57 protein-coding genes and 3 pseudogenes (1 of these 60 running past the window's edge) are annotated in these 55,376 nt (G+C 62.6%); 26 read left to right on the top strand and 34 right to left on the bottom strand.

The annotated features are described in order from the left end of the window. Positions 1-53, bottom strand: partial view of a ribosome biogenesis GTPase YlqF gene (ylqF, locus tag KW835_RS16665; RefSeq protein ID WP_218384373.1) — the 5' portion only. Its footprint begins 916 nt before the window's first position; 53 of the gene's 969 nt are visible here — the first part of the coding sequence; the start codon lies at positions 51-53; the stop codon falls past the left edge of the window. 171 nt (positions 54-224) lie between these two features. Between ylqF and KW835_RS16660 the strand changes: the two genes are divergently transcribed. Then, entirely contained in the window at positions 225-476 is a 252-nt protein-coding gene (locus KW835_RS16660; RefSeq protein WP_218384371.1) for a hypothetical protein, read from the top strand. Beyond that, entirely contained in the window at positions 473-709 is a 237-nt protein-coding gene (locus tag KW835_RS16655) for an oxidoreductase-like domain-containing protein (RefSeq protein ID WP_370633639.1), read from the top strand. The genes KW835_RS16660 and KW835_RS16655 overlap by 4 nt, the downstream gene beginning before the upstream one ends. A gap of 117 nt (positions 710-826) precedes the next feature. Here KW835_RS16655 and gshA read toward each other — a convergent pair whose 3' ends face one another. After that, entirely contained in the window at positions 827-2,353 is a 1,527-nt protein-coding gene (gene gshA, locus KW835_RS16650; protein WP_218384370.1) for a glutamate--cysteine ligase, read from the bottom strand. Between the two features lie 71 nt (positions 2,354-2,424). Then, positions 2,425-3,333 (bottom strand): SDR family NAD(P)-dependent oxidoreductase, encoded by a 909-nt coding sequence (locus KW835_RS16645; protein WP_218384368.1) that lies wholly within the window; start codon positions 3,331-3,333, stop codon positions 2,425-2,427. A gap of 269 nt (positions 3,334-3,602) precedes the next feature. On the opposite strand from KW835_RS16645, the gene KW835_RS16640 reads away from it, so the two are divergent. The 9 genes from KW835_RS16640 (at position 3,603) to KW835_RS16600 (ending at position 11,461) form a co-directional block, all read left to right on the top strand. Continuing rightward, a complete protein-coding gene (locus tag KW835_RS16640; RefSeq protein ID WP_218384367.1) occupies positions 3,603-3,884 on the top strand; it encodes a DUF427 domain-containing protein in 282 nt (93 codons plus the stop codon). Between the two features lie 550 nt (positions 3,885-4,434). Further along, positions 4,435-5,073, top strand: coding sequence for a DUF938 domain-containing protein (locus KW835_RS16635; protein WP_218384365.1), 639 nt, complete (start codon positions 4,435-4,437; stop codon positions 5,071-5,073). A 54-nt stretch (positions 5,074-5,127) separates the two neighbouring features. Beyond that, positions 5,128-5,421, top strand: a complete 294-nt coding sequence (locus KW835_RS16630) for a 2Fe-2S iron-sulfur cluster-binding protein (protein ID WP_218384356.1) — start codon at positions 5,128-5,130, stop codon at positions 5,419-5,421. 132 nt (positions 5,422-5,553) lie between these two features. Then, positions 5,554-7,263: a DUF2235 domain-containing protein gene (locus KW835_RS16625; RefSeq protein ID WP_218384354.1), complete on the top strand. Its 1,710-nt coding sequence runs from the start codon at positions 5,554-5,556 to the stop codon at positions 7,261-7,263. 145 nt (positions 7,264-7,408) lie between these two features. Beyond that, on the top strand, positions 7,409-8,530 hold the full coding sequence (gene ribBA, locus KW835_RS16620) for a bifunctional 3,4-dihydroxy-2-butanone-4-phosphate synthase/GTP cyclohydrolase II (RefSeq protein WP_218384353.1): 1,122 nt from the start codon (positions 7,409-7,411) through the stop codon (positions 8,528-8,530). A 24-nt stretch (positions 8,531-8,554) separates the two neighbouring features. Next, entirely contained in the window at positions 8,555-9,019 is a 465-nt protein-coding gene (ribH, locus tag KW835_RS16615) for a 6,7-dimethyl-8-ribityllumazine synthase (RefSeq protein ID WP_218384351.1), read from the top strand. After that, the gene (gene nusB, locus KW835_RS16610; RefSeq protein WP_218384350.1) at positions 9,016-9,579 is read left to right on the top strand and encodes a transcription antitermination factor NusB; all 564 of its coding nucleotides are present in this window, start codon (positions 9,016-9,018) and stop codon (positions 9,577-9,579) included. Before ribH ends, nusB begins: the two co-directional genes overlap by 4 nt. Positions 9,580-9,725: 146 nt before the next feature. Continuing rightward, a complete protein-coding gene (locus KW835_RS16605) occupies positions 9,726-10,910 on the top strand; it encodes a pyridoxal phosphate-dependent aminotransferase (protein WP_218384348.1) in 1,185 nt (394 codons plus the stop codon). A 134-nt stretch (positions 10,911-11,044) separates the two neighbouring features. Next, complete coding sequence (locus KW835_RS16600) at positions 11,045-11,461, top strand: thioesterase family protein (protein ID WP_218384346.1); 417 nt, start codon at positions 11,045-11,047, stop codon at positions 11,459-11,461. A 211-nt stretch (positions 11,462-11,672) separates the two neighbouring features. Here KW835_RS16600 and KW835_RS16595 read toward each other — a convergent pair. Next, positions 11,673-11,930: pseudogene (locus KW835_RS16595) on the bottom strand (IS21 family transposase); the annotation flags it as partial. 682 nt (positions 11,931-12,612) lie between these two features. Next, entirely contained in the window at positions 12,613-13,035 is a 423-nt protein-coding gene (locus KW835_RS16590; protein WP_218384344.1) for an ImmA/IrrE family metallo-endopeptidase, read from the bottom strand. Between the two features lie 176 nt (positions 13,036-13,211). Here KW835_RS16590 and KW835_RS16585 point away from each other — a divergent pair. Further along, a pseudogene (locus KW835_RS16585) lies at positions 13,212-13,457 on the top strand (IS21 family transposase); the annotation flags it as partial. A gap of 314 nt (positions 13,458-13,771) precedes the next feature. Next, a pseudogene (locus tag KW835_RS16580) lies at positions 13,772-13,910 on the top strand (IS5/IS1182 family transposase); the annotation flags it as partial. Between the two features lie 196 nt (positions 13,911-14,106). Here the strand turns inward: KW835_RS16580 and KW835_RS16575 are convergent. After that, entirely contained in the window at positions 14,107-14,517 is a 411-nt protein-coding gene (locus KW835_RS16575; RefSeq protein WP_218384342.1) for a hypothetical protein, read from the bottom strand. Between the two features lie 71 nt (positions 14,518-14,588). Between KW835_RS16575 and KW835_RS26880 the strand changes: the two genes are divergently transcribed. Next, positions 14,589-14,720, top strand: a complete 132-nt coding sequence (locus KW835_RS26880; RefSeq protein WP_255593597.1) for a hypothetical protein — start codon at positions 14,589-14,591, stop codon at positions 14,718-14,720. 117 nt (positions 14,721-14,837) lie between these two features. On the opposite strand, the gene KW835_RS16570 is transcribed toward KW835_RS26880, so the two are convergent. From KW835_RS16570 to KW835_RS16555, 4 genes are all read right to left on the bottom strand, one after another. After that, complete coding sequence (locus tag KW835_RS16570; protein WP_218384340.1) at positions 14,838-15,209, bottom strand: hypothetical protein; 372 nt, start codon at positions 15,207-15,209, stop codon at positions 14,838-14,840. After that, the gene (locus KW835_RS16565) at positions 15,209-16,342 is read right to left on the bottom strand and encodes a DNA/RNA non-specific endonuclease (RefSeq protein WP_218384338.1); all 1,134 of its coding nucleotides are present in this window, start codon (positions 16,340-16,342) and stop codon (positions 15,209-15,211) included. Before KW835_RS16565 ends, KW835_RS16570 begins: the two co-directional genes overlap by 1 nt. A gap of 2 nt (positions 16,343-16,344) precedes the next feature. Continuing rightward, on the bottom strand, positions 16,345-17,478 hold the full coding sequence (locus tag KW835_RS16560; RefSeq protein WP_218384336.1) for a LysM peptidoglycan-binding domain-containing protein: 1,134 nt from the start codon (positions 17,476-17,478) through the stop codon (positions 16,345-16,347). A 93-nt stretch (positions 17,479-17,571) separates the two neighbouring features. Further along, positions 17,572-17,865, bottom strand: a complete 294-nt coding sequence (locus KW835_RS16555) for a DUF4148 domain-containing protein (protein ID WP_218384334.1) — start codon at positions 17,863-17,865, stop codon at positions 17,572-17,574. Between the two features lie 365 nt (positions 17,866-18,230). On the opposite strand from KW835_RS16555, the gene KW835_RS16550 reads away from it, so the two are divergent. After that, positions 18,231-18,569: an H-NS family nucleoid-associated regulatory protein gene (locus KW835_RS16550; protein WP_218384332.1), complete on the top strand. Its 339-nt coding sequence runs from the start codon at positions 18,231-18,233 to the stop codon at positions 18,567-18,569. A gap of 148 nt (positions 18,570-18,717) precedes the next feature. Here KW835_RS16550 and KW835_RS16545 read toward each other — a convergent pair whose 3' ends face one another. The 4 genes from KW835_RS16545 to KW835_RS16530 all read right to left on the bottom strand — a co-directional run bounded on the left by KW835_RS16545 (position 18,718) and on the right by KW835_RS16530 (position 24,028). Next, positions 18,718-20,022, bottom strand: a complete 1,305-nt coding sequence (locus tag KW835_RS16545; protein WP_339385434.1) for a sorbosone dehydrogenase family protein — start codon at positions 20,020-20,022, stop codon at positions 18,718-18,720. Positions 20,023-20,184: 162 nt separating this feature from the next. After that, positions 20,185-22,722 carry a cbb3-type cytochrome c oxidase subunit I gene (locus tag KW835_RS16540; RefSeq protein WP_218384328.1) on the bottom strand — a complete coding sequence of 846 codons (2,538 nt, stop codon included), beginning with the start codon at positions 22,720-22,722 and terminating at the stop codon, positions 20,185-20,187. Further along, positions 22,719-23,417, bottom strand: a complete 699-nt coding sequence (locus KW835_RS16535) for a c-type cytochrome (protein ID WP_255593596.1) — start codon at positions 23,415-23,417, stop codon at positions 22,719-22,721. The genes KW835_RS16540 and KW835_RS16535 overlap by 4 nt, the downstream gene beginning before the upstream one ends. A 227-nt stretch (positions 23,418-23,644) precedes the next feature. Continuing rightward, positions 23,645-24,028 (bottom strand): cytochrome c family protein, encoded by a 384-nt coding sequence (locus tag KW835_RS16530; RefSeq protein ID WP_218384699.1) that lies wholly within the window; start codon positions 24,026-24,028, stop codon positions 23,645-23,647. A 65-nt stretch (positions 24,029-24,093) separates the two neighbouring features. Between KW835_RS16530 and KW835_RS16525 the strand changes: the two genes are divergently transcribed. After that, the gene (locus KW835_RS16525; protein ID WP_218384317.1) at positions 24,094-25,002 is read left to right on the top strand and encodes a c-type cytochrome; all 909 of its coding nucleotides are present in this window, start codon (positions 24,094-24,096) and stop codon (positions 25,000-25,002) included. Between the two features lie 74 nt (positions 25,003-25,076). On the opposite strand, the gene KW835_RS16520 is transcribed toward KW835_RS16525, so the two are convergent. Then, a complete protein-coding gene (locus tag KW835_RS16520; RefSeq protein WP_218384315.1) occupies positions 25,077-25,295 on the bottom strand; it encodes a hypothetical protein in 219 nt (72 codons plus the stop codon). Positions 25,296-25,753: 458 nt separating this feature from the next. Between KW835_RS16520 and KW835_RS16515 the strand changes: the two genes are divergently transcribed. Next, positions 25,754-26,008, top strand: coding sequence for a hypothetical protein (locus tag KW835_RS16515; RefSeq protein ID WP_218384313.1), 255 nt, complete (start codon positions 25,754-25,756; stop codon positions 26,006-26,008). A 566-nt stretch (positions 26,009-26,574) separates the two neighbouring features. Here the strand turns inward: KW835_RS16515 and KW835_RS16510 are convergent. After that, positions 26,575-27,150: an OmpH family outer membrane protein gene (locus KW835_RS16510; RefSeq protein WP_218384305.1), complete on the bottom strand. Its 576-nt coding sequence runs from the start codon at positions 27,148-27,150 to the stop codon at positions 26,575-26,577. 323 nt (positions 27,151-27,473) lie between these two features. On the opposite strand from KW835_RS16510, the gene KW835_RS16505 reads away from it, so the two are divergent. The 3 genes from KW835_RS16505 (at position 27,474) to KW835_RS16495 (ending at position 29,099) form a co-directional block, all read left to right on the top strand. Next, entirely contained in the window at positions 27,474-27,962 is a 489-nt protein-coding gene (locus tag KW835_RS16505) for a hemerythrin domain-containing protein (protein WP_218384303.1), read from the top strand. An 86-nt stretch (positions 27,963-28,048) separates the two neighbouring features. Beyond that, positions 28,049-28,468 carry a YetF domain-containing protein gene (locus KW835_RS16500; RefSeq protein WP_339385432.1) on the top strand — a complete coding sequence of 140 codons (420 nt, stop codon included), beginning with the start codon at positions 28,049-28,051 and terminating at the stop codon, positions 28,466-28,468. A 52-nt stretch (positions 28,469-28,520) separates the two neighbouring features. After that, positions 28,521-29,099: a cysteine hydrolase family protein gene (locus tag KW835_RS16495; protein ID WP_218384301.1), complete on the top strand. Its 579-nt coding sequence runs from the start codon at positions 28,521-28,523 to the stop codon at positions 29,097-29,099. 100 nt (positions 29,100-29,199) lie between these two features. On the opposite strand, the gene KW835_RS16490 is transcribed toward KW835_RS16495, so the two are convergent. From KW835_RS16490 to KW835_RS16405, 18 genes are all read right to left on the bottom strand, one after another. Then, positions 29,200-29,538, bottom strand: coding sequence for a hypothetical protein (locus tag KW835_RS16490; protein ID WP_218384300.1), 339 nt, complete (start codon positions 29,536-29,538; stop codon positions 29,200-29,202). Beyond that, on the bottom strand, positions 29,528-30,028 hold the full coding sequence (locus KW835_RS16485; protein ID WP_218384298.1) for a DUF4142 domain-containing protein: 501 nt from the start codon (positions 30,026-30,028) through the stop codon (positions 29,528-29,530). Before KW835_RS16485 ends, KW835_RS16490 begins: the two co-directional genes overlap by 11 nt. 117 nt (positions 30,029-30,145) lie before the next feature. After that, complete coding sequence (locus KW835_RS16480) at positions 30,146-30,382, bottom strand: hypothetical protein (RefSeq protein ID WP_218384296.1); 237 nt, start codon at positions 30,380-30,382, stop codon at positions 30,146-30,148. An 845-nt stretch (positions 30,383-31,227) separates the two neighbouring features. Beyond that, positions 31,228-31,743, bottom strand: a complete 516-nt coding sequence (locus KW835_RS16475) for a DUF1003 domain-containing protein (protein WP_218384294.1) — start codon at positions 31,741-31,743, stop codon at positions 31,228-31,230. Positions 31,744-31,846: 103 nt separating this feature from the next. After that, complete coding sequence (locus KW835_RS16470; RefSeq protein WP_218384292.1) at positions 31,847-32,224, bottom strand: response regulator; 378 nt, start codon at positions 32,222-32,224, stop codon at positions 31,847-31,849. Positions 32,225-32,501: 277 nt separating this feature from the next. Next, entirely contained in the window at positions 32,502-33,134 is a 633-nt protein-coding gene (locus KW835_RS16465; RefSeq protein WP_218384290.1) for a response regulator transcription factor, read from the bottom strand. 326 nt (positions 33,135-33,460) lie between these two features. Next, complete coding sequence (locus KW835_RS16460; RefSeq protein ID WP_218384288.1) at positions 33,461-35,410, bottom strand: response regulator; 1,950 nt, start codon at positions 35,408-35,410, stop codon at positions 33,461-33,463. A gap of 3 nt (positions 35,411-35,413) precedes the next feature. Then, positions 35,414-36,274 (bottom strand): sensor histidine kinase KdpD, encoded by an 861-nt coding sequence (locus KW835_RS16455; protein WP_218384286.1) that lies wholly within the window; start codon positions 36,272-36,274, stop codon positions 35,414-35,416. Then, complete coding sequence (locus KW835_RS16450; protein ID WP_218384285.1) at positions 36,267-37,241, bottom strand: ATP-binding protein; 975 nt, start codon at positions 37,239-37,241, stop codon at positions 36,267-36,269. The genes KW835_RS16455 and KW835_RS16450 overlap by 8 nt, the downstream gene beginning before the upstream one ends. Positions 37,242-37,270: 29 nt before the next feature. Beyond that, complete coding sequence (locus KW835_RS16445) at positions 37,271-37,726, bottom strand: anti-sigma regulatory factor (RefSeq protein WP_370633638.1); 456 nt, start codon at positions 37,724-37,726, stop codon at positions 37,271-37,273. Further along, on the bottom strand, positions 37,665-38,039 hold the full coding sequence (locus tag KW835_RS16440; RefSeq protein WP_218384281.1) for an STAS domain-containing protein: 375 nt from the start codon (positions 38,037-38,039) through the stop codon (positions 37,665-37,667). The genes KW835_RS16445 and KW835_RS16440 overlap by 62 nt, the downstream gene beginning before the upstream one ends. A 12-nt stretch (positions 38,040-38,051) precedes the next feature. Beyond that, positions 38,052-38,906 (bottom strand): STAS domain-containing protein, encoded by an 855-nt coding sequence (locus KW835_RS16435; RefSeq protein WP_218384279.1) that lies wholly within the window; start codon positions 38,904-38,906, stop codon positions 38,052-38,054. A gap of 187 nt (positions 38,907-39,093) precedes the next feature. Then, positions 39,094-41,400, bottom strand: coding sequence for a xanthine dehydrogenase family protein molybdopterin-binding subunit (locus KW835_RS16430; RefSeq protein WP_218384277.1), 2,307 nt, complete (start codon positions 41,398-41,400; stop codon positions 39,094-39,096). Continuing rightward, positions 41,397-42,434, bottom strand: a complete 1,038-nt coding sequence (locus KW835_RS16425) for a xanthine dehydrogenase family protein subunit M (RefSeq protein ID WP_218384276.1) — start codon at positions 42,432-42,434, stop codon at positions 41,397-41,399. Before KW835_RS16425 ends, KW835_RS16430 begins: the two co-directional genes overlap by 4 nt. Next, the gene (locus KW835_RS16420) at positions 42,431-42,907 is read right to left on the bottom strand and encodes a (2Fe-2S)-binding protein (RefSeq protein WP_218384274.1); all 477 of its coding nucleotides are present in this window, start codon (positions 42,905-42,907) and stop codon (positions 42,431-42,433) included. Before KW835_RS16420 ends, KW835_RS16425 begins: the two co-directional genes overlap by 4 nt. A gap of 824 nt (positions 42,908-43,731) precedes the next feature. Next, positions 43,732-47,145 carry a DNA ligase D gene (gene ligD, locus KW835_RS16415; protein WP_218384272.1) on the bottom strand — a complete coding sequence of 1,138 codons (3,414 nt, stop codon included), beginning with the start codon at positions 47,143-47,145 and terminating at the stop codon, positions 43,732-43,734. A 4-nt stretch (positions 47,146-47,149) separates the two neighbouring features. Further along, positions 47,150-47,332, bottom strand: coding sequence for a DUF3606 domain-containing protein (locus KW835_RS16410; protein ID WP_218384270.1), 183 nt, complete (start codon positions 47,330-47,332; stop codon positions 47,150-47,152). A 25-nt stretch (positions 47,333-47,357) separates the two neighbouring features. After that, positions 47,358-48,284, bottom strand: a complete 927-nt coding sequence (locus tag KW835_RS16405) for a Ku protein (protein WP_218384268.1) — start codon at positions 48,282-48,284, stop codon at positions 47,358-47,360. Between the two features lie 127 nt (positions 48,285-48,411). On the opposite strand from KW835_RS16405, the gene KW835_RS16400 reads away from it, so the two are divergent. The 6 genes from KW835_RS16400 (at position 48,412) to KW835_RS16375 (ending at position 55,234) form a co-directional block, all read left to right on the top strand. Then, complete coding sequence (locus tag KW835_RS16400; RefSeq protein WP_218384266.1) at positions 48,412-48,756, top strand: hypothetical protein; 345 nt, start codon at positions 48,412-48,414, stop codon at positions 48,754-48,756. 333 nt (positions 48,757-49,089) lie between these two features. Beyond that, positions 49,090-49,884 carry a translesion DNA synthesis-associated protein ImuA gene (gene imuA, locus KW835_RS16395; protein ID WP_218384264.1) on the top strand — a complete coding sequence of 265 codons (795 nt, stop codon included), beginning with the start codon at positions 49,090-49,092 and terminating at the stop codon, positions 49,882-49,884. Positions 49,885-49,927: 43 nt separating this feature from the next. Further along, positions 49,928-51,139: a DNA polymerase Y family protein gene (locus KW835_RS16390; protein WP_339385431.1), complete on the top strand. Its 1,212-nt coding sequence runs from the start codon at positions 49,928-49,930 to the stop codon at positions 51,137-51,139. Between the two features lie 7 nt (positions 51,140-51,146). Then, positions 51,147-54,272, top strand: coding sequence for an error-prone DNA polymerase (locus tag KW835_RS16385; RefSeq protein ID WP_218384260.1), 3,126 nt, complete (start codon positions 51,147-51,149; stop codon positions 54,270-54,272). Positions 54,273-54,282: 10 nt separating this feature from the next. Further along, positions 54,283-54,978, top strand: a complete 696-nt coding sequence (locus KW835_RS26875; protein ID WP_255593593.1) for a 2OG-Fe(II) oxygenase — start codon at positions 54,283-54,285, stop codon at positions 54,976-54,978. Then, entirely contained in the window at positions 54,971-55,234 is a 264-nt protein-coding gene (locus KW835_RS16375) for a hypothetical protein (RefSeq protein ID WP_218384251.1), read from the top strand. The genes KW835_RS26875 and KW835_RS16375 overlap by 8 nt, the downstream gene beginning before the upstream one ends. Positions 55,235-55,376 lie beyond the last annotated feature (142 nt).

Here is a 55,376-nt window from a genome sequence, read left to right as displayed (position 1 = left end):
GTGATGGCTTTCTTGGTCAGGTGCATATGACCGGGGAACCACTGGATGGCCATGCGGAATTCTTTCTGTGTTCTCTGGGATTGTCCGGCCAGACCAGCGAGGGCCGTGGTCGGGGGCTCTAGGGCAGATCATCGGCGCGGTGGAACACGGCCAGGGCGGCGGCTGCCAGGGGCCAAGGATAATCGCGGTCTTCCCCGCTTCGGGCCGCCGCGCCTTCGACCACCATGCCAGCCCCCACCCCTGCCCCCCGCAAAGCCCCCACCAGCAAGGCCGACAAGGAAGTGCTGTTCAAGGGCGTCACCTGCGCCCTGATCGGCCTGGTGATCCTGCTGGCGCCCCATGTCGCTCGCTCCACCAGCGTGCGCGAACTGATGGCCCAGGCGTCCGTGGTGGGCTGGTTCGCGTTCGTGCTGGGGCTGGCCTTCATCGTGCAGTATGGCGTGCGCCGCGCCAAGGCCAGCCGCAGCCGGCCGTGACACCGGCCACCCCCGCCCTGCCACCGCCCGCCCGCGCCGTGGACGGCGCTTCTGCCCTGGCGATGTTCCAGGCCCTGCAGGCACGCGCCCAGGTGGCCGGCATCACCCTGCGCAACCCGCCACCCGAGCCCACAACGTGCTGCGGCCGGGGCTGCAACGGCTGTGTGTGGGAGGGGTTTCTGGACGCCGCCGAATACTGGCGGCAGGAGGCCCTGCTGCAGTTGCAGGGCTGATTTCAGGCATTTTTTGCCGCTATCGCTCTTGGGGCAAGCGTCATTTGCTATCAAAACACTAGCAAAATCAACCTGCCGCGGCGGCCCGATGCGACCCAGGCGCAGCGGTGCTCAGGCTCAGCCCAACTCCTTGACCGCCATGTACTGCTCGCGCCAGGCTTCGAACGGCAGCGTGTCCGCAGCCTCGATGGCCTTTTGCGCGGCCATGGATTCGTCGGCCAGTGCGAGATAGCGGGCCTGCTGATCGGCGCTCCACGGCAGTCCGAGCAGCGCATCGCGTGCCGCCATGGATTGCTGCAGCGCAAAGCTCTCGAAGCTGTTGTGGTGCGCCGACTGGATTGCGCCGAGCACTCGGGCCGAAGGGGTCTGGGCCGGCGCGGCCATGAGGGCCCGTGCATCCTGCAGCGCTGCGCTGTAGTCGTCGGTGCCGTGGGTTGCATCGAGTGCGGCGGCCAGTGGCGCGCACTCGGCCAGTACCTCGGCGCCCCAGTCCGCCAGGGTCACGCTCAGGCCATTGCGCGCCAGATGCAGGCCCGGCTCGCGGCCACGCTCTGCCGTGAGGTGCTGGTTGTGCTTGAGCTCGGCGATTTCGGCCGGCGTGTCGGGCGGGCTGTCGGACAGCAGGCAGTGCAGCAGGAACACGTCCAGCAGGCGCATGGTGGGCGCGGTGATGCCCACGGGCACGAACGGGTCCAGGTCCATGAGGCGCACTTCAACGTATTCGACGCCGCGCTCGCGCAGCGCGTGCAGCGGGCGCTCGCCGGTGCGCACGGTGCGCTTGGGGCGGATGGTGCCGTAGAACTCGTTCTCGATCTGCAGCAGGCTGGTGCCCAGCTGGTTGTAGTCGCCGCCCGGGTTGCGCACGCCCAGGGTTTCGTAGGCGGGATAGGGCTTGGTCAGTGCCTCGTGCAGCGAATTGGCATAGCCCTTGAGGCCGTTGTAGCTCACGGCCAGCGTGGCCTGGGCATCGCTCTGGTAGCCCAGGCGCCCCATGCGCAGCGACGTGGCGTGCGGCAGGTACAGCGCCTGCCCGCCGGGCAGCTCCTGCAGGCCGTGCTCGCGCCCCGCCACGAAGCAGGGGCACAGCGCGGGCGATGCGCCGAACAAATACAGCAGCACGAAGGCATGGCGGCGGAAGTTGCGGATGAGCGAGAAGTACTGCTCGCTGTCCACACCGGGCAGCGACCAGTTGTAGTGGATACCCGAGATGGTCTGCATGCGCCGGCCATACCGGTGGCCCAGGCCCATGCGGTAGACGCTCTTGGCACGCCCCACGTTGGAGCTGCCGTAGCGGCCGATGGGAATGGTCTCGTCGGTAGGCAGCCCGCAGGGCATGCTCGATGCCCAGAGCAGCTCGCCGCCGCTGTCCTTGAGCGTGTGGTGCACGAACTGGTGCACTTCGGTCAGCTCGTTCAGGCACTCATCCACGCCCTTGTGGGCACCCGTGATGAGTTCGAGCTGCGACTCGCTGTAGTCGGTGGTGACCAGCGGGTGCGTGAGCGCCGAGCCCAGGGCCACGGGGTGCGGAGTCAGCGCGAGTCCCCCGGCCGGCAGCGCGCGCAACCCTTCCTTCTCGATGCCGCGGCGAATCCCTCCCAGGGCATCCGCCGGGTAGGCGGCCAGTCTTTCGTGCAATTTGCTCATATCTTTATACCGATCCAACTTCTGTCGGCCCGGAACTTAGCACGGAGCACGATTGCACGTACGGACGTGGCTTAAACCCTGGCCGCCAGGGCCTTTCCAACCTCGTTGGTGCCCTGCGCCGCGCCGCTTTGTGGTACTTGCTCACCGGCGCGCTCCGTGACCTCGGCCAGGCGGGCTGCCAGTTGCTCGGGCACGTCGGCGCCAATCCCCAGGTGGATGCCCTGCGTGAGCGTGATGTGGGCCGCCTCGAAGGAGCCCGCCCCCGCGCACAGGATGGTGCGCGTGGGTGCGCTTTCGTGGGCCAGCACCAGCATGGCGGGCACCACGGCTTCGGGCTTGAGCGCGTCGAGCACCTCCTGGGGCATCAGGCCTTCGGTCATGCGCGTGGCGGCCGTGGGGGCCAGCGCGTTCACGCGAATGCCGTACTTGGCGCCTTCGATGGCCAGCGTCTGCATCAGCCCCACCTGCGCAAGCTTGGCCGCGCCGTAGTTGGACTGGCCGAAGTTGCCGTACAGGCCCGTGGACGAGGTCGTCATCACGATGCGGCCGTACTGCTGCGCCACCATGTGCGGCCACACGGCCTTGCAGCAGTGGGCGGCACCCATCAGGTGGACCTGAACAACCAGGTTGAAGTCGGCCATGTCCATCTTTGAAAACGACTTGTCGCGCAGGATGCCGGCGTTGTTGACCAGGATGTCCACCCGGCCCCAGGCGTCGATGGCCTGCTGCACCATGGCTTGCACCGCCGCGAAGTCGGTGACGGACGCGCCGTTGGCCAGCGCCTGGCCGCCAGCCGCGATGATCTCGTCGGCCACCGCCTGCGCCGCGCCCACGGTGGCGCCGCTGCCATCCACCGCGCCTCCCAGGTCGTTGACCAGCACCTTGGCGCCGCGTGCGGCCAGTGCCAGCGCATGCTGACGGCCCAGGCCACCCCCTGCACCTGTGACGATGGCCACGCGGCCTTGGAAGTCGATACCCATGAATGCTTCTCCTGTTGGTTGTCTTTGCACAATAGAGGGCCGGTGCCGGGGGCACGCTGCGCGTGGGACTTTAAGCCAGACGGCGCGCAGCCGCGGTTGCGCATGCGACTGGCGGGTACGCGCCCGGGCCCGATCAGTTAAGGTGCTCGTCGCCGATCCCCGGGAGTGCACAGCCTGTGCCCGGTGCCTGGCGACGAGCGCTCTTCATTTCATAGCTGTCAGCGCTTTTCCAGCAAGCGCCAGCAGCATTTTGGCAAAGGAAATCTCCCATGAAAGCTACCTGGAACGGCGTCACGGTCGCCGAAAGCGACGACACCGTCGTGGTCGAAGGCAACCACTACTTCCCTGAAGCGTCGCTCAAGCGCGAGTACTTCACGTTCAGCAACCACAAGACCACGTGCCACTGGAAAGGCCAAGCCAGCTACCTCTCCCTGCTGGTCGATGGCGAGATGAACACGGATGCGGCCTGGTTCTATGCCGATCCCAAGCCCGAGGCCGAGGAAATCCGGGGCCGGGTCGCGTTCTGGAAAGGCGTGAAAGTACAGGCCTGACGCCCCAGCGGCAACCCGCGCCGGTTATCCCTGCGCGCGCTGGACAATCGTGTGGATAAGTTTTGGCAAGTCCTGTATGACAACGCCAAGTGCTTGATTCATATGACACGGCATTGAACTGCACATTTTTTAGGCAGCGAGCGGAAAGAGGCCTTCCGGTTATCCCTGCCAGCACTGGACAATCCTGTGCATAAGTTTGGACAAGCCTTGTATGACAGCGTCAAGTGATTGATTTACAAGGATTGTCCTTGTGTTGCCCAAAAATAAGGCACCCCATCAACCCTGCGGTGCGGAAGCCTTTGCCTGGTGGCAGCAGACGCCAAAACCCGGGGTTATCCAAGCCTCCGCTGGACAATCATGTGGATAAGTCTGGACAAGCCTTGTATGACAAGCATAAGTCATTGATTTACAAGACATATCCTTGCGCTGCTTAAAAACAAGGCACCCGGCGCATGCCGACGCGGAGCGCGCACTCCATCCCAAACCACGCCAGACGTTCCTCTATTCATAGCTGCCAGCGCTTGCCCCATCAGCGCCAAAACCCTAAAACATGTCAGATCTTCACCTCCTGCACAGCCCCGCCGCCGAACGCAACAGCGCGCCCATCCTGGCCTGCCTGCAACCCCTGCTGGCCCCCCAGGGGCGCGCACTGGAAATCGCCAGCGGCACCGGCCAGCATGCGGCGCATTTCGGCGCCGCCCTGCCCGGCTGGACCTGGCAGCCGAGCGACCTGCATAGCACCCACTTCGGCTCCATCGCCGGCTGGGCCGCGAAGGCCGGTGCCGGCAACGTTCTGCCTCCCGTGCTGCTCGACGTGATGCAGACGCAGTGGCCTGCCGATGGGGCCTCCTTCACAGAGGAGTTCGACCTCATCTACTGCGCCAACATGCTCCACATAGCCCCGTGGGCCTGCTGCGCGGGCCTGGTGCAAGGCGCAGCGCGTCACCTCGCGCCGGGTGGCCGGCTCGCCACCTACGGTCCTTACCTCGAAGACAATGTGCCCACCGCTGCGGGCAACCTCGCGTTTGACGCCAGCCTGCGCGCACAGGACAGCGCCTGGGGCATCCGGCGCCTGGAAGACGTGGCCGCAACCGCCGCCGCAGCAGGGCTCGCACTGCAGCAGCGCCACGCCCTGCCCGCCAACAACCTCTTGCTGGTGTGGGCGCGCGCAGAAGGCTCCGCCCCCTGACCGCTGGCCTGCCCGCTCGCCCGCTTGATTGATCGATTGACCCACCGACAGCCCATGACCCAGCCCGCCGCCCCCTTCTTCATCGCCCACGTAGAACCCGACGGCCTGCAATGCGACGCCTGGCCCGAGCAGCCCCTGCTGCTGTCCATGGAACAGGGCGGGATCGACTGGCCCAGTTCCTGCCGCAACGGCACCTGCCGCACCTGCATCGGCGTGCTGGCCGAGGGCGAGGTGCGCTACGCCATCGAGTGGCCCGGCCTGACCGCCGAGGAAAAGGCCGAGGGCTGCGTACTGCCCTGCGTGGCCTACCCGGTGAGCGACGTGCGCCTGCAAGCGCCGAGCATCTGAGACCCTCTTCCAGGTTTTTTAAGGCCGCAACCCATGGCGGCCCGGAACGCGAAGGCGCTTTCGCGCTTGCTGCGCCCGGCAGTCCTCACCCAGAATCTCCCGCACATGCATTGCAAAGGGAGGGAGGACGCCATGAACATCCACGCCACGCCGGCCGCTCCTGCGGCCACCGCACCCTGCGCCGCCGACCGCCGCCTCACCCGCGACGACATCCTGACCCAGTGCATCGCCGCAGACGCGCATTGGGCCGAGCACCCCGGACGCAACCTGGTGCTGCTGTTCGACGGCACCGGGAACATCCTGGGCAATCAGCAGGACACCAATGTGGTCAAGCTCTTGCGCATGCTCGGCAAGGGCCGCGACCCGTCGGGCGGCGAGCCCACCCAGCTGGTGTACTACGACCCCGGCGTGGGCACGGCCAACGAATTCCCGGCGGATGGCATGGTGTCGAAGGCCGGGAACCGCCTGCGGCAGCTGGCAGGCCTCGCACTGGGCAACGGCGTGTTCCCCAACATCGCCGAGGCCTACCGGTTCCTGGTCAACACCTACCAGCGCGGCGACCGCATCTATCTGTTCGGCTTCTCGCGCGGCGCGTTCACGGCGCGCGCCGTGGCCGGGATGATCAACATGTACGGCCTGATCCACACCGAGGGCCTGCCGCTCATTGAAAACATGGTGCGCACCTACTTCGCTCCCAGCGACCACAAGAATCAGGCAGGCACCAAGGAGCGCACGGATTTCGCGCAGGACGTGATCAAAAATTTCTCGCTGGGCCGCACACCGCTGGTGCACTTCGTGGGGGTGTGGGACACGGTGGAGGCCATCGGCCTGGGCGGTGTGGGCAGCATCAGGATCAGCAATTCCAAGGGGTTCGCAGACAAGCGCTTCGCCCACGTGCGCCATGCCATGTCGCTGCATGAATCGCGCAGCAAATACGCACCCCGCCGCTACGACGACCCGCACTTCACCACCGAAGAGAAGCCCTGGCGCAGCTACGACCAGCGCTGGTTCCGCGGCGTGCACAGCGATGTGGGCGGCTCGTACGCGCGCGACGGGCTGTCCGATCTCACGCTCGCCTGGATGGTGGACGAAGCCCATGCCCAAGGCCTGCGCGTGGACAAAGGCCAGCTGCGGCCCGGCGACCCGCTCGCCGCCATGCACGACCAGGCCTACGACTGCCCCTACTGGGCCTGGACGGGCCTGAACGCACGCGAGCGCGAGGCCAGCGACTTCATCGACCCCACGGCACGCCCGGTGGACGGCGCCGTGCCCGCCAGCACCGTGCCGCGCACGCAGCCCTGGCGATGGCTGGGGATGGCGCTGGCCATCGCGACAGCCGTGCTGTTTGCCATCACATTCCGGCAGGGCCTTGACGCATGCGATTTGAGCGCGGCTCCCGCGTGGGCGCGGCATCTGCCGTCGGCGTTTCAAATCTCAGCCCATTGGCACGACGAATGGGGCGTGGCCTGCGGCGACACCGTGGGCGTGCGCCGCGCCATCGCCTGGGACTGGGCCCTGCTCGCCAGCTATGCCCTGTGGCTGGCCTACCCGGTGGCCTGGTCCCTGCGGCGGCTGGTGGCACTCGCCGTACCGCCGGGCCGGGCACTGGGGGCGCTCTACCGGCATGCACACTGGGTGATGGGCCTTCTGGTGGTGTCGGACATCGTGGAGAACTGCGCCACGCTGCACATGCACCAGCCGCATTGGCCGACCGCGCTGACGATAGCCAGCAGTATCAAGCTGCTGTCCCTGCTGCTGCTGGCCAGGGTGATGCTGGCCGGATTCCGGGCGGGGCGCGAGGGTAGCCGCGGCCCCGCGTCGCCCGCGGCCCAACTGCACTAAAATCGCTGCTTTTGGGGCGCAGAGCGCTCCTGCACCGTGCGGCCAGCGCCGCGCTGCCCGCTCTTTGGAATCGGCCCTACCGGGCCGTGGCCGGATCAGCGTGCGGTGCCCGCCACCCGCGCTGCCCATCGAAAGCCGCCCTCCAATGACCTCCCCCCTGACCCCCGTGCCGATCTCGCCCGTCGAGGACATCGTGGCCGAGATGCGCGCCGGGCGCATCGTCATCCTGGTGGATGAAGAAGACCGCGAAAACGAAGGCGACCTCGTCCTGGCCGCCGACCACGTGACCCCCGAGGCCATCAATTTCATGGCCCGCTTCGGCCGGGGCCTGATCTGCCTGACCCTCTCCCGCGAGCGCTGCGAGCGTCTGCGCCTGCCGCCCATGGTGGCCAGCAACGGCACCAAGATGGGCACGGCCTTCACCGTTTCGATCGAAGCCGCCGAGGGCGTGACCACCGGCATCTCCGCCGCAGACCGCGCGCGCACGGTGCAGGCCGCTGTGGCGCCGAACGCCGTGGCCGCCGACCTGGTTCAGCCCGGCCACATCTTCCCCCTGCAGGCCGTCGAAGGCGGCGTGCTCATGCGCGCCGGCCACACCGAAGCCGGCTGCGACCTGGCCGTGATGGCCGGCTGCAGCCCCGCGTCGGTGATCTGCGAGATCATGAAGGACGACGGCACCATGGCACGCCTGCCGGACCTGCAGATCTTTGCCGCTGAACACGGCCTCAAGATCGGCACCATCGCCGACCTGATCGAATACCGCAGCCGCAACGAATCGCTGGTCGAAAAAGTGGGCACGCGCGTGCTGCAGACGGCCTTCGGCGCCTTCACCGCGCACGCCTTCCGCGACAAGCCCAGCAAGGAGCTGCACCTGGCCCTGGTCAAGGGCCAGTGGGCCGCCGACGACGTGGTGCCCGTGCGTGTGCACGAACCGCTGTCGGTGCTGGACGCACTCGAGGTCAACCGCTCCATGCATTCGTGGAGCCTTGACACCAGCCTGCAGCACCTGTCCGAGCAGGGCAAGGGCGTGGCCGTTCTGCTCAATTGCGGCGAGACGGCCGACCAGCTCCTCGCGCAGTTCGAAGGCACGGCCCGTGCGGCGCAAGCCCCCGAACGCGGCCGCATGGACCTGCGCACCTACGGCGTGGGCGCGCAGATCCTGCGCGAATGCGGCGTGCACAAGATGGCCCTCATGGGCCAGCCACGCCGCATGCCCAGCATGGCGGGCTACGGCCTCGAGATCACCGGGTTCATTCCCAAAGAGTAAAAGAACAGAGAACAGGATCACTCCATGTTTGGCGCAGAAAAAGGAACGGCGGACAAGCTCGACGGCAAGAAGCTGCACATCGGCATGGTGCAGGCCCGCTTCAATGAAGGCATCACCAACGCCCTGGCCGCCGCATGCCGCGCCGAGCTGCTGGCGCTGGGCGTGCAGGAAAAGAACATCAAGCACGTGCTCGTGCCCGGCGCACTCGAAGTGCCCGTGGCCCTGCAGGCCATGGCCGAGGCCGATGAGTACGACGCGCTGATAGCGCTGGGCTGCATCATCCGCGGCGAGACCTACCACTTCGAGCTGGTGGCCAACGAGTCCGGCGCGGGCGTCACACGTCTGACGCTCGACTACCAGATCCCGATAGCCAACGCCATCATCACCACCGAGAACATGGAACAGGCCATCGCCCGCCAGACCGACAAGGGCGTGGACGCTGCCCGCGTCGCGGTGGAGATGGCCAACCTGCTGGACGAACTGTCATGAGCGAAAGCACCCCAACACCCGCCCGCCCGCCCAAGCAGTCGCGCACCGGCCTCAAGAGCACCGGGGCCCGCAAGGCGGCCTCCAAGTCCAACCGCAGCCGCGCGCGCGAATTCGCACTGCAGGCGCTGTACCAGCACCTGGTGGGCGGCAACGACGCCCACGCCATCGACGCCTTCACGCGCGACCTGGCAGGCTTTCACAAGGCCGACTCGGTGCACTACGACGCGCTGCTGCACGGCTGCATCGCCACCGCGGCCGACATGGACGCGCTGATCACCCCGCTGCTGGACCGCAAGATGGCCGAGATCTCGCCCATCGAACACGCCGTGATGTGGATCGGTGTGTACGAGTTCCAGCATTGCCTGGACGTGCCCTGGCGCGTGGTGCTCAACGAATGCATCGAGCTGGCCAAGGAGTTTGGCGGCACCGACGGCCACAAGTACGTGAACGCTGTGCTCAACGGCCTTGCGCCCAAGTTGCGCGCCGTGGAAGTCGCAGCCGACAAGGCTGCGGGCAAAGGCAGCAGCCCCGCTGCCGACGAAGATACGCCGCCCGCCTGAGGCCAGACGGCCTTCGTCGCACGCCGCTGCCGGCCACCGTTTGCACGCTGGCGGCAGACACGATCCGGCGCTCATTCTTTCTGCGGCCGAGCATGCCCGCTGCCCAGGACCGATGGGCACCACGGACCTTTTGCCATGAGGTTTCCATGAAGTTTTCCACGCGCGCCGAGCGCATCGAACCGTTCTATGTGATGGAAGTCGCCAAGGCAGCGCAGGCCCTGGCGCGCAAGGTGGCGGGTACGCGCGAGCCGATGATCTTCCTGAATATCGGCGAGCCGGATTTCACTGCGCCACCCCTGGTGCAGGAGGCCGCCGCACGCGCTGTGCACAGCGGCGCCACACAGTACACCAACGCCCTGGGCCTTGATGCCTTGCGCGAGCGCATCAGCGGCTGGTACGAAAGCCGATTTGGCGTTCAAGTCCCCGCGCGCCGCATCGTGGTGACGGCCGGCGCATCGGCCGCGCTGCAACTGGCGTGCCTGGCGCTCATCGAGTCGGGCGACGAGATCCTCATGCCCGACCCGAGCTATCCCTGCAACCGCCACTTCGTGAGCGCGGCCGAGGGCAAGGCCGTGCTGCTGCCCACCACGGCCGCCGAGCGCTACCAGCTGAGCGCCGACAAGGTGCGCGCCGCGTGGACGGACAAGACCCGTGGCGTGCTGCTGGCCTCACCGTCGAACCCTACCGGCACGTCCATTGCACCCGATGAACTGCGCCGCATCCACGAGGTGGTGCGCGAGCACGACGGCATCACGCTCATCGACGAAATCTACCTGGGCCTGTCGTACGAAGAAGAATTCGGCCACACTGCGCTCGCCATCGACGACAACATCATCAGCATCAACAGCTTCAGCAAGTACTTCAACATGACCGGCTGGCGCCTGGGCTGGATGGTGGTGCCCGAGGCCATGGTGCCCGTGGTCGAACGTTTGGCGCAGAACCTGTTCATCTGCGCGAGCACCGTGGCCCAGCACGCTGCGCTGGCCTGCTTCGAGGCCGAGAGCATCGCCGAGTACGAACGCCGCCGCGCCGAGTTCAAGGCACGGCGCGACTTCTTCATCCCTGCGCTGCAGGAGCTGGGTCTCTCGGTGCCGGTCATGCCCGACGGGGCCTTCTATGCCTGGGCCGACTGCACGCAGGCCGCAGAGCGGCTCGGGGTGCAGGGTAGCTGGGACTTCGCTTTCGAGGTCATGAAACGCGCCCACATCGCCGTGACGCCCGGGCGCGACTTCGGTACGGCCGAGCCCGAGCGCTTCATCCGATTCTCGACCGCGAATTCCATGGCGCAGTTGCAGGAGTCGGTGGAGCGGCTGCGCAAGCTCCTCGGATGAATGGCGACGGCGAGCAGACCCACGATGGCGTTTGAATATCCGATCCGCATCTATTGGGAAGACACCGATACGAGCGTGGTGACGGCATGGACAGTGCACTTGCGTGTTGGCAGCCCATGGACAATAGATGACCTATGACTGACCAACAAGACCTAGTAACGAAGATCTTCGAAGTTGAACTGAAGGTCCGAGACTATGAGTGCGATATGGACCACGTGGTGAATAACGCGGTCTATCTAAACTACCTGGAACACGCTCGCCACGAGCTGCTGGAATCAAAAGGACTCAATTTCGGGGGCCTTTCAAAGCGCGGCATAAGCCTAGTCGTCACACGAATTGAGATTGACTACAAGGGATCATTGGTAAGCGGCGATAGGTTTGTCATCCGTAGTTCTTTGCAGCGAAGTGGGCGAATTCGATTTCTCTTCATTCAAACCATCCACCGCATTTCAGATTATCGACTGATGCTAAATGCGATTGTGACTGGCACAGCATTGAATGCACGTGGGCGCCCCGAGTTTCCCACCGAAATCGAACGGGCCTTCGAGTAGTTTCCTCAGTGACTTGATTCGATCGAAGAAGATTGATCTTCTTCTCGACGCTGTTGAAATTCACTGAGACCTGACCCCCGCGTTTTTCATCGAATACCGACTCACTCTGTTGTGTAAGATGAGAGGTCTACGATGTGGATAAATGCTGGGTTTTCTCCTTTTTAGGCTGAGGCTTGGCAGAGTTATTTTGAACCGATAGTTGTCTTTGTGTATGGAGTTGCCGCAAAATGCGCCGCTGTTTGCGCGACTTTTTTGTCTCAAGGGCTAGCCAGGTAGGAAGCTTCTCTGCGAATGGATCGAGTTTGCTGGAGCTCTCGCGCTTGGCATAGCTCGATTGCTCATCACCCGAGCGCAGGCACTTCTTTACGATGTTGCGAGCCAGGCCTGTGCGCCTTAAAATCTCGCGGATGGACGGCTGCTCGCGTAAGGCCCATCGCCTGATGACAATGAGTGTCGCCACGTCTATCACTCCTGAAATCTCCTGCTCCTAGAATAAGCAGAATGGGGTTATTACGTGGGTAAGCTTCAAATGGCAATTACTGCTTGAATTGGATCAATATTCAATGGAATTCAAAATTCTACGGGGAAGGCGGCGTGCGAAAGCTGTCTAAGCAGACAACAACGAGCGCAAGGCGCAGTGGTGTGTGGAGAAGCTCTGCAATCTGGCCAAGATCGTCATGGTGATTGCACAAGATGACCACGCCGGCCCTTATTGACTCCAACAAATAAAGTCCGTCGGATGAAAACAAAGTCCGTCGGGCGTTTCCTGCATTGTGGGATTATGCTTGGCGCTGCACACGGTTCGAGCAGAGGTGTGGCCAACCACTTTCGGCGACACTCTTCAGCTGAGTGCGGTGGCCATCGCGGTCTGTCCATGCTTAGAAACTAAGCACTCCATAGGGACCCGCGCCTGTACTGGTCTGCCGGGACATACCACGGAGATATCCACAGCTTCATCCACGGCTTGAGTGGACAGTCGTTAGTGGGCAGGCCGATTGAGCCACTACGCTAACAGTCTTTGAGGCAACTGTTGCTCTGCTGTGCAACAGTTGGACCGGCTACTAAGACTGGCTGTGCTTCTGTCTTGGAGCTACGCATTGGGGGCTGACCAGATGCGTTTCGCCCAGCCTAGTGTTTCTCCACCATCGGACTCACCAGACTGATATCTGTTCGTTTGCCCGTTTTCGCGCGATGATGCGTAACGCACCGCTTTGGTTTAGGCGCATGCGCATCATCGCTGGGCTGATGCCATAGCGAGCCGCGGCGTCCTCTACCGTGTCTCCGCTAGCAGCAATAGAGATCGCGGCAGCTCTTGGAACAAGCAAGACGCCTGAAAGGCAAGCGGCCTCTTCTTCCAAGATCTTGTTGTAGTGCCGCCCTCCCGATTCGTTCGTCAGCTCGCTGGGGGAATGATCAAGGACTGCTGACTCCAACAAATAAAGTGCGTCGAGATCATCGTTCGTAAGTCGTTGATTCTTCAACCACTTTCCTGAGCGCGAAAGTTCGTCGGAGATTCCCAAACAGAAGGGAGAGTTCGCAGCTTGGGAAATAAAGTCCGTCGGGAGTTCAATCAAAGCAGCGATGCCGTGCGGTACGGCGACTCAATGCGTCATGAAGCAAGCCACCCGAAGTGACCTAGCTGGCCTTTTGAGACGGATTTTGGCAGCTCTGCACGTACTTGCGTATGCCGGGCACACCCGAACACTGTGTCCATATCAATTTGAACACTCCGCCGGCACCAATGACAGGTAACCACCATGGTTCGGGTCAGACCGTGTACGACTGGCGCCACTATTTGGCGGTGCTGCAGCGCAAGCCCGGGGCCCTGCGCAATGGAGCTCCCTTCCTGGAGTTTCCGCCGGCCTTCAAGCGCCTGCAGGCCGCTCTCTTGAAGCAGCAAGGCGGCGACCGGGAGATGGTGGAGGTACTGGCACTGGTGCTGCACCACGATGAACAGGCTGTGCTCGCTGCAGTGGAGTTGGCACTGGAGTCAGGGGCTGTCTCAGGGTCTTGAGCGGCTTGCGCGGCTTGCGCGGCTTGCGCAAACAGGCTAAGCGCAAGGCTCGTATCACCACTGGAACTGGCTTCGATCGCTTGGGCAAGAAGAGGTGACAGGACGCTGGTTAGGGTTTGCATGGTTGGACCAAAAAGGAGCTGACGCAGCAGGATACGCCATCTCTCTCGCAGCCTTTTTGGGGATTGCATTGTTGATTCACCGGCACACAACTGAGCCAGAGGGTTAGGGAAGGTCTGCGTAAATAGAGCCGTGATGTGCTGATCAAAGGCGAGTTCGCGCAGAGAATCTAAGCCATGAAGCAAGCCGACCTGGGCCTGAACCTGACGACCAAGCGCACGCGCAAGCGCGAGTTTCTGGCAGAGATGGAACGCGTGGTGCCGTGGGCAAACCTGGTGGGGCTGATCACTCCGTATGCGCCCGAAGGCAAGGGCCGCAAGGACCGCTTGCTGCCGGTGAGCGAGCGCGCCTTGCACTGGCTGCAGGAGTACCTGACCCGTGCCCGGCCGCAGCTCGCCTGGGACTTGCGCGAGAAAGGCGTCTTCCTCGCCCACGACGGCACGCCCCTCGGCATGTCGTGGGTGGCCTCGCGTTGTTGCGGAGGTGTCCTCCCTGGTGTAGTACCAGGGTTTTAAACGCGCAGTGCCAGCGGCGCCTCGCTGCAGCCGCGCCACACGAGCGGCAGGCCGAGGTCCACGCGGGCCAGCGTGACGCGACTGGCGAGCGTGGCCTGGTCGGCGGCGCTGTAGCGCGCCCAGCGCTCGGCCGCCGCCTTGGCGATGCGCGCGCCGTGGTTCTGCGAGCCGTCGAAGACGATGAACAGGCCGGCCAGCACGAACGGCAGTTCGGGGTGGACCTTGCGGCCGACGTGCTCGGCCAGGGCCGCGATGCGCATGAGTTCCTGCGTGCTCTTCGGCGCGGATTCGGTTTCGGCGAGCCACAGGCGGTCGCCGCGCACGAGCACGGCATCGGGCAACTTGCCGTAGCGCTTGAGGAGCTGCTGCGCCCTCACCGGCGCCTGGCCGCCGGTGTTGGCGTTCATCAGGGCGTATTCGGTGAAGGTGTCGAATCCTTGCGCGCGCTTGTGCAGAGCGCCTCAACGACATCCGGCTGATGACCACCGCCAGCAGCGAAGGCACCAGCCCGGGCACGCCCACCTATGCGGTCTTCAATACCAACGTGATCGGCTACCAGGAGATGCGGGCCGTGCTTGCAGAGATGAACCGTTCGGGGGTGCAGGACTGACGGCCGAGGCCGGCAGCAACAGCAGGCAGCGAACTCCGCCACCAACGACGAAGCCCTCGCCAACCCCGGCCTATGTGCCAGGGTCGGGAGGGCTTTTTGGTTTATCGCTGGGTAAGATCAAATGCCTTTCGGAATTCCTGTTTCTCCATCCATTTTTGATATTTTCCAGCGCCCCAGATCATTAAATTCAAAATCAATTTTGTAATCAAAATTTGAATCAATAGTCAATAAAAAAACCCCTTCTTCCTTGCCAAGAAGGCGGAATAAATTTTCGCTTTTTTCATTCATTTGGATAAAAAAGAGATTATTTTTCAATGCGCTGATTAATGCAACTCCATCTTCACTCTCGTAAGAGGCATTCGATCCAATTCTCAAAGAATCAATGCTGAATCTAAAAAATGCTCGCCGCCAAGATGGTTTGATTTTACGCATCAGAGATATGAATTCTTTTGCTAAATCAATCACAATTATTGATTGCTCTTCATGCATTACCAAGCTCTCCTTGTGTAGTTTTGACCGGCTTGATTAAAAAATCTTCCACTTGCAGAATCAATGAGATTTCCAGCGGAGTCGGTTACATCAAATGTATACGATAAAGAACCAGGGCGCCCACTTGAACTAAAATTCTCTAGCGTATGATTGAAGTCGACTTGGTAGCCTTGTCGAGTATAACGAGCGTAATCATTTTCAAGTGTTCTGAACGCGGAATTATTGAAGCTGGCTTCTTGGGGGAACATGTTTATTTCCCCTTGATTCAGAACGAATCTATGTCCAACCAGATGCCCACCTTGGTCGCCAGCAATGCCTGAAGCACCTACGAAGGATTGCGCTTCTCTTTCGGCAGTAGTTCGGGCCGCATTGGAGAAGGTATCTCGAAGAGTTCCAGATGCCGACTGTAGCGCGCCTTCTGACTCAACAATCCAAGTTACTGAGTTTCTACCGACGTTCGCTGTAACTGCTATTGCATCTCCACCGCGAACGACAGTGGCTCCTCCGGCTGACATCCCCGGCTCGACCATGTATGCCAAACCACCCGTGCGAGCAATTTGACTTTCAATCGCGTCTCCAAGTGCCGGTGCAATCCATCGGCCTGCAGCGGCTGTGCCATCAACTGCCAGTCCACCCACGGCGGTCGCTCCCTTGCCAATGCCAGCAGTGGCTAAACCACCCAAACCAAACCGTAGGGCATCCTCGCCCATCTGTCCAATGCTGGTATTACTGACATATTTAGCACCCGCGCCATAAAGCGCAGTGCCGGTGTCAAAAGGATGCGCAATTGTATTGACGCCGGCAACGATCAGGTTCGCCCGTGTTTGGGCATCGGTCGCCAAGTTGTACAGGCCCGCAACGCCGTTGGCGATGTCATAGCCCGCATTGTTCGCAGCGCGACCAAGGGTGTAGCTGACGGCGGCAAACGGATTGGAAGCATCGGCGATTCTGTCCGTGTAGAAGGCGTTGGAACTCGCCTGCGCGTCTACAAGTACACCGCGCTCTGGTGCGTTACCAGTGTCTATCCAATGCCCTGGAACAAGGTATCCGACTTCGCGGCCGACCCATTGGTTCGGCACCCATTGGTAAGGAGAAGGCGGTAAGGGTATACCCACTGGGCGACCTTCATTCATCTCTACCGGCCCTGTCGTCGCGCTCCTGACTCATCGATGAAGCCAAATCCGCTGTCACTGCGACTGCCCTCGTCAAGCCCGCCGCCACCGCCGCCGCCCATGCCAGCCCATGTCCCAACTGACTCGGGCCTGTTAGCCAAATCAAGCATGCGAGCGATGTTCTGATCGCGATCGGTGTTGTTTTGGATGAACCCGCCGAGCCGGTTTTCCTGAGTGCCCGATCCGGCGCCCGATGCCTGCCCGTTGCCGTAGGCCAGGCTCTGGCCAAGCGCATTGCCAAACGCATCCACAGCCACCTGCTGAATAGCCACCTTGCCCCCACGGGCCATGGCAGCAGCTGTGCCCGCCACCAACCCCGTGGCCAGACGGCCGCCGAAGTTTCCAAGCGCGCCGGTGAGCGGGCCGCTGACGGCAACGCCCACCCCACCGCCAACGGCAGAAGCAGCCACCCCTCTCCAGTCAAAGCTCTTTTGCAGCCCAGTGGCCACGGCCACACCCTGGGTGAGCGCATTGGCCGTGGCCATGCGGGCTGCAGTCATCTGCCAGCTGTTGCCGCCCAGCAGTTCAGAGCCCGACAGGCCCGCGCTGATGCCACCGGAGAGCGCCCCCATGGCAACGCCCTTCCAGCTGAAGCCGTCCTGCGCACCGATGGCGTTGCCCACCGCCTGGCTGGCGATGGAGCCGGCGGCGCCACCCACCGCTCCCCCCAGCGCAGTGACCGAGCCTGCTCCGGCCGCTCCTGTCGTCAGCCCAGAAAAACCCATCTGTCCCAAGAACTGCGGCGCATACACAGCCACAACCACAGCCACGACGGCCATGATGATCTTTCCCATCCCCCCACACTTGTCCCCCTGCGCAGGCACGGGCAGGGTGGGATCCATGCTGCCGGTGATCTTGCTCGGGTCATAGGGCTGGAAGGTGTCGGCGTTGTTGGCGTTGAGCGCCAGCTTGGGGACCGTGAGGGTCTGCCCCGCGGTCAGCCGTGTATCGGCCGACACGGCAAGGGAGTTGGCATCGGCAATGCGCCACCACAGGCTAGCGTCCCCCAGCACATTGCGCGCCACGTCGCGCAGTGTCTCACCGCCGACGACGGTGTAGCCCGATCTGCCTGCCCGCCCCTGCGGCTCAGTTAACACTCCCCATGGCAGCAGCACCCGCAAACGCAAAGCGCCACCACCATGGGAAGTCCCGCAACTGCTTCAATCCAACCCAAGCAGTTGGTCTGCCAATTACATGGCGCTGATTTCTCTCGAAGGGATCTGGCCGGTGCGCACGGCTTCAGCAGCCAGAGCACGCACGGCAGCGCGGTCAGCGGTGGACTTGTAGGTCACAACGCGCGAACCTGCGGGTTCGATGCTGTGGGTGCGCGCTTCGACGACAGCTTCTGCAGCCACTTCAGCGCGGGTGCGGTTCGTGTCGAACTTCAGGGCGAACTGCGAGCTATCGGCTTCATCTGCATGGGCGCCAAAAGCGGCGAAAGCGGCAACAGCAGCGACGGAGAGGAAACGGGCAGTCTTGTTCATGATGAAAATCCTTAAAAGCTAAAAAAGCGTCTCAAAAAAGCCGGGTCAAAAACCATTCCTGAACCGGGTTCGGTGAGTCGCCTTACGGGTTCGGCTCATCGATGGGATGAACTGTACGCCGATGGTGTTCAAGGAAAAACCGCCTAGTCGCAAACTAACTGTTCCAGTATCGAAAACAATCTTTCGGCGCCGCCTGTGATGGATCAGCGCGGCGTTAAGACAGACCAGAACCCCGCGCAATCGGGCTTCACCGCTGGGCCAGAGCCTTCAGCTCGGCGGAGGTGAATTCGCCACTGGACACATCAAGAAGTGCTGGCGCTTGGATAATTCACCCACAGATGGACATTCACGCGAAGCTCAAACCGATGACAACAACACTGAAGGATCTTTTGGCACAAAGGGCGCAGCTGGACGCCGCGATTTCAGAGGCCCGACAAGAGGCATCCGAGGAGGCGCTTAGAACGGTTCAGGCGTTGGTGGCTGAATTTGGATTCACTGCGCAGCAAGTCTTTCCTTGGAAGCCCATCGTGAAAAAAGCAGCCAAAAAGTATCGGGACGAAAAAAGCGGTGCGACCTGGACAGGACGAGGAAGGGCTCCCGCCTGGATCGCGGGGAAGAACCGAGAGGATTTCTTGATAGAGCGCCCATCGACTCAAGAGGGCCCATTTCTAGCAGAGATGGCCGCCGCGTCCGCTAGGAGTTAGGGATTCCGCAACTGAGCGAGATCGCAAAAACCCTGGATGTCGTCGACTCACGCCGAAAGCTAAGCCAGTTTTTTCGAGAACCTCTGGCTCAGTTGTGCCGGCAAATCAACGCCCTACCCTCACAGCTGTCTATGGGCTCAACGTAGCCCTACTCGCTACGAACCACGCGCCAGATGGCGTTGCCCACATCGTCGGCCACTAGGAGCGCTCCCTTGGCGTCCAGCGCTACTCCCACGGGGCGTCCGTAGGCCTTGCCGTCTTTGCTGAGGAAGCCGCCCAGGAACTGCACCGGTGGGCCGGAGGGCTGTCCGCCGGCAAAGGGCACGAACACCACGTTGTAGCCCGTCAGCTCCTTGCGGTTCCAGGAACCGTGCTGACCGATGAAGGCGCCGCTGGCGTACTGCGCAGGCATGCGCGCATCCGAGAAGGCCAGGCCCAGGGGCGCGACGTGGGCGCCCAGGCCAAAGTCCGGCGCGATGGCCTTGGCCACCATCTCGGGGTTGGGCGGCTTCACGCGGCTGTCCACATGCTGGCCCCAGTAGCTCCACGGCCAGCCGTAGAAGGCACCGTCCTTCACGGAGGTGAGGTAGTCGGGCACGAGGTCGTTGCCAAGCTCGTCGCGTTCGTTGACCACCGTCCAGAGTGCCTTGCTCTGCGGCTCCCAGCCCAGGCCGTTCGGGTTGCGCAGGCCGGTGGCGAAAAGCCGCTTGGTGCCCGTGGCCAAGTCCACCTCCCAAATGGCCGCGCGGCCTTGTTCGGCCTCCATGCCGTTGTCGCCGATGTTGCTGTTGGAGCCCACCGTTGCGTACAGCTTGCTGCCGTCGGCGCTGGCGATGATGTTCTTGGTCCAGTGGTGGTTGGCACCCGCAGGAAGGTCGGTAACCTTGGTGGGGGTCGATGCGATCGAGGTCTGGCCGGTTTCGTAGGGCACCTTGACGATGGCATTGGCGTTGGCGATGTACAGCTGGTTGCCCACCAGCGCCATGCCGAAGGGCGACACCAGGTCCTTCATGAAAACGGCCCGAGTCTCCGCCACGCCGTCGCCGTCGGCATCGCGCAGCAGCGTGATGCGGTTGGCGCTGGGCGTGCCCGCGCCCGCCCGCTTCATGACCATGCCCATCGCCTTGCCTCGCAGACCGTCGGCGTGGACGTTTTTGGCGCCGTCCTCGGGCTGGGGCTTGTTGCTCTCGGCCACAAGCACGTCGCCATTGGGAAGGGTGTACACCCAACGTGGATGGTCCAATCCCGACGCAAGTGCGGTCACCTTGAAGCCCGCGGGTGCCACAGGCACCGTGCCTTGGGGCCACTGATCGGCTGGCGCGATGTTGACCGTCGGAATGAGGCCGTTCTTGTCCGGCGGCGGCAAAGAGGGATTGGGTCCGACGCCGGGCGGCGTGAGTTGCTGCGCTCCGACTCCGGCGATGGAGCAGCCTGCGAGCAGCGCCGCGAGCATCAGAGGCCACCAGGGCCTAGTCGGCCGGGAGGGTAAAAAGGGGCGGACGGACTTTTGCATGGCGCAGTATTGGGATTGCCGGCGCCCGGCGCATGTAGGCAAACATCGCCAGTCTTGCCGAACGTGCGGACCACCACTGGCCTGCCCGGCCCCTTACTGGGGTCAGGCGCCCATCCACGACGGAAGCCAGCGCACCAGCGCCATCCCGGCCAGAGCCTGGGCGACCGTGCTGTGCCACATCAGGGCGGTGTTGTCGAGCGTGGCGCGGGCCTCGCTGTGCAGCATGCCTGTGAAGGAGCGGGCCAGCACGTAGCAGCCCATTACCACCAGCACCAGGCTGTGAAAGCATTGCCATGCCAGCAGCGCGGCCACAGTGGCGCTCCAGGCGTTAGCGCGCGGTGACAGGCCCGCCTGCAGGTGGGTGAACAGGTCGAGGCCCGTGGCACCCACTGCGCAGGCCAGGGCCAGCAAGACCGCCAGCCGCAGCTGGCCTGGCCGGTGGCGGTGCAGGCCGCGCACGGCCCAGGCCATGAGGGCGGACGCGGCCAGCAGCAGTGCGCCGCTCCAGGCACCGCCGGCGGGCAGCCTCGCGCCGGGCGGCGGGCAGACATCCAGTGCCATCGACACGTGGATGTGTGCAAAAGCGAACGACGCGAAGACCGTGGCGTCTACCGCGAGCAGGATCACCATCGCCCACCAGGAGTGCGAGGCGCGGCCCGTGGCCGATGTGGGGACGCTGACACCGTCACCGATGGCTGCCAACTGCTGGGGAGGCGCGCGGTCCGCCCCCCAGAGCCAAACGAGCATCGCGCCCACTGAAACTACGCCGGAGATGATCGCGGGCACGACCCAGGCCACGGTCAGTAGCAGGAAGAACCCTGCGGTTCCGCCCGCCGCGATGAAGGGCGACCAGCCGTCGCCCGGCAGGCGCAGCAAGTGCCGCACCCGCGCCTGCCCCGGGCTCGTGATGAGGGTCTCCCGCCCGCCGAACACGGTGCCGGGCAGCCAGTGGCGGCCGGCGGCCACTTCCTGCGGCAGCGAAGGGCGGGTCCACAGCGGTTCGCGCGAGGCCACCTGCGGAATGCTGCGCACTCCGTAGTCGCCCTGGGGCAGCCATTCGAGCGAGTCGGCATGCCAGGGGTCGCCATGCTCGCGCTGCGGGCGCGCCAACGTGCGGACCAGATCGGCCAGGCACAGCAGGACGCCCGCCGCGAACACGAACGCGCCTATGGTGGACAGCAGGTTCCAAAGTGTCCAGTCCAGTCCGGCCGCATAGGTGTACACGCGGCGCGGCATGCCGGCCATGCCGGCGATGTGCATCGGAAAGAACGCCAGGTTGAAGCCTCCGAACATCAGGCCGAAGCTCCAGCGGCCTGCGCGCTCGGACAGGCGGTGCCCGTTGTAGAGCGGCGCCCAGTAGTAGATCGCCGCGAACAGCGGGAACACCAGGCCGCCCACTAGCACATAGTGCAGGTGCGCCACGACGAAGTAGGTGTCGTGCGCCTGCCAGTCGAACGGCAGCACTGCCAGCATCACGCCGGTGAGGCCGCCGAGCACGAAGACGAAGTGAAACCCCAGCAGGAACAGCGACGGCGCCGTCATGCCCACGCGGCCCCGCCAGAAGGTGGCAATCCAGGCGAACACCTGCACGGCACTGGGTATCGACACGGCGAAGCTCGCGATGGAGGTGATGTGCAGCGCCAGCGGACCCAGTCCTGCGGTGAACATGTGGTGCATCCACAGCAGAAAGCTGATGGCTCCCACCGCCACCAGCGCCCAGACAATGGCGCGGTAGCCCACGAGCGACGTGCCCGCCATCACCGGCACCATCATCGACACCATGCCGGCGGCGGGCAGGAAGATGATGTACACCTCCGGATGGCCGAAGAACCAGAACAGGTGCTGCCACAGCAGCGGATCGCCCCCGCGCGCGGGGATGAAGAACGGCCAGTCGAAAGCCCGCTCCAGCTCCAGCAGCAGGGTGCCGGCAATCAGCGCCGGAAAGGCGAAGATCACCATGAGCGCGGCCACCAGAACAGCCCAGGCCAACAGCGGCATCCTGGCCAGCGTCATGCCGGGAGCGCGCGTGAACAGGATGCCGATGATCAGCTCGATCGCGCCCGCGATGGCCGAGATCTCGATGAAGCCGATGCCCAGCAGCCACCAATCCGCGCCGATGCCCGGCGAGAACTCCTTGCCCGTGAGCGGCGGATACATGAACCAGCCTCCGTCGGGCGAGGCCCCGAAGAAGATGGTGCAAAAGAACGCGATGCCGCCGAAGGCATAGGCCCAGAACGCATAAGCCGACAGGCGCGGAAAAGGCAGGTCGCGCGCCCCCAGCATGTTGGGTAGCAGCCAGACCGCCACGGCTTCGACCACGGGCACGGCGAACAGGAACATCATCACCGAGCCATGCATGGTGAAGAGCTGGTTATAGGTGCCCGCTTCCACCACCGTGCCGCCGGGCAGCGCCAGTTGCAGGCGGATGACCAGAGCCAGGGCGCCCGCCAGCACGAAAAACAGCAGCGCCGTGGCCAGGTAGTACACGCCGATCTGGCTGTTGTTCACGGCAGACAGCCTGCGCCATCCGGTGGGTGGCGCCCAGGCGCGCTGCAGGGCCTCCAGCTCGCCGTCGGGGCGAGGCAGGGTGTTGGGCAGGCCGTCGGGCGCCGGCCGGGGGGGTGAGGGGATGTCGGTCATTGCAGCGAGCCCAGCCATGCGGCAATAGCCTCCAGGGTCGGAGTGTCCAGCCGGTCGTACGACGGCATGCGCGCGCCCGGCTTGACCTGTTGAATGTGCGCGAGCCAGCGCTCCCGCGCCTGCTGGGTGTTGTTCAGGGTGCCTGCGCCCAGGTGCAGGCGGCTGCCGACGTGGGTCAGGTCGGGCCCCAGGATCCCGGCGGCGCCCGCGCCGCGCACGGTGTGGCAGGCGTCGCAACGCTGGGCGAGAAAGGCGGCCCGGCCCTGGGCCAGCACGGCCGATGCCGCGGGTGCCGCCGGCTGCGCCTGCGCAGCCAGCCACGCATCGAAGGCGCGGGCTTCCAGGCCCACCACATGCAACGCCATCTGTGCATGCTGCTCTCCACAGAACTCCGCACACTGCCCGCGCCATACCCCAGGTTCGCGGGTATGCACCAGCAGGTGCTGCATACGGCCTGGCAGCATGTCCATCTTGCCCGCCAGCTGGGGCACCCAGAAGTTGTGGATCACGTCGGCGCTGGTGAGCGCCAGGTACACCGGCCTGCCTACGGGAATGCGGATCTCATTGGCCGTAGTGATGTCGGCGCCTGTCACGGGATCGCGATAGCGCACCTCCCACCACCACATGTGGGCCTTCACGCTCACGATCAAGGCGCCTGCAGGGGGTCTGGGCTTCCAGGGAGGAGTGAATGGCATGGACCACACGAACAGCGTCGCAAGCACGACAGCCGGAAAAGCTACGCCCGCGCCCCAGATCCATACAGCCCCATGGACATCACGGCGCGAGGCGTCTCTCCGCAGCGTCCACCCGAGCAGACCCATCACCGCTGCAAAGATGAGAAACCCGCCGACTAGCAACACCCAAGTCACGGTGCTGATGGCGCTTGCCGGGTCGCCCACTGCCTGCAATACACCGCCCATACTCATCGCAGTGTAAAAAGATAGGCTGCCATCGCCTGCGCGTCGGAAGCGGACACACCCATCGATGGCATGGCAGTGCCAGGCACCAGCGCCTGAGGCTCGGCAATCCAGCGCGCCAACAGTTCCGGCCGATTGGGCAAACGACCTGCGATATAGCTGCGCTGGCCCCAACCCCGAAGAGTCTGGGCGAACTCACCCCGCGCAGCGGGTACTCCAGGGATGGTATGGCAGGCGCCGCATTGGTACTGGGCGAGCAGGGCCCGGCCTCGCTGAACCTGCTGGCTGTCTTGAATGCCTCCTTCAGCATACGCAGGCCCCGCAAGCAGCGCCCAGGCCGGCACGCAGACCTTTACAGCTAGGCGGCGCAGGGGAGACGGACCAAGCATGTCGGGGGAATTCATCGGCGCTTTCCGACGCGAAGGGGATTGCCAGGGGACCAGAATGCGAATAGATGCCCTCCTTTGCCAAGACGCTGCCCATCATTGCTGCCACGGCCGCAGGTCTTGTCCTGGCTGCACTGGTGGGTGGTGCGCTGGTGGTCTACGGTGGGCTGTATGACGTAGCGGCAACGCGTCAGCACTGGCAGTTCACCCACTCGACGCTGGAGACCGCGATGCGGCAGTCCGTGCGCGTTCGGGCACGGGACATACATGCACCTGCACTCGTCGACGAACGCATGGCGCTGCGCGGTGCTGCATGTTTTAGGGACAAGTGCGTACAGTGCCACGGCGCTCCTGGGGTGGCCCAGAGCGACATTGGGCAAAGTATGCAACCGTTGCCAGGTCCTCTGGTAGACGCTCGGCAACATTGGCGACCGCGCGAGTTGTACTGGGTCGTTCGCCATGGGCTCAAGATGACGGGCATGCCGGCCTGGGAGCACCATCTGACTGACGGTGATCTCTGGGACGTGGTCGCGTTCCTTCAGCACTTGCCCGAGCTCAATGCAGAGGCCTACGACCAATGGCAGCAACGGGCTGATGCCCAGCTCGTAGGCGCTGCGCGCTGTGGCAAGCCTGCGCTGTCCGCCGCACACTCCCCGTTCCCCCCTGGCTACTCCGCCGAACCTGCCCTCGCGCGCAGACCAGACGTGCAGCGTGGCCGGCAAGCGCTTCACCAGCACGCCTGCACGGCCTGCCACAGCATCCCCGGCGTCACGGGAACAAAGGCCTTTGTGGGGCCGCCGCTCGATGGCTTTGCGCGCCGCACGCTCATTGCAGGGACTCTGCCCACTTCGCAGGAGAACCTGGTGCAATGGCTCATGCACACGCAGCGGGTCAAGCCCGGCACTGCCATGCCTGAGTTGGGTGTAGCGCCGCAGGATGCGCACGATATGGCGGCCTATTTGCTGTCGCTGCACTGAGGATGCTCCGCGGCTGCACCGTGGCTGGCGGTGAAAGCAGGGCCAGAACCATCCATCGTTCTGCACCATGCGCACTACGGAAGCAATGGCTCTTGATCGGTGGCCAGCACTTCACGCCCTTTGGAGGTGATCGCCAGTACACGGGCATGGTGTATGCCGGACTGTGGATGTGGCAGCATCACCGATACCAGATCTGCTGCACGCAAGACCCGCAGCTTGTCGATACTGGCTTCATCATCGACAGTGATCGGCAAGCGGGTTTGGGCTATCTCCCGCAAATATTCGTATGGCACGGCTACCTCCTTACAAAGGTCAGTGAGCATGTGATTCTTCGCTTTGTGCCGCAGGTCCCTTGTAGGAAACTGCCCTATCGTGCGTTTGTGTCTAGATGGATAGGATCTGAGTCCCCCCCAGCTGGCGCGCAAGCGGTTGGTCTGCCCCCGGCGCGTTTCTTTGGCGCTTTGTCCTACGAATGAGGCCGCCGGGCGAGCTTTAAGGTCTGTGTGCCGCCTTTCCTCTGGGCGGCAGACCCTCCCCTCTTGCTCAACGCAAGTTCAAGCCCGCCTTCGATGCGGGCTTTTTTTGGGTTTTGCCCTTTTCAAACGCAGAGCAGTGATAGGCAGCGACGGATGTCCCGACAAATGCTTACTCCCATGTTGCCGGAATAGGTGCAAGGTAGGTGCAGTGTTGATGACCGTTGGAGCTGGGTCTCATCGCTGTATTTGCAGCAACTCCGCCCCCAGGGTCTGACATGTCTATCACCATCACCGTTGCAGAGACGGTGGACGATGCTGCTTTCGCGCGCATCGGTTCACTCGCTCACCGAATGCAGGAAGTTGACACCAATTTTGAGGGCGTCCCTCTTGAAGTGCGACGTGGCCCCATGACGGCCGTATCGCTGGAGATTTCCGACAGCGAGGACCAGATGCGCGAACGGCTGCTGATGGTGCTGTTGGCGGATGTGCTCAAAGGGGAGCCAGATTCCATGATGGGATCACTTGCGTAAGCGCACCATTACGTACAGGGTGATTTTTCGCATCAGGCAGCGCTTTGCGCCCATTGATTCTTGCAGGACTACGTTGGGGTCAAGGCCTACGCGCGCAACCATACGCGCCACGCCAAATGGTCTTTCACAAGGAGATGACCATGGCCACCGATCCGAAAGACCCGCCAACGCCTACTGATGTACCCAAAGCGCCTGCCGCACCGCAGCCCGAGCCTTTGCCGCCGCAGCCTACGGAGCAGCAGCCGGAGATCCAATACCCCGGTCGAAAGTCATCGGAGGTGGACATGGGCGATGCAGGCCCAACGGGCAAGCCTTCGCGATCCTGAGTGCGGCGCAGAGAGGCCGCAATGTTCATGGCCATCATCACTGTAGGGTACGTGCTCAACGGGCGCTCGCAAGTCGGACATGTCCGATGCTCCGATTGCAGCTGGCTGTGATGCGTGTTGGTCGTGAGCCACAAAGGCGTCAGTCCAATAGGTCACTCGAAGATCCCGCCCCGCGCGCAGGCCACAGATCGGCGAACAAGGCATCACGTTCAAACGGGTCGTCTGACCGGCGATCCATTGTCAGCGGGCTCGGGAAGCCTCCGTCGCCAGCGCCTTGATCGCCTTGTCGGTGATGTCCACATTGGGCCCGGCCAGAACGGCCTCGCGCAAGATCAGGTCGTACTTCTCCTCCTTAAAGATCTGACGGATCGCTCTGTGGGCGAGCACTTCGAGCCCGGCCAGTTCCTCGTCGCGCCGCAGAGCTACCTGTTCATTGAACTCACGGCGCGTGCGCATCAAGTTGCGCTCCTGATCGATCAACTCGCGCTGCCTACGGGCGCGCTCTTGCTCGCCCAGCGTGGGTGCGACTTTGTCCAGCTCTTCCGCGGCGGCCTTGAGGCGGGCTTCCTGCTCGTCCAAGTCCTTCTCCCGCTGACTGAATTCGGCTGCCAACCGGGCATCTATAGCTCGGGCGGGGAGCGATTCGCGCATCAGGCGATCGACATTCACGTAGCCGATCTTAAGGTCCTGGGCCATCGCCGACAGTGGGGCCATCGCCAGCATGCAGGCAGCCACCGCGCCCGCGATGACGACAGCTGCGGCGCGGTGGGCTGCTGTGCGGGTGGCCGCGCAAAAGGTGAGATCACGTCTGCTCATTAAATCCTGTCCCACTTGGAAACGAAATCACGGGATGTTAGCCGGGACCTCTTTGGAGCCGGCATGTGAAGCGGAACGACAAACTCTCCTGGCGGATCTCGGTGCCAAGGATCTTGAGCATGGAGCTTTCGGCCCCTGGCACGCCGACACCGGCCACGGCGGCACCAGAAACATCTAACCGCGACGAGCTTCACTCGCAAGACCACTGATGTGGTCAGAGCCAGGGCGATCCGACGCCGTGACCTGGCCTGCGCCTACATCAGCGCATAGGGGGCATTCTGAACATTGGATGGCATCTCAATCAACTTTTCAGGAATACCTTCATGCCTTCCAGCCAACGCCAGAAAGACGTGTGCGACCTTCTCGATGCCGACCACAAGGCGGTCAAGAATATGTTCAAGGAGTTCGAATCCTTGTGTGAATCTCGCGCCCGAAGCGCTGCTCAACAGCGCCTCGAACTTGCGCGCGAAATCTGCATTGAGTTGACAGTACATGCCCAGGTTGAAGAGGAAATCTTCTACCCCGCCTTGCGCGCTGCGATACGTGAGACCGACTTGATAGCGGAGGCCGAGGTGGAACATCAGACGGCCAAGGACCTTATTGCTCAGATCGAAGCGGCGGACGCTGCTGACGAAGACTTCGATGCGAAAGTCAAGGTCCTGGGCGAATACATCGACCACCACGTCAAGGAAGAACGCAACGAGATCTTTCCCAAGGCTCGCGCCGCCAAAAAGCTGGATTTGGTCGCGATGCGCGACGAGGTCGAAGCGCGTAAACAGGAACTGCTGGACGAGCAGTTGACGGTGGCCTAGACGCGGTATTGATCCATCACATTGAGGGAGGCCCGGTGTGGCAATTAACACTGCCCTGGTGGGAACTCCTGGTGAGGACCACAGTTGTGTACGCACTGCTGCTGGTCCTCATTCGTGTTTCTGGCCGGCGCACGGTTGGTCAGTTCACGCCGTTTGATCTGCTGGTAGTCATGCTGCTGAGCGAATCGGTCTCCAATGCACTGTCCGGCGGAGATGACTCCCTCGGCGCAGGCCTGCTCAGCGCGGCTACCCTCATCGGCTTGAACCTGGTGGTGGGCATGGTCACGGCGCGCAGCGGCGCAGTACATGCGGTGCTGGAGGGCGAGCCTGTGCTCATCGGCAAGGACGGCCACATCTTCCGCCAGATGTTGCGCAAGCAACATGTACCAGAGTCCGATCTGCACCAGGCTCTGCGCGAGTCTGACTGCGAGCTGCAGGCCATGCAATGTGCCTTTCTGGAACCGGACGGCAAGATCAGCATCCTGAAGAAGCCGCCTATCGACTGAATCTCGCCATCTCACGCGAAAAATCACCTGGCCACCTACCCTCCGTTCTGCCATGGAATCCAGTAAATGCCTCCTCGACCGCGCCCACACGCGCTCGCTGCGCGCCAGTCCTACTGTGCTCGTGCTGGTGGACTTCATCAATCCCATGCGCTTTCCCGGTGCCGAGAACCTTCTCAAAGGCGCACTGCCTGCGGCCCGGGCTACGGCACGGCTTAAAAAGAGGCTCGCTTCGCAGGGCGTCACTGCCGTCTATGCCAATGACAACTACGGCATCTGGCAGTCCGACTTCAAGGCTCTGGTCGCTGCCTGCCAGGCTCAACCCGGCGCGCGCGGCGAAATCGCCGCCTTGCTCGCCCCCGAGGAGCAGGATCTCACCGTGCTCAAGCCGCGACATTCCGCCTTTCACTCCACACCGCTGGACCATCTGCTGCACGAACTGCGGGCGAACAAACTTGTGGTAGTGGGCTTGGCGACAGACATGTGCGTGCATCTCACGGTGATGGACGCCTACATGCACGGCTACCCCGTGTGGGTGCCGAATAACTGCACAGCAGCGGAGAGCAAGGCATCTAAAGCTGCTGCGCTACGGCAGATGTCTCGGGTGCTTAAGTGCTCCACGCGCAGGGGATGAGCGCGTGAGGCTCGTTGGACCTTCCGCTGCGTCGTCCCCCCTCGACACTACTCAGCAGCCAAGTCGACCCGTAGTTCGCGAGTGGTGCGAAGACGGTTCTTCAGGGCGCAGACGGGTCGGTCTTCTTCGACGTCTGGCGGTCGCGGTTGATCTGCTCGTCCACCAGTTCCTGCTCTTCCGGGCTGACCTCGGGCTTGGCATCAAGCGGCGGTTCGTTGGCAGGGCGTGCACCGGCCTTTGTGCCGACAGATGGCTCTACAGACCCGGCGCGGCCCTGCGCCGCGAGATGCTCCTGCGGGCTCGGACCTGCGTTGGGTCCGTCGCGAAGGCCGGCTTGCTCGGCCAGCACGCGATTGGCGCACTCGACGTCGGCTGCTGATGTTTCTGGCCCCTCTTTGGGCGTGCCGGAGGCTCGGCGGGAAGCGGGGTTATCGGCCATGGGAACTCCTCAGCCCTTCGGCATGCTCCCTGTGGGCTTTCAGCGTGGGCAGTGTCTTGGTAGCAAACGCCTTCACGTCCGCGTCGTCCGCATCGTTGCTGGCGTTTTCAAAGAGGCGGATGTCCTCCTTGTGGTCGTCCAACCCCACTTCCTTGACGAACTCCTTGTCGAAGTTCTTGTCCGCAGAGATCTTCTCCAGCCGTTTCTTTTTCGGGGTAGGCACAGTGGCGGGCAGGGCCACGCCTTTGCTTGCTGCCAGGGTCTTGATTTCGTCGTTGGCGGCTGTGTGATCCTTGACCAGCATTGCGCCGAAAGACTTGACGGCTTCGCTCTGCCCTTTGGACTGCGCAAGCCCTCCTGCCTCGACTTCATACAAACCGCCGGCAGCGGCTTTCTGCAGGAATTCCTGGTCCTTCTTGCTGACCTCTGCATGAGAAGAAAAAGCCAGGATGGCGCTACAGAGCGCCAGGGCGATCTTCGTTGTCTTCATGGTGAATCCTTTCAAGTGGATGGATATGTGTCTTGGTCTGCGGCACCGAGCGCTAAGTCGGCAGAGATCCGTGAGAACCTGTGGCGTCAGCGCCTGTGCCTGCCGCGACCACGCGTGTTACCGCTTCTTGTCGTCCACTTCACCGAAAACCTTCTGCCCGGCGCGCGATGATGGTTTGGGGTCTGGGTGCTGCTCGATCGCACCCACGCGGTGACCCGATGACGTCACAGCGTCCGTCGGACCGACTGCGGGTTCTTCACCCCCAGGGCGATTGGCATAGACGTCCACCACCCGCGCGTCGCTATCTTTCAATCCGTACTGGTTGTATTCGGGGGCCTGCTTTTCATTGATCATGGTGTTGCTCCTGTGGTGCCGCCCAGGGCGGTGGGAAAGTTGATAGACCAGCGTAGAACTCTGGGACCGGTAAAAGCGCACGCCTGTGAGGGCACTCGGCTGCGCCGTTTAGGAAGAGTGCCTAGCCCTCGCAATGATTGATTGAGAAGGCAAGCGGATGAAATCCGCACTAGCGCGCAGATGACGATGCGCTGGAACTGCCCGGTGCTGCCGAGGTTGGGTCTTGTGCCGAGGCGTTTTCAGGTACGGCCCCTCGCGGTGCGCCGATTGCCTCGCGACCGATGGGTGTCTGGCTGTCAGGTGCCTGCGGCGCAGCCGTAGCAGGGGATGCTGCGCCGCTCGCGCTGGATGCATCACGGCCGCCCTGGCCGACTGGCGCTGGGGTCCGGTCCGATGTCCTTCCCTCTGCAGGGCTGGGGCCGCCTGTTGTCTGGCCGGAGGGCGAGCGAGACGGCCCATCGCCGATACCGGAGCGAGCTGCGCCCTCAGGGCCTTGCAGGTTAAAGAACAAGACCAGAACCAGCGCCACCACGGCGGCCCCTATGAAGAAGAACATGAGGCCCCGGTTCTCGCCGCTGTGGGTGGCGGGGTTGCGCTCTGGTGGCGGCTGGGCTGTTGAGGATTGCGACGCGCGCGGATGCTGCGTTGTGGGAGACGTAGTGGGCATGACTTAGCCTTCCTTAGTGAGGTGGACAAAAAATCCGCCGCTGCAAAAAACCGCTGGAACCTCGCCAACGCGACGGGAAGTTCACCGTAGGTCCGGTGCTGGCATCTCTTTGTCGGACAACCCCTCAAGGCGACTGCATCGTGGGACCACAGGAGGAGCTATGTGGCGCTGCCCAACATCAACCCCGATGATTCCGTTCGGCGGCGACGATTTGGGTAAGCACTGCTGTTGGATCAGTCTCGTGCGCGAAATCCCGCACTTCCTTGGTGTCCTCATCCGCCACGCCTGAACGCTCGGCCACCTTTACCAAGAGGCGCATGACGGCAGTCATCTCCCTCTCCGTAAGCAAATTCATCTGCAGGTCCAGGTGGTGTCGCCGCTCGCTTTCTGCGGCGTCCATGTTTTGGCTGATCAGGATCAGCACGGACAGGAAAATCGCTTCAAGTGAAACGCCAAAGAGCAAGAAGGTGTAGGGGTACGGATCGAAAGGAAGCACGTAATGGTTGAACGCTACCCATCCGGCGAAGAAGGCGGCATTGCCAACCAGAAATCCGACGGTGCCGCACATGCGCGCAAACCGAGCAACCATGCGGTAACGCCAAGGCTTCCTCCTGCGACGCTCGTCTTCGGTACACAACAGGCTCTCAATGTTGTGCAAGGTCACCGCTGCGATGTGCGGGTTAACGGTTTTCATGTGTCTGCACCGAGTTAATCGGGTACGTTGTACCGCCTGCCGCGCTTCGTTGATGTCAGGCTTCTGCTCAGCCTGCCTGAAAAAAAAATCACGCCTGTCAGGCCTAGTTGGTATCGATTAACGCTTCACGCACCACGTCGTCCAATTGATCGAAGTCCAATGGTTTGCTAAGCGCTACGTTAAAGCCCAGCAGACTGGGCTCAGTTTCCCTGAACAGGTCCCCCCGTAATGCAACTAGGTAGGGGGCGGCTCGGTTCGAATCCCGTGCCAGTTCCTTTAGCTGGAGAGCCAGCTGTATGCCGGAGTGCCCATACGGATCATCGTCAATCAGCACTAGGGAATGCCAGTGCGTCCGCATGCTCTGTATCGCTTCCTCGGGCAAAAGCGCGCCGTACACAAAGTACCCTTGCAAGGCTAGCAGTTCTTGCAACAGTAAAAGCGACTCGGAATAGTCATCCACGATCAGGATTGTTCGGCTCATGACGTTTATCGGGGGGGCCATTCATCATTCACTAGTATTGAGGAGCGCATCGCGAAGTTCGTCCTGCAGGTCTATCACTACGGTCGCTCTGCCTTGCCGAACCTCGATCACATGCGCTTCGAAGTCCAGTAGTGAGGAAACAGATCCGGGACTGGGACTGAATGTGAAAGCGAACAGCAACCTTGAGCACTACGTCAAGATCAAGCACGTCCAACCTGCACTTCTGCCGGGTATTTGAACGTCAACTTAAACAATCTCATGGAATTGTCCGCGTGCTTCAGTCGATCAGTTTTTGCTTGAGCGCGTAGTACGTGAGATCGCTATTTGATGACAAGTTGAGTTTCTCCATCAGCCGAGTGCGGTAGGTACTAACGGTTTTGACGCTGAGGGATAGGGCTTCCCCAATCTCCCCAACGGAGGCCCCCCGTGCAAGTTTGAGGAAGACCTGCATCTCTCGCTCCGACAATTGATCGTGCAAAGGCGCGTCGCTAGGTCGATTGAGCTGTTGGGCGAGGAGCTCGGCAACAGCGGGTGTCAAAAAGCGCTTGCCCAACGCGATAACACGGACAGCCTCAAGGATCTGGCTCGGCTCGCAATCCTTATTCAGATAGCCACTTGCGCCTAGGCGTATCAAGTTAAGCGCGTAGTGCTCCTCCGAGTATCCTGACAGTATAAGAATACCCATATCCGGGGCCTTCGCGCGCAGCATACCTATGGCATCTAAACCGCCCTGCCCCGGCATCGATAAGTCCAGAAGAAGCACATCGATTTGGTGTGTTCGTACTAGGTCAATCGCCTCACGACCGTTCGAGGCCTCGCCCACCACTCGAATGTCGACATGATCTGAAAGGTATTGGCGGAGTCCGGACCGGATGATTTGATGGTCGTCAACAATTCCAACACGGATCATGAAGCGCTCTCGAAGTGATACTAAATAGTCGTAGACCGCTCAACAGTATCTCGAGCAAGTCGAAAAGACGCTGAATTCTCCTTAACGGAACGGCGCTGTGTTGTCATCTTTTTTCCCGAGATAGCGGCGAACGTCTAAAAAATTCGATTTCGCAAATTAAAGGCTGACGGTTGATGGACCAGCCCTTCTGGCTCGCTTGATGTAAAGCTCAGCAGCTTTGTCGATGCGCGCAGGAACATATCAACCCGCACTTGGTGGTGCAAGTTTTCCCCCACCCCGCTTCCTAAGCTGCTGCTGGGTAGCAATCAACAGAAGCGCGAGGTGGACTATGACAGCGCCTGCAGAAGCAAATGCGGCTGCAACGGCTTGCCCAAGTGCTCATCAAAGCCGGCGGCAAGGGCTCGCTCGCGGTCCTGAGGCCTGGCGAACGCTGTGAGAGCGACAGCGCGCAGCCTGGGCCTGCCGGCAGCGGCCTCCAGCTCGCGCACCTTGGTGACAAGCTCGTACCCGTCGCGGCCCGGAAGACCAATGTCGCTCACGAACAGGTCAGGCCAAGCGCTTTCGAATTGGGCGATGGCCGCCTCGTAGCTATCGGCCACGCGCACCTTCGCCCCTTCATCCGAAAGCACGATGCTCAGCATCTCGCTGGTATCGGCGTTGTCATCCACGACAAGGACGTCCTTGTCCTGAAGCAGGCGGGATTCCCGGCTGTGTGGCGCAGTCCGCTCGTGGTCGGAAGCGGCTTGCGCCTCTTCGTACGCGACCAGAAGCCGCGCGGTCATGGTGGTGCCATGCCCGGGCCCTTGGCTGGCCGCAGAAATCGTTCCGCCGTGCAGGTCCACCAAGTGCTTGACGATGGACAGACCGAGGCCCAGCCCGCCGTGGGCCCGGTTTCCCGGAGCGCCGCTCTGCGTGAACCTCTGGAACAGAAAGGGTACGAACGCAGCTTCGATTCCCGCACCGTGGTCCTGTACCACCAGCGTCAATTCATCCAGGTTGCGCAGCAGCCGCACCTGCACCGAGCCGCCTTGTTCGGAGAACTTGATGGCATTGGTCACCAGATTCCAGACGATTTGCTGAAAGCGCGTCACATCGAGCCAAGCAGGCTCATCTGTGTCGCCGCATTCCACCTCCAGAGTGATCTGCCGGGACTGCGCTAAGTCGCGCACCGCATCGATCGAGACGCGCGCGAGCTCACAAGGGTCGGCCCATTCACGGTGCAGCCGCAGCTTGCCGGACGCAATCCGCGAAACATCCAGAATGTCCGAGATGATCCGCCCCTGCGCCTTGGCGCCGCGCTCGATGGCGTCAATACCGCGCGCCAGCGTCTCGGGCTTGGTGTTGGGGCGCTTGAGCATGTGCACCCAGCCTGTGATGAGCGTAAGCGGCGTGCGCAGCTCGTGCGACAGCACGGCTACGAAGTCATCCTTGGTGCGGCTGTGTCGCTCGGCCAGTACCCGGGCTGCCTGCTCGCGCTCCAGCAATTCTTCGCGCCGGCGTTCGAAGTCGATACGTTCAGACAGGTCCGTGGCAATGCCAATTCGCAGGTCGGGCTCCACGTGGTCGGACATGCTCCAGTCGAGCAACACTTCCTTTCCATCCCCCCGGATCAGCGGAAACTCGCCCTTCCAGTCTGCGGTGGACCCGCTCTCCATACAACCTTGCACGAAGGACTGCCACGCAACGGGGGCCAGCGAAGTCACGGTCTGGCCAATGAGATCACCGCGCAGGCGTTGCAGTAGCGCCTCTGCCGCAGGGTTCAGGTCGGCGAATCGGCCGACTGCATCGATGAGCATCATGGCCACGGGTGCCTGGTCGTAGATGGCGCGGAACCGCGTCTCGCTGCGGCGAAGCTTTTCTTCCGCCGTGCGTGCGCGGATCAGCGCCTGCAGCGTGGCCACCATCAGCGCGGGCTCTGCCGGGTGCACCATGTAGGCATCGGCCCCGGCATTGAGGCCAGCCACCTTGTGTTCGCTTTGCACGAAGGTGGCGGACAGGTGGATGATGGGGGTCAGCTCGGTTTTGGCGTCCGCTCGCAGCACGCGGCAGACTTCGAAGCCATCCATGTCGGGCAGATGCACGTCCAACACCACGGCAGAAATATCGCGCTGCGCTGCCGAAATAGCCGCAGAGCCAGTTCCCGCCTCTTCGGTCTGGAATCCAGCGGCCCGTATCACCCGCGCCGTAGCGTAGCGAGTCACGGGGTTGTCATCGACCACCAGCACCGTGTACAGGCTGCGGTCTATGGTCGGCGAGATCATGGCGGAGGTGGGCATGGATCAGCTCGCGATGTCATCCTTGCCGGCAGGCATCTGGACGGGAACGATGACGGAGAACACCGAGCCCTCGCCCACCACACTCTGCACCAATACGCGGCCACCCAGCAGCCCGGCCAGTTGCTTGGATAGCGCGAGGCCCAGGCCCGTGCCGCGGAGGCGTTTCTGAATGGGCGCATTCACCTGCGAGAAGTCGTTGAACAGGCTGTCCAGGTGCTCTGGCGCGATGCCGATGCCCGTATCGGCCACGGAGAAACATACCATGCCCTCTCCGTCAAGGGTTGCCGACACGCGGACCTCGCCGCGCGCCGTGAACTTGAGCGCGTTGGAGATGAAGTTGCGCAATATTTGCGACAGCTTGCGGTCGTCGGTGTACAGGCGCGGCAGACCCGCAGGCTCCTCAAACACCAAGTTTAGATCGTCATTGTCCAAAAGAGGCTTGAACATGCCACGCAGCGCGGAGAACAAGTCCATCATCTCGAACCAGGCGGGAGAAACGTCGAGCCGCCCGGCCTCGATCTTGGCCAGATCCAGCAGGTCGTCCACCATGTGCGAGAACTCCTCGCAGGTGCTCTGGATGAAGCGCACCTGGCGCTCCTGTTCGGCCGTGAGAGGGCCGTCCACATGGTCCAGCAGCAACCGCGCAATGCTCAAGGTGGCGCCGATGGGCGTGCGGAACTCATGGCTCATGTACGACAAGAAACGGCTCTTGAGCTGGGTTGCATGGCGCAGTTGCTCAGCCTGCTCATCCAGCTCCGCGTACAAGGCCACGACGCCTCGGTTGGTCTCTTCCAGCTCGGCCCGCAGGGCCTCGACCTCGGCCTGGCTCTGCGCCAACTGAGCTCTCACGTCGTCGTCAGTCAAGGGTGTCTCCCTGTTTGATCACCAGTACGGTGGCATCGTCGCGCCCGCGCGTCTGGCCCCACAGCAAAGCGGCGGCGATCAAAGTGGCATCGCGCTGCAGCATCGGAACCACCTCGTCGGACTTCCACCGTGATGCGATGCCGTCCGAATGCACGATGGCCAGCGCATGCTCGGGGAGCTCCTGCAACGCAACCTCTGCCTTGCGTACCTGTACGCCCACCGTACCGTGCTGCGTAACCATGGAACGGTCGAATACGCCCGAAACGATTCGCCCCATCACATTGCCTGCGCCCGCATATTGCAACTGTGGCGAAGCGCCGTCCATCCGCAGCGCGAACACTGCGGCTCCACGGGTTGTCTGCAGGCCTATGTGCGCATCCTTCACGAAAATGTCGAGGGGCGCAAAGGGGTCGGCGGCAAACACGTCCAGCGTCCCATCGGCGGCAAGTGCCGCATGCGGCCCGTGCCCCAAGCCATCGGCTACGACGGCTGCCATCCTGTGCGCATCGAGTGCAACAGCCCAGCCATCGCCGCACACCGTCTCGCCCGGCGCAGCGACGCTCACCGCGCCCCAGCGCCGCGCTTGTGCCGCCTGCCCGGCCGCGCGCACACGCACCAGACACACGGTGCCCTGGGGCGTGGAATGAATGTCGAAGGCGCTGGCCATGCGGCGTATGGCCCCCAGGCCGGTGCCCGGTGAGCCCGACCCGGTGGAGACGCCGTCCTGGCTGCAACGCTGCACATCCACCATGCCTGGTCCTTTATCGAGTGCAATGATCTCCACTTCCTGCCACCCAGGCTGAAAGGCGATCCACAGCTGTCCCTGTGCAGCATGCCGGACGAGGTTGGTGCCGAGCTCCGTGGTGATGATGGACAGGCGACCGACATCCACATCGCTCCAGCCCCAGTCCTCCACAACCCGCGCACAAAAGCGCCTTGCCTCACCCACGCAACTGGCGTCCGTCATGGGAATCGGCCGGTGGCTCCACCCGCGGATCACTTCCACTTGGTGATGCTCACGCGAGTGCCCTGGCCGGGAGCCGAGTCGACAACAAAGTCGCTCACCAGCCTCTTGCTGCCAGGCAGGCCCAGGCCCATTCCGGACCCAGAGGTCCAGCCGTCCGTCATCGCCAGCTTGAGATCGGCAATCCCAGGGCCTTCGTCTTCAAAATGCAGCGTCAGGCCAGTCTTGGCACCGGCTTCGGTCACCTCCCACCGCATTCGGCCGCCGCCGCCGTGGATGAGTGTGTTGCGCGATAGTTCGCTCGCGGCTGTGATCATTTTGGTCTGCTCCACCAGGGAGAACTTGAGCAACTGGCACAGTGAACGCACCGCCTGCCGGCTGGCCACGATGTGCTGCTCTGTTTCCAGCGGCAACATGCCGGTGCGTTCAATCGACAAAGCCACTCTCCCGGCGTGCGCACTCCAGCAGCGCAAGACCCCGCTCCACATTAAGGGCGGTTTTTACGCCCTCCAGCGACAAGCCCAGCTCCACCAGCGTGATGGCCACTGCGGGTTGCATGCCCACCACCACCGTGGTGGCCGACAGGATCCGCGCTATGCCCGAAATGCTGGCCAGCATGCGGCCCACGAAGGAGTCCACGATTTCGAGGGCCGAGATGTCGATCATCACGCCGCTGGCGCCCGTTTTAGCGATGCGGTCGGCGAGGTCGTCCTGCAGCGCCAAGGCGGTCTGATCCTGCATGTCTACCTGGATAGTGACCAGCAGCGTTGCGCCCATGCGCAGGATTGGTATGCGTTCCATGCCAGATACCGGTCAGGCGGCCTGGCGGGCAATGCGCCAGCCGGTGCGCTGCAGCGCCAGAGCCAGTGCATCGGCCAGCGATGCCTTGGTGCTGATGCCCTGCAGGTCGATTCCCAGGTGCACGATGGTCTGCGCGATCTGTGGCCTGATGCCGCTGATGATGCAGTCCGCCCCCATGAGACGTATCGCTGTGACGGTCTTGAGCAGGTGCTGCGCCACCAGAGTGTCCACCGTGGGCACGCCGGTGATGTCGATGATGGCGAGCTCGGAGCCCGTCTCCACGATCTTCTGCAGCAGGGTCTCCATCACAATCTGGGTGCGGTTGCTGTCGAGCGTACCGATCATGGGGACGGCCAGCACGCCCTCCCAGAGCTTGACGACGGGCGTGGACAGCTCCAGCAGTTCTTCTTGTTGGCGCGTAATGATCTCTTCGCGAGCACGCTGAAAGGTGGTCGCTGTGAACTGCGCCATGCTGTCCACCAGTGTCGTCATTGCCCAGAATGCCGAGGCAATCTGGGTGCCATCGGCGCCCGTCAATTGCTGCTGCAGGGCAGAGAGCAGCGGCTTTTTGAGCGCCAGCACGAAAACGCTCGTTTCACCGGCACTTTGACCTTGCGCCGCACTGGATCGCGACAGGCTGGCGAGAATTTGCTGCAGTGACGACCACTTGGGATCTGTGAAGGAGTCGATGCTGGCCCCGTCGCCCAAAGCGCGTGCCATGGCAGAGGCCAACTCTGTCGCATCGGCAGCTGCCGAGCGTGGAAGCCCTGCATTGCGGGAACGAGCCTCATCGATCCACTCTTTGATCAATGCATCCCTATTGCTGTCCTGTAGCGCGTCAAGGATCGGGGTTGTCAGTAGTGTCATAAAACTCTCGACATGAAAAAATCGTCTCCACCAGCACGCGCTGGAAGGCTTGTAATCATTGTAGGAGTGCCTATCGTGCCGCTTGCTGGAAGTTCGCTCAACCGATTGATGTCGCGGCGTTGTCCTACGCGGTCACGGGTGCAAGGCCCCGTGCCGTCTAACAGGCGTTGTTGCTAGGCGACCAGATTCAAGCTGTACTGGGCCCAGACATCACCTTGTCCGGCGTCATGGGTGTGCTGCGCAACCGCCGGCCCGTGGCATGGAAAATAGCGTTGCACACGGCGGCAGCGACGCCCACGAGGCCGATCTCGCCCACGCCCTTGGCCCCCAGACGGCTCACCACACGGTCGTCCTCTTCGACGAACATCACGTCGATGTCGTGGATGTCCGCCTGCACGGGGATGTGGTACTCGGCGAAGCTGTGATTCATGAAGCGGCCGAGCGTGTGGTCGGAATGTGCTTCCTCGTGCAGCGCTTGGCTGATGCCCCAGACAACCCCGCCGTAGATCTGGCTGCGCGCCGTCTTGGCGTTGATGATGCGGCCTGCCGCGATGGCACTGACGACGCGCGTCACGCGAACGGTGCCCAGGGCTTCGTCCACCCGCACCTCGCAGAAAACCGCCGAGTGCGTCGCTCGCGCGAACTTGCGCTGCTTGAGGATGTGGGGGAGCATGAGGTACTTTTCTTCGATAGGCTCGCCTCCGGTGGTGGCGAGCACATCCGCCAAAGCCAGCCGGGTGCTCGCCACCCCTTTGAGGCGCATGGCGCCGCGAGCAAACCTTACGTCTGCGAAGCGCGCTTTTGCAAAGGGCGAGCCTTTCATCTTGCGGGCCAGCTTGAACAATGCCTTCTGCAGCTTTTCGCACACGCCCTCCACCGCTGAGCCCACCGTTGCCACATGCGAGGACCCGCCCTCCACCGGCGCCACCGGCAGCGTGGAGTCGCCCAGCCGGAAAGTGACCTTATCCAACGGAAGGCCCATGGCCGCAGCAGCGATCTGCGCCATCACCGTGTAGGTGCCGGTGCCGATGTCGCTAGCGGCGCTGCTTACTTCCAGGCGGCCGTCGGGATGCAGCACAGCACGCGCCCGCGCGAACATCTGCATGGCATCCCAGATGCCGGTGGCCATTCCCCAGCCCACCAACTCGTGCCCTTCGCGCATGGAGCGCGGCTCCAGGGGACGGGCCGCCCAGCCAAAGCGATCGGCACCCTGGGTGTAGCAGGCCTTGAGCTCCTTGGAGGAGTACGGCAGATCGGCGGATTCGTCGCGTTCTCCATAGTTGACCAGGCGCATGGCCAGCGGATCCATCTTGAGCGCATAGGAGAGCTCGTCCATGGCAACCTCCAGGGCGTGCACCCCGTGGGCGGCGCCCGGTGCCCGCATGTCCATAGGACTGTAGCGGTCGAGATCGACCAGACCGTAAGCCAGCCGCACGTTCTCGCAAGGGTAAAGCTGGCCCGACCAGGTGACGACCGTTTCGGCATAGTCCTCCAGGCGTGAGGTTTCGGCCACGGCCTCGTGGATCACGGCCTGCAGCTTGCCATCCAGGCCTGCAGCGAGCTTTACCCGCTGCCAAGTCTCGGGCCGGTGGCCGAAGGTGAACATCTGCTGGCGCGTGAGGACCAAGCGCACCGAGCACTGGGTGTGCAGCGACGCCATCACTGCCAGGATCAGGTTGTATTGCGGGCGCAAGCCCGAGCCGAAGGCGCCGCCGACGAAAGCGTTCTTCACCGTAACCTTGTCCTTGCCCAGCCCGAAAACGCGCGACACCACCCAGCGGCTGTTCTGGGAGCCTTGCGTTTTGTCGTGGATGGTGAGGTGGCCATCCTCGCCGCGCAGCACTGTGGTGGCGTGCATCTCCATGGGGTTGTGGTGTTCGACGCCGCTGTAGTACTCTGCCTGCATCTTCACCGGCGCGGCCGCCCATGCAGCATCGGCGTCGCCCTTAGGCTTGGGGGGTGGTGAATAGCCCACCTTGAGCGGGCTGGGCTTGTGGGCGCGGCCCAGGTGGGGCAGCAGGTTCGTCTCGTGCGCTTCTGCTTCATAGCTCACCTGCACCAAGCCAGCCGCGAGGCGGGCTGCCTCGAAGGTGTCTGCAAGCACCATGGCCACCGGTTGGCCGCTGTATAGGATCTTGCTGCTGTGGAAGGGCTTGAACGGCGAGCCGGAAGGCGCCGTCATGTCCTTGTAGAAGATGCCAAGCGACCGCGTCGAAGGCTTGTTGTCGTGGTGAAGGATGTCCTTGACCCCAGGCACGGCCAGTGCGTCGCCAAGCACAAAGCCGGTGATGCGGCCGCGTGCGATGGTGCTGTTGACCACCACGGCATGGAGCATGTCTTTGGCCACGTGGTCCGCGGCGTACAAGGCCTGACCGGTCACCTTGGCCCGGGCGTCAGTCCGGGAGATTGCATCGCCCTTAGAGACATAGCCCGTACCTGGCTCGGCCATGGGCTGCTGGTTGTTGTGCGTGTGGGTGTGATTGCGCGGCTTCATGCTACAACGCCTTCCAGCCCACTGCCGGGGATGATGGTTGTCTGGCCTCTCACCGCCATCTCCAGTGCTCGCGCTGCGGCGCGGCGCGCCATGGGTATCTTGAATGCGTTGCTCCCCGGTCCTTGACCGTGTGGCCTGGCGCCCTCTGTGAGCACGGCGGCGGCCTTTTCGAAGGCCGCCGGTTCGGGCCATTCGCCCACCAACAACTCCTCCGCGCGAGCACTGCGCCAGGGCTTATGGGCAACGCCACCCAATGCCAGTCGCGCAGCCCCGATACGGCCGGCCGCGTCCAGTTGCAGCGCGGCGGCCACCGACACCAGGGCGAAGGCATAGGACGCACGTTCTCGGATCTTGAGGTAGGCACAGTGGCGGACGAACTGCGGTGCTGGCGGAAGTTCGATGTGGGTGACGAACTCGCCGGGCGCCAGCGTGGTGTCGATCTCGGGACGATCGCCGGGAAGGCGGTGAAACTCGGCGAATGCGATGCGCCGGTGCCCGCTGTTCGACTCCACATGCACTGTCGCCTCCAGTGCTGCCAGTGCGACGCACATATCGGACGGGTGAGTGGCGATGCATTGGTCGCTTGCGCCTAGGATGGCATGCTGGCGCGCCAGGTTGCTAACGGCTGGGCAGCCGCTGCCCGGCTCGCGCTTGTTGCACGGGACGCCCGTGTCGTAGAAGTAGTAGCAACGAGTGCGCTGCAGCAGATTGCCGCCATTGCTGGCCATGTTGCGGATCTGCGGGGAAGCGCCCGCGAGGATTGCCGCCGTGAGCAACGGGTACTCGTCGCGTATAAGCGGATGGTAGGCGGTGGCGGCATTACGGGCCAGCGCGCCCAGCAGCAGCCCACCCGCCTGAGTGCGATCTATGGTGTGCAACCCCGTGGCGTTGACGTCAATCAGGTGGGCAGGCCGGGCCACCCCCTCCTTCATCAGATCCAACAGATTGGTGCCGCCCGCGATGAAGCTCCCTTGCACACCCGCACGGACAGCGCTGGCGGGGTCCTTGGCCGCTGTGTAAGTGAACTCGTTCATGCCAGCTTTCCGTTGGCCAGGACCACCTCGCTCACCGCGTCCAGGATCTGCACGTAGGCGCCGCAGCGGCACAGGTTTCCGCTCATCAGCTCGCGTACGTCTTCGCGCGTTCGTGCCCTGCCCTCGCCCATCAACCCTATTGCTGAGCACAGCTGTCCCGGTGTGCAGTAGCCACACTGAAATGCATCGTGCTGCATGAAGGCTTGCTGCAAAGGATGAAGGTCATGCCCTTTGGCCAGCCCTTCGACCGTGGTCACGGCACATCCATTGCGCATGACCGCCAACGTCAGGCAGGAGTTGATGCGCACCCCGTCCACCAAGACAGTACAAGCGCCGCATTGCCCATGATCACACCCTTTTTTTACGCCTGTGATTTCAAGCCGGTCGCGCAAAAGATCGAGCAATGTGACGAAAGGCTCAATGTCAAGTCTGTGACTGTGTCCATTGACTAGGAGGGAGATCGTGTGAGGCATTTAAGGGATATTTCTCGTTCGCGAGGCCGCGTGCAATTCGGCCTTCGGACAGGTTTTAAAGTCCGCTTGCCCGCCCCCCTGTGGGACAACAGCCCGTCTATCCGCAGCGGTCAAAAGGCTCGGAGGGGTTGGAGCCCTTCCACAAAAGAGGCAGAAATTGCGTGCTGCTCCAAACAACACGTAAGACTCGGCCCCCCCGAGGCAAGCGCAGTTTGTCGCAGGATAAATCTGATGCTCGCACTCACCCTCCGCCATATGGGTCGGTACAGTTGCTGGGTCAGTCCCGTGCACAAACTCATGAAATTCCTGGGTATGCGCTCAATCGATTGTCCTGCCGCCACATTGCACTGAGCCCACCACCGGACCGACAGATTCGTGGATGTAGTACTGGTCGGAATTCTTCTGAACGAACACAGGGGTCAATGAAGGGGACATTGCCCTCAATGCAGATGCCCACTACCAAGGCACCCAGATGGCGACCATGAGAAAAGCAACCACCACGATAACGACGATCATCGTGCGATTGGTGGCAACGCGGTTCTTGCTTGTGGATGTAGGGACTGCGCCGGGGGGCTTGTGGGGAGACATTACGCTGCTCCAAATAATTGATATGCCGCAGGTTAGATGTTGCAGTAGTCACACTTCGTCGGACAGTTGCTCGTACTTTGTTCCTCGTAGGCACCTCATCGCCAGCAACCGCCTCGTCTCGAAGCGCCAACGCGCAGCGATTCTCGCGTTCAGGCAGCGGCGCAGCATGTCTGTGAATGCCACCGGCGATAGGCACTGACATTTGAGAAACTCGAAGCACTTTCTGTGTTCGCCCCCTACGCTCCAGCCAGCTTCTTCATCGCTCTTTCGACGGACTGCCGCTTCCTCCAAAGGCCTGCCCACGGATCGTCTTGCTGAAAACTCAGATACTCTCGCGCGGTCGCAATCGTCCACTGCGCGCCGCCCTTAAGCTCCTTGAGCTGCTCCCAACCCACCGGCATTGAAATCCCCATCCCGGGCCGCGAGCGCGCTGAGAACGCGCAAGCCGTGGTCTGCCCATGGCCGTTGCGCAGGTAGTCGATGAAGATTTTCCCGACGCGATTCTTGCCACCCATGACAGCGACGAACCGGTTGGGGATCACCCGCGCCATGTGCTTGACTACCGCTTGCGAGAACGCTTTCACTTCTGTGTAGTCGCGCTTCGGTGTGATGGGCACCACCACGTGCAGACCCTTGCCGCCGCTGGTCTTGAGCCAGCTCTCCAGCCCCAGCTCGGCGAGCATCACGCGGGTAAGCTGCGCCGCCTCCTGCAGCATCGGCCAGGTGACGCCTTCGCCAGGATCGAGGTCGAGCACGAACCGGTCCGGCTGATTAATACGCGCGACCTTGGAGTTCCAGGTGTGGAACTCAATCACGTTCATCTGCGCTGCCGCAATCAGCGCGTCGGCGGAGTTCACCGCCAATAGCGCCTCGTGCCCGGGCCACAGGGCGGGGTCCAGCTCCGTGAGCCCCGGCATCTTGCTTTCCGGGTGCTTCTGAAAAAACAGTTGCCCCGTGATCCCGGCCGGCGCCCTGACCAGCGATGTCGGCCGATCCTTGAGGTGGGGCAACATCCACTCGGCAACGCTCTCGTAGTAGCGCACAAGATCAATCTTGCGCAATCCCGTGCTGGGGTCAATCACCCGGTCAGGATGGGTGATCTTGACCTTGGAGATCGAGGGCGCTGCCTTGGACTTTGTCGCAAGAGGTGCAAGCGCTGAGGCGGCTGGATTCTTCGCGCGCTCGCGGACGATCATCTTCGCCGGCTTGTCCGTGCGTATACCTCGAAACACCGCGTGCCGAATGCGTTTATCAGGTGTCCATTCCCCAAAGGCCACCTCAACCACGAGGGAGGGACTCACCCACCGCTCGACACCGACCTTTCGCTTTGACCACCGACCTGGCTTGAACTCGATCGCGTCCAGAGGCGGATCCGCAACTTCGAGCTTCACCAATCGGGCGTGCAGGTCGGCCGCCGTCGAGGAATCCCAGCCAGTGCCGACGGATCCGGCCGCCACAAGGTTTCCCTGCTCGTGATAGCCCAGAAGCAGACTTCCCACCTCTTTGATGGCGCCGGTGCGGTTGGTGAAGCCGAGCACGACGAACTCCTGCCGGTGCTGGCACTTGAGCTTCATCCAGCTGTCGGTCCTCCCAGATACATATGGTGCGTCCGCCCGCTTGATGATCAGGCCCTCCAGACCCATATCGCAAGCGGCACCCAGCAGCTGGGAGGGTGCCACCTCGAAAGCCTGGCTGCACCGGACGGTGCTGCTCTCGCGTTTGTCGAAGAGCTCCTGGAGCAGCTGCCGCCGCGCTGCGAGCGGTACGCCGCGCAGATCGTGGTCACCCAGGTAGGGTACGTCGAACACGAACATCACGATGTCCCGCGTGCGAGCGTTGTCAATCGCGTTCTGCAGCCGGTTGAAGTCTGGAATACCTGCGTCGTTGAGGACCACGATTTCCCCATCCAGCCAAGCGCGATTCAGGCCAAGCTCGGCAATGCCATCGGCCACCTGCTGCAGCTTCTCAGTCCAATCATTGCCGTTGCGCGTGTAGAGCCGAACCTCGTCTTCCACACGCGCAAGAATGCGATAGCCGTCAAACTTGGTCTCGATGATCCAGTCGCCCTCGGGAACCGACGACACCAGCGTGGCGAGTTGCGGGTCCAGTTTGGCAGGAAGGCGGGATTTTCTAGCGTTCGCCAGCGGTTGAGATGTGGTGCCAAGGGCGGATGCCGTCGTGCCAACGACCGGCTCACGTTCCTCTGCGAGTCCGAGCGGCATCTCGACCACGCTGTCCGGCAGCGCGGTGATGACGTCGTACTCCGTGCTCGGCCGTGCCCAGGCGTCGCCCCGCTTCTTGAAGAGCATCCACTGGTCTTGCTTTTTCTCGCCAGGCTTCGAGATGCGCACGAGTTCCCACAGGCCCGCAAGCTTTTGGCCGTGGAGGTGGAACACTATCTTGCCCCTGGCCAACCCGTTGCGAGGATCGCCCACGGGCTCCCACGTTCCGCGGTCCCAGATGATGACCTTGCCGGCACCGTACTCGCCTTTCGGAATACTCCCCTCGAAGGTGTTGTAGTCGATGGGGTGGTCCTCGACATGGATGGCCATGGACTTGACCTTGGGGTCGAACGATAGCCCTTTGGGCACCGCCCAGCTCACCATCACGCCGTTCATCTCCAGCCGGAAGTCGTAGTGCAGGCGGGACGCCCAGTGCTTCTGAATCACAAACTGAAAGGGTTCCGCCGCGCCCTTTTCACGACGATGGGGTTTCACAGCAGCGCCGGCAGGTTCGGAAGTCTTCGTGAAATCGCGCTTGGCCTTGTACTGTGCAAGCGGTTCAGCAGTGGATGCTGGTTCGGCCTTCGCCGTCCGCTCCGCATTCTTCGTGGCAAGCGATTTCTTGGCAGCTGTGGCCGACGTGCGCGCCGCTCGTGCTTTCTCGAAAGCGATCTCCGCCCACACTGGGGCATGGTCGCTCGGACTTTCCTTACCGCGCTCCTCGCGGTCCACTCCCGCGTCTTGGAGCTTCAGCGAGTGCCCAACCAAGATGTGGTCGATGCGTAGCCCGGCGTCGCGCTCCCATCGCTTACGGCGGTAGTCCCAGAACGTAAACGGAGTCTTTTTGCGATGCAGCTTGCCGACGGCATCCGCCCACCCTTGCGACAGGATGCTGGCAAAGGCGGCGCGCGCCTCAGGCTGCAGCAGTGCGTCATCGCGCCAGGTGTCGGCCTTGTAGATATCCGCGTCCGTGGGCACCACGTTCCAGTCGCCCAACAGCACGACAGGATGCCCGGAATGCCAGAGCTCCTCTGTGCGGCGGCGCAGCCGCTCGAACCATCGAAGTTTGTAGTCGAACTTGGGACCCGGTTGGGGATTGCCGTTGGGCAGGTACAGGCAGGCAAACAAGATGCCATTGATGGCCGCTTCCAGGTAGCGCGCCTCCTTGTCTGCCGGGTCACCAGGCAAGGCAGTGACGATGGGCAGCGGGTCCGCAGCGCGGCTCAGAATGGCAACGCCGTTCCAGGTGCGCTGCCCAACCACTAGGCTGCTGTACCCCGCCTCCTGCAGTGCGGCGGTCGGAAAATCAGCCGTCGGGCATTTGATTTCCTGCAACGCGACAACATCCGGCTGCGCGCGTTGCAGCCAGCTCACCAGCAGGGCTATGCGCTTGTTGACGTTGTTGATGTTCCACGTCGCGACGCGCACAGTTTCACCGGATGCCTTTCAGGTGTTCCTCGACCGCGGCGGCATCGTTGCCCACGGCGCGGACCGCGGCTTCTAGTTGCTCCGGCGTCACGTTGAACTTCTTGGCCCAGTCGCGAACCTCGTACTCTTGGGAAAGGCTGATGCGCTTGCGGTCCTGGCCGCCGGATTGGGTTTTGTCGTCGGACATTTCGTGCTCCTGGAGTGGAAAAAGATCAAGCAGCTTTGCGCGCGGTACTGGATTTGCGCGCGGCAGGCTTGGCGGGTGCCTTCTTGGCGGAAGTTTTGGTGGAGGCCTTGCTCGCCTTCTTGGCAGGGGCTTTTGCAGCCGACTTGTTGCTGGGCTTTTCGCCGCCTTTGAGGCTGCGCTGCAGCAGCGCGGTGAGGTCGATGACATCGGCGGACTGAGGTGCTTCCTCTTCCGGTTCCAGCACGGTCTTACCTTCCCCTGCTTTGGCCTTTTTCTCGACCAGCTTCATGACCTGGATGCGGAATTCGTCCTTGAAGTCGGCGGGGTTCCACTTTCCGGACATTTCTTCGATGAGTTGAGTGGCCATTTTGAGTTCGGCTGCGCTCACGGATTTGCGGCCCTCCGCAGGGAGGTCGAGGCTGTCCAGAGTCTTGACCTCATCGCCCCAGCGCAGCAAAGACAGCACCAGCGCTGGTCCGGAAGGCACAAGTGCGGCCAAGTGCTGCTTGGTCGCGATCACCACCTTGGCGAGGCCGATTTTTCCAGTGGAAATCAGTGCTTCCCTCAGGAGGGCGTAGACCTTGTCGCTCTTGTTGACGGGCGCGACGTAATATGGGCGCTCCAGAAACACAAACGGCAATTCGTTGGTTTCGATGAACCGCTCGATGGTGATGGTCTGCGTGGTCTTGGGAAAGACGGCTTCGATTTCTTCGGGGCTGATGATGACGTACTTATCGTCCTCGTACTCCACGCCTTTGACGATGTTCTCTTTGGTGATCTCGCGGCCGGTGCGCTTGTTTACGCGCTTGTAGCCCACCGGGTCCATGCTGCGCTTATCCAGCCAGTCGAAGTCCACGCCCTCTTGCGTGGCCGCAGTGTGCAGGCCGACAGGAATGTGAACCAATCCGAAAGTGATGGCACCCTTCCAGAGGGTGCGGCTGCCAGTGGCCATGGGGTTCTCCGCAGTTGTCTGCGCAAAGTTTGGGCGCGTCAGCTGTCCCAGCATGTAGGCAGCGGCTTACCGCCGCCGTAGGTTTCGGCACATTCCTGGTTACGTGGTTTCATTCATACCCTCAGGCATGGCCGACCCACTACGCCTTCTTGCCATTCACGTCGCAGAGCCCGACCCTGGGAAATTTGAATGGGTGATTACGGAGCGCGTCAACGACCAGTGGATCGAGATCGAGCGCGCCGAGGACGGATACAAAACCTACAAGGCCGCTATGGCCAGCGGGCTGGTAGCGTTGGAAGAGATGGTCTCCGACCTGGATGTGGGACCGCGAAAGGTCGCTGAGCGGGCCGACGGGCTGCCGACCCCACCGGAAGGCACGGTTCAGCCAGCGCCATCTGATGCAGAGGATGCTGCCTCGCCCAAGGGCAGGCCCAAGAAAGCTGCCTACTTTGGATTCGGCCCTATCCGATAGCCTCAAAAAACCTGCAAAACGGCCCGCACAAGCGGGCCATAACACTGACGCCGCCGCCTGGTTCACCGGCAAAGCCATCGATCCGGATCAGGTTCGGCGAGGATGTGGCCGGTTTGCAAAACCGCTGCGAGTCCTGGGCCCTGGGCCGGCTGCAGATAGCCGAGTGAATTGAAGGTGTATTGCGGAGAGCCTTTTGCGCGGCCCCGCCCGGGGCCGCGATTGCGCGCTACGAATTTAGATGGCGCTGCGTGCCACCGCTGCATGAGCTGTTTTCAAGGTCTCGGCCGGCACATATACTGTAAATAAATACAGTATTTTGGCCTCGCCTAAACCATGTCTGCCGCCGCCTTGTCTTCCCACGCCTTTAATACAGGCGACCTCCCACGGCACATTGCCGAGGCGGTGTGGCGCGGCGCTGAAGTTGGCAAACCGGTTTCGCGGACGGTGTCTTCTGGCTTTACCGAGCTGGACAAAGAGCTTCCGGGCGGGGGGTGGCCCACACACAGTTTGACTGAACTGCTCATGCCTCAGGCGGCGCTTTGTGAATGGCGCCTTCTCGGCCGCGCGCTCCCGGCGCTCATGGCTGAAGGCGGGCGGGTGTACCTGATCGCACCACCCAAACAGCCGCACGTGGGTGGGCTGGAACAACTTGGCATCTCTGCGGAACAAGTGGTCTGGATTCATACAACTACACCCGTGGACCGCCTCTGGGTCACGGAGCAGATCGTCAAGTCCGATCCTGCGGGAGCCATTCTTTCATGGCTGCCTCAGGCACGGCCGGAGCAAATCCGCCGCTTGCAGATTCATGCCCAGTCGTGTGATGCACCGGTGTTTCTTTTCCGCCCCGTCGCTGCAATACACGACACGTCTCCGGCGCCGCTGCGGGTTGCTGTGGCTCTGGCTGATGGCTGGCAACTGGAGGTGCGCATTCCCAAGCGCAGGGGGGCATCGCTGGATGATGCCTTGTACCTTGCCGCGATGCCAGGAAACCTGGAGGCCGTCATCCCGCCCCGGCTCAAGACCGTGCCAGCACGTTCAGCCGCTTTTTTTCGCGAGGAGGCCACCGATGCATGGGCATTGGGCCGCGTTGCTCCCCATCCCTCTGCCGGCCAGCCCGTCTCCCATTGATGCGACATCCCTCGGAATCTGGGCGCTGCAGTTCACTCCTCGGGTGGCTTTGCTGGAAGATTTCGTCGTCGCAGAGGTATCGGGAAGTGCGCGTCTGTTCGGCGGCATGGAGACGCTGCATCGACTCATCGAAGCAGGCGCTGAGGAGCTCGGTGCCCGCGTAGCGTGGGCACCCACAGGCACCTCCGCCCTGGCCTTGGTACGCCATGCGTCGTCGAATGGGCCCTGTGATGGTTTTCAACATCCCTTAGCCAAGATGTTGGACCCGTTGCCACTGGAAGTGCTCACGGCCGTAGGTCTGCACAAGCCTACGCTGGCGCGTGTGGGTTGCCGCACCTTGGGCGACGTGCGCAATTTGCCACGGGGCGGCCTGGGCCGCCGGTTCGACAAGGGTCTGCTCTTGGCTTTGGACCAAGCGTACGGTCTCCGACCTGAGGTCTACGAGTGGCTCACAGTCCCCGAGAGTTTTCACGCACGGCTGGAACTGATGTCGCGGGTCGAGACCGCCCCGGCTCTGCTGTTCGGAGCGCGGCGACTGTTGGTCCAGATGGCTGGGTGGCTGGCAGCGCGGCGAATGGGAGCTACGGCCTTCACGCTCAGGTGGTGCCACGATGTCATGCGGTCCAAGGATGCCGGCACCGGCGGTGAACTCACCGTACGCACGGCGCGACCCACGCAGAACGTCGAGCACTTCGCTCGGCTGCTGGCCGAGCACCTGGCCAAGGTCCAGCTCGCAGCGCCCGCTGGCGATATCGAACTGCTCGCCACGGAAGTCCTGCCTATCGTGGAAGAGAGCCGCTCGCTCATTCCAGAGACCTTGCGCAAAAGCGGAAGCACGGATCTAGCCCTGGAGCGCATCCAGGCACGGCTGGGCGACACCAGTGTGCGCCGCCCGGTCTTGGCCGCTGACCACCGCCTGGAGTGGATGCAGAGCTGGCAATGTGAGGCACCACGCAAGATGGCGGCATCCCTATATGAACTGCCCTTGCCCAGTTGGGTCTTGGATGAGCCCTTGCGCCTCATCGAACGCGACAACCGTCCGTATTACCAAGGCCCTCTGCAGCTCCTACTAGGGCCGGACCGCATCGAGGGGGGCTGGTGGCACCGGAGCACCGATGGAGCCGATGCCGAGCCACTGAATGTGCAGCGAGACTATTGGTTGGCCCTCAGCCCACATGCCGGTGTGCTGTGGGTATTCCAGCAGCGCTTGGCGCGGGACCAGACCGCTTGGTTCCTCCACGGGCACTTTGCGTGAGGCCGGTATGTTGAGCCGTCCACCCCGAACGCTGCCGGAATACGTGGAACTGCGGTGTGTCTCGAATTTCACTTTCTTGCGTGGGGCTAGTGCGCCCGACGAATTGGTGGAGCGCGCCAAGGAACTGGGCTACCAGGGGCTGGCGATCACGGATGAGTGTTCCATGGCGGGGGTGGTGCGCGCGCACGTGGCTGCCAAGGCGGTGGGCTTGCCGCTGTTGCTTGGATCACAGTTTTGCATCCAGCCCAGAGACGATTCAGAGGCAACCTTCACATTGGTCGTGCTGGCTCAGAACCTGAACGGGTACGGCAACTTGTGCGCTTTCATCACCAGACTGAGGCGCTCCTCAGAGAAGGGGACATACCGCCTCACGCTGGACCAAATCACTGGCTCGGAGCTGGAGGACTGCGCGGTCCTGCTGTGCCCGGATCGCAAAACCACTGATGCGCAGCTTGAAGCGGCTGGGCTCTGGACGCTGAACAACTTCACTGGGAGATGCTGGATCGGTGTGGATCAAGTGCGGAGGCTCGACGATGAACTCTGGCTGCACCGCATGCGCCAATTGTCCGAGCTCACGGCCCTGCCGCTGGTGGCAGTCGGCGATGTCCACATGCATGTGCGCTCTCGAAAACCTTTGCAGGATGTGCTTACAGCGACCCGGGTGGGCAAGCCGCTCACGGAGTGCGGGCATGCATTGCAGCGCAGCGCGGAGCTGCACCTGCGCACCCGGCTTCGCCTGGCGCAGACGTTCCCGGCTGAGCTGCTGGCGGAGACGTTGAAGGTTGCGGCCCGGTGCAGTTTCAGTTTGGATGAGTTGAAATACCAATACCCGGACGAGGTGGTGCCGGCTGGGCATACGGCGGCGAGCCACCTGCGCCAAGTGACCTACGAAGGGGCTGGCCGGCGGTGGCCCGCAGGCATACCGGCCAAGGTGCAGGGGCAGATCGAACAAGAGCTGTCGCTGATTTGCGAGCTGCACTACGAGCACTACTTCCTCACCGTCTACGACATCGTGGCCTTTGCACGTTCCCGGCACATCCTCTGTCAGGGGCGTGGGTCTGCGGCCAACAGCGTGGTCTGCTACTGCCTGGGCGTCACAGAGGTGGACCCGGCGCGGATGTCAGTGCTGTTCGAGCGTTTCATCTCAAAGGAGCGCAACGAGCCACCTGACATCGACATTGATTTCGAGCACCAGCGCCGTGAAGAGGTGATTCAGTATCTGTACCAGAAGTACGGCCGGGATCGCGCGGCCCTCACGGCCACGGTGATCAGCTACCGACCGAAGTCGGCGATCCGGGATGTGGGCAAGGCACTGGGTTTCGACTTGGAAACGGTGGACGCTATCGCCAAGGGCCAGCAATGGTTTGACGGTGCGGACGTGCGGCTGGAGCGGTTTGACGAGCTGGGCATGTCCACGAACAACTTGCAGGTGCGCCAGCTCATCGTGATCGCCAGCCAGCTGATTGGGTTTCCGAGGCACTTGTCGCAGCACACGGGCGGTTTCGTTCTCACCAAGGGATTGCTCTGCCGTATGGTGCCAGTCGAGAACGCCTCCATGCCGGACCGAACGGTGATCGAGTGGGACAAAGATGACCTCGACGCTGCGGGCCTCTTGAAAGTGGATGTCCTCGCTCTGGGCATGTTGTCCGCCATACGTCGGGCGCTGGACATGATCAGCGAGCGGAGCGGCTACCAGTTCGGCATGCAGGACATCCCGGCCGAAGACCCGGATACCTACGACATGGTCTGCAAGGCGGACACCATCGGCGTGTTCCAGATCGAGAGCCGGGCGCAGATGAGCATGCTGCCGAGGCTGAAGCCTCGCTGCTTCTACGACCTGGTGGTCGAGGTGGCCATCGTGCGGCCCGGTCCCATCCAGGGCGGCATGGTGCATCCCTACTTGAACCGCCGCCAGGGCAAGGAGCCTGTGACGTATCCGAGCGAAGCGCTCAAGACTGCCCTGGGGCGGACCCTGGGCGTGCCGGTGTTCCAGGAGCAGGTGATGCAGATCTCGATCTTGGCAGCCGGTTTCACACCCGGCGAGGCCGACGGCTTGCGGCGGGCGATGGCGGCGTGGAAGCGAAAGGGCGGCCTCGGCAAGTACTACAGCAAGATCGTCGATGGCATGACCGCGCGTGGGTACGAGCGCGCTTTCGCGGAGCAGATCTTTGAGCAGATCAAGGGGTTCTCGGAATACGGGTTTCCGGAGAGCCATGCGGCCAGCTTTGCTTTGCTGGTCTATGCCTCGTGCTGGATCAAGCGGCACGAGCCTGCAGCGTTTCTTGCGGCACTGCTGAACTCCCAACCCATGGGGTTCTACAGCCCAAGTCAGCTGGTGCAGGACGCGAAGCGCCATGGTGTGGAGGTGCGGCCGGTGGATGTGATGTACAGCGGTGTGGAGTCCTCGCTGGAGGACCTACCGAATACACCTGCTGTGCGTCTGGGCCTGCACATGGTCCGCGGGCTGCGGACCGATAGCGCAGAGCGCATCGTGCTTGCTCGACGCAAAAGTCCATTCGACAACGCCGAGGAACTGGCCCGCAGAGCACGGCTAGAACAGCATGAGATGAAGCTGCTGGCGGCCGCCGGAGCGCTGGCCACGTTGTCCGGCCATCGGCGCCAGCAAGTGTGGGATGCCGCCGCCCTGCACGCGCCGCCCGAACTGCTGCTGGAGGCGCCAGTGGATGAGGAGTTTCTGGAACTGCCTGCAGCACCGGAGGGTGAAGACGTGCTCTGGGACTACGCCTCTGTTGGTCTTACCTTGCGCTCCCACCCCATGGCACTGCTGCGCAAGAAACTCGACAAGTACAAGCTCAAAACGTCAGAGGAGCTGCGGCGCGTCGCTGATGGGCGGATCGTGCGAACGGCAGGCATCGTGACACTGCGCCAGCAGCCGGAGACGGCCAAGGGGACCATATTTGTGTCGTTGGAGGACGAGCACGGGTCGACGCAGGTGATCTGCTGGCGGCATGTCAAGGAGGCACAGCGGGAGGTGCTGCTGGGGTCGCGGCTCATGGCGGTAAAGGGGCGGTGGCAGCGCGAGGGGGATGTGTGCAACCTGATCGCAGAGCGACTTGCCGATCTGTCTCCCATGCTGGGGCGGCTTGCGACCGAGAGCCGGGATTTCCGTTAGGAGAGGCGGGATGACCCAGGCGACTTTGTTTGACGAAGGGCCGATCAAGTCCTCCATCGAGGGACTGGTCTACGAGCCTGAGTTCCTGAGCCCTGACGAAGAGAAGGAGTTGATCGAAATCATCAAGACCCTGCCGCTGCATGCAGCGCGGTACAAGCAGTACGTGGCCAGGCGACGGGTGGTGAGCTTTGGTGGGTCGTATGACTTCGATGTAAACAGACTGCTGCCTGGTATCCAGCTCGATGGGCGTCTGCATGAGCTGCGGGATCGCGTGGAGGAATGGCTGGGCGTGCCGCCCGGCGATCTGGTCCATGCGCTCGTCGCGGAGTACGAGCCGGGGACGCCGCTGGGGTGGCACCGGGACGTGCCGGATTTTGAGATGATTGTGGGGGTGTCACTAGGTGGGCACGCGACGTTGCGATTCAGGCCGTACCCGGATGCTCCCACTACGCGCAAAGTGGTGCAGTTGGATGTGGCACCGAGATCCATTTACAAGCTCGCAGGGGAAGCGCGGTGGCTCCGACGAGCGAGCTGCGGTGGTCCATTGCCTTCAGGACTCGACGGTTGTGAGCCTCCGGATTCCGAAATACCCCGAGAGACTGCTATGCAGCGGTTGCTGTCATTCGCATATCGGTCACGAATGAGTACTATCGGCCAGAAGCGGTCGTTCAACTCTCGGACTCGGCACGAAGTTCAGTATGTTTGAAGTCACCTCAGGGATACTTGCGATCGCCCGAGCCGAGCTATCGGCGGGCCGTCCATCAATCGCCTTGCGAGCAATTGCACGACGTTTTCAGCTTGGGCAGACCGATGTCGCATGGGTCGCCGCAGAGGCATTTGAGAACATCGCGACGCCTGAAATTCAAGCCATTTGGAACTGGGATCTGTCGGCAGTCGGTAAAGGGCACTCTGACGATGAGCTGGACGGCCTTTTGAGCCATCTTGTTGTTCGACAGCAGTAAGCTCGTAGGCGGCATTCGGCCAGGAGCCGTCGCTGATGGAATCAAGAAGCAGACATTCAACGTTTGACATGAGAGGCACGACCCGGCTCGCAGGGGCGAGTCCTCTCGATGAAAGGGTTGGGCGGCATTTTGCGACAGGTGT

This window comes from Acidovorax sp. sic0104 (genome assembly GCF_019219095.1).
In the GTDB taxonomy this organism is placed as follows: Bacteria; Pseudomonadota; Gammaproteobacteria; order Burkholderiales; family Burkholderiaceae_C; genus Acidovorax.
This window is presented reverse-complemented; position numbering and strand designations above follow the sequence as displayed.

Excerpts from the sequence above, each read along its gene's own strand:
- KW835_RS16635 (WP_218384365.1), top strand. The coding sequence starts at position 4,435 with ATGTCAGATCTTCACCTCCTGCACAGCCCCGCCGCCGAACGCAACAGC.
- KW835_RS16470 (WP_218384292.1), bottom strand. The coding sequence starts at position 32,224 with ATGAGCCGAACAATCCTGATCGTGGATGACTATTCCGAGTCGCTTTTA.
- KW835_RS16575 (WP_218384342.1), bottom strand. The coding sequence starts at position 14,517 with ATGAACGCCAACACCGGCGGCCAGGCGCCGGTGAGGGCGCAGCAGCTC.
- KW835_RS16430 (WP_218384277.1), bottom strand. The coding sequence starts at position 41,400 with ATGAAGCCGCGCAATCACACCCACACGCACAACAACCAGCAGCCCATG.
- KW835_RS16460 (WP_218384288.1), bottom strand. The coding sequence starts at position 35,410 with ATGCCCACCTCCGCCATGATCTCGCCGACCATAGACCGCAGCCTGTAC.
- KW835_RS16440 (WP_218384281.1), bottom strand. The coding sequence starts at position 38,039 with ATGGAACGCATACCAATCCTGCGCATGGGCGCAACGCTGCTGGTCACT.
- KW835_RS16485 (WP_218384298.1), bottom strand. The coding sequence starts at position 30,028 with ATGAAGACAACGAAGATCGCCCTGGCGCTCTGTAGCGCCATCCTGGCT.
- imuA (WP_218384264.1), top strand. The coding sequence starts at position 49,090 with ATGTCTGCCGCCGCCTTGTCTTCCCACGCCTTTAATACAGGCGACCTC.
- KW835_RS16420 (WP_218384274.1), bottom strand. The coding sequence starts at position 42,907 with ATGCCTCACACGATCTCCCTCCTAGTCAATGGACACAGTCACAGACTT.
- KW835_RS16630 (WP_218384356.1), top strand. The coding sequence starts at position 5,128 with ATGACCCAGCCCGCCGCCCCCTTCTTCATCGCCCACGTAGAACCCGAC.
- KW835_RS16530 (WP_218384699.1), bottom strand. The coding sequence starts at position 24,028 with ATGCTTGGTCCGTCTCCCCTGCGCCGCCTAGCTGTAAAGGTCTGCGTG.
- KW835_RS16525 (WP_218384317.1), top strand. The coding sequence starts at position 24,094 with ATGCCCTCCTTTGCCAAGACGCTGCCCATCATTGCTGCCACGGCCGCA.
- KW835_RS16445 (WP_370633638.1), bottom strand. The coding sequence starts at position 37,726 with ATGTGGAGCGGGGTCTTGCGCTGCTGGAGTGCGCACGCCGGGAGAGTG.
- KW835_RS16410 (WP_218384270.1), bottom strand. The coding sequence starts at position 47,332 with ATGTCCGACGACAAAACCCAATCCGGCGGCCAGGACCGCAAGCGCATC.
- KW835_RS16550 (WP_218384332.1), top strand. The coding sequence starts at position 18,231 with ATGACAACAACACTGAAGGATCTTTTGGCACAAAGGGCGCAGCTGGAC.
- KW835_RS26880 (WP_255593597.1), top strand. The coding sequence starts at position 14,589 with ATGACCACCGCCAGCAGCGAAGGCACCAGCCCGGGCACGCCCACCTAT.
- nusB (WP_218384350.1), top strand. The coding sequence starts at position 9,016 with ATGAGCGAAAGCACCCCAACACCCGCCCGCCCGCCCAAGCAGTCGCGC.
- KW835_RS16480 (WP_218384296.1), bottom strand. The coding sequence starts at position 30,382 with ATGATCAATGAAAAGCAGGCCCCCGAATACAACCAGTACGGATTGAAA.
- KW835_RS26875 (WP_255593593.1), top strand. The coding sequence starts at position 54,283 with ATGACCCAGGCGACTTTGTTTGACGAAGGGCCGATCAAGTCCTCCATC.
- KW835_RS16640 (WP_218384367.1), top strand. The coding sequence starts at position 3,603 with ATGAAAGCTACCTGGAACGGCGTCACGGTCGCCGAAAGCGACGACACC.
- KW835_RS16570 (WP_218384340.1), bottom strand. The coding sequence starts at position 15,209 with ATGCATGAAGAGCAATCAATAATTGTGATTGATTTAGCAAAAGAATTC.
- KW835_RS16385 (WP_218384260.1), top strand. The coding sequence starts at position 51,147 with ATGTTGAGCCGTCCACCCCGAACGCTGCCGGAATACGTGGAACTGCGG.
- gshA (WP_218384370.1), bottom strand. The coding sequence starts at position 2,353 with ATGAGCAAATTGCACGAAAGACTGGCCGCCTACCCGGCGGATGCCCTG.
- KW835_RS16625 (WP_218384354.1), top strand. The coding sequence starts at position 5,554 with ATGAACATCCACGCCACGCCGGCCGCTCCTGCGGCCACCGCACCCTGC.
- KW835_RS16505 (WP_218384303.1), top strand. The coding sequence starts at position 27,474 with ATGCCTTCCAGCCAACGCCAGAAAGACGTGTGCGACCTTCTCGATGCC.
- KW835_RS16535 (WP_255593596.1), bottom strand. The coding sequence starts at position 23,417 with ATGCCATTCACTCCTCCCTGGAAGCCCAGACCCCCTGCAGGCGCCTTG.
- KW835_RS16405 (WP_218384268.1), bottom strand. The coding sequence starts at position 48,284 with ATGGCCACTGGCAGCCGCACCCTCTGGAAGGGTGCCATCACTTTCGGA.
- KW835_RS16510 (WP_218384305.1), bottom strand. The coding sequence starts at position 27,150 with ATGAGCAGACGTGATCTCACCTTTTGCGCGGCCACCCGCACAGCAGCC.
- KW835_RS16600 (WP_218384346.1), top strand. The coding sequence starts at position 11,045 with ATGACTGACCAACAAGACCTAGTAACGAAGATCTTCGAAGTTGAACTG.
- KW835_RS16450 (WP_218384285.1), bottom strand. The coding sequence starts at position 37,241 with ATGACGGACGCCAGTTGCGTGGGTGAGGCAAGGCGCTTTTGTGCGCGG.
- KW835_RS16555 (WP_218384334.1), bottom strand. The coding sequence starts at position 17,865 with ATGAACAAGACTGCCCGTTTCCTCTCCGTCGCTGCTGTTGCCGCTTTC.
- KW835_RS16475 (WP_218384294.1), bottom strand. The coding sequence starts at position 31,743 with ATGAAAACCGTTAACCCGCACATCGCAGCGGTGACCTTGCACAACATT.
- KW835_RS16490 (WP_218384300.1), bottom strand. The coding sequence starts at position 29,538 with ATGGCCGATAACCCCGCTTCCCGCCGAGCCTCCGGCACGCCCAAAGAG.
- KW835_RS16660 (WP_218384371.1), top strand. The coding sequence starts at position 225 with ATGCCAGCCCCCACCCCTGCCCCCCGCAAAGCCCCCACCAGCAAGGCC.
- KW835_RS16565 (WP_218384338.1), bottom strand. The coding sequence starts at position 16,342 with ATGAATGAAGGTCGCCCAGTGGGTATACCCTTACCGCCTTCTCCTTAC.
- KW835_RS16465 (WP_218384290.1), bottom strand. The coding sequence starts at position 33,134 with ATGATCCGTGTTGGAATTGTTGACGACCATCAAATCATCCGGTCCGGA.
- KW835_RS16540 (WP_218384328.1), bottom strand. The coding sequence starts at position 22,722 with ATGACCGACATCCCCTCACCCCCCCGGCCGGCGCCCGACGGCCTGCCC.
- KW835_RS16425 (WP_218384276.1), bottom strand. The coding sequence starts at position 42,434 with ATGAACGAGTTCACTTACACAGCGGCCAAGGACCCCGCCAGCGCTGTC.
- KW835_RS16400 (WP_218384266.1), top strand. The coding sequence starts at position 48,412 with ATGGCCGACCCACTACGCCTTCTTGCCATTCACGTCGCAGAGCCCGAC.
- KW835_RS16645 (WP_218384368.1), bottom strand. The coding sequence starts at position 3,333 with ATGGGTATCGACTTCCAAGGCCGCGTGGCCATCGTCACAGGTGCAGGG.
- KW835_RS16545 (WP_339385434.1), bottom strand. The coding sequence starts at position 20,022 with ATGCTCGCGGCGCTGCTCGCAGGCTGCTCCATCGCCGGAGTCGGAGCG.
- ribH (WP_218384351.1), top strand. The coding sequence starts at position 8,555 with ATGTTTGGCGCAGAAAAAGGAACGGCGGACAAGCTCGACGGCAAGAAG.
- KW835_RS16495 (WP_218384301.1), top strand. The coding sequence starts at position 28,521 with ATGGAATCCAGTAAATGCCTCCTCGACCGCGCCCACACGCGCTCGCTG.
- KW835_RS16435 (WP_218384279.1), bottom strand. The coding sequence starts at position 38,906 with ATGACACTACTGACAACCCCGATCCTTGACGCGCTACAGGACAGCAAT.
- KW835_RS16605 (WP_218384348.1), top strand. The coding sequence starts at position 9,726 with ATGAAGTTTTCCACGCGCGCCGAGCGCATCGAACCGTTCTATGTGATG.
- KW835_RS16375 (WP_218384251.1), top strand. The coding sequence starts at position 54,971 with ATGTTTGAAGTCACCTCAGGGATACTTGCGATCGCCCGAGCCGAGCTA.
- ribBA (WP_218384353.1), top strand. The coding sequence starts at position 7,409 with ATGACCTCCCCCCTGACCCCCGTGCCGATCTCGCCCGTCGAGGACATC.
- KW835_RS16515 (WP_218384313.1), top strand. The coding sequence starts at position 25,754 with ATGTCTATCACCATCACCGTTGCAGAGACGGTGGACGATGCTGCTTTC.